The 56,209-nt window shown below is 45.2% G+C and carries 65 protein-coding genes (1 of these 65 cut by a window edge); 35 read left to right on the top strand and 30 right to left on the bottom strand.

All coding sequences use genetic code 11. The features are described from left to right. The 3 genes from QUB51_RS16745 to QUB51_RS16735 form a co-directional block, all read left to right on the top strand. A protein-coding gene (locus QUB51_RS16745; RefSeq protein ID WP_333054506.1) for a P-loop NTPase fold protein crosses the window boundary here: on the top strand, positions 1-534 show its 3' portion. Its footprint begins 831 nt before the window's first position; 534 of the gene's 1,365 nt are visible here — the last part of the coding sequence; its start codon lies beyond the left edge, outside the window; its stop codon occupies positions 532-534. Between the two features lie 103 nt (positions 535-637). Continuing rightward, complete coding sequence (locus QUB51_RS16740; RefSeq protein ID WP_333054508.1) at positions 638-1,678, top strand: shikimate dehydrogenase; 1,041 nt, start codon at positions 638-640, stop codon at positions 1,676-1,678. Between the two features lie 107 nt (positions 1,679-1,785). Further along, positions 1,786-2,217 carry a hypothetical protein gene (locus QUB51_RS16735; RefSeq protein ID WP_190657424.1) on the top strand — a complete coding sequence of 144 codons (432 nt, stop codon included), beginning with the start codon at positions 1,786-1,788 and terminating at the stop codon, positions 2,215-2,217. 224 nt (positions 2,218-2,441) lie between these two features. Here the strand turns inward: QUB51_RS16735 and QUB51_RS16730 are convergent, their stop codons facing one another. The 4 genes from QUB51_RS16730 to ltrA all read right to left on the bottom strand — a co-directional run bounded on the left by QUB51_RS16730 (position 2,442) and on the right by ltrA (position 5,820). Further along, a complete protein-coding gene (locus QUB51_RS16730) occupies positions 2,442-2,729 on the bottom strand; it encodes a YggT family protein (RefSeq protein ID WP_333054509.1) in 288 nt (95 codons plus the stop codon). A 230-nt stretch (positions 2,730-2,959) separates the two neighbouring features. Next, the gene (locus QUB51_RS16725) at positions 2,960-3,283 is read right to left on the bottom strand and encodes a hypothetical protein (protein WP_333054510.1); all 324 of its coding nucleotides are present in this window, start codon (positions 3,281-3,283) and stop codon (positions 2,960-2,962) included. Positions 3,284-3,445: 162 nt separating this feature from the next. Further along, a complete protein-coding gene (locus tag QUB51_RS16720; protein WP_333054511.1) occupies positions 3,446-3,814 on the bottom strand; it encodes a YkgJ family cysteine cluster protein in 369 nt (122 codons plus the stop codon). A 158-nt stretch (positions 3,815-3,972) separates the two neighbouring features. Continuing rightward, a complete protein-coding gene (gene ltrA, locus QUB51_RS16715; RefSeq protein ID WP_333262014.1) occupies positions 3,973-5,820 on the bottom strand; it encodes a group II intron reverse transcriptase/maturase in 1,848 nt (615 codons plus the stop codon). A gap of 1,209 nt (positions 5,821-7,029) precedes the next feature. On the opposite strand from ltrA, the gene psb30 reads away from it, so the two are divergent. Then, positions 7,030-7,170, top strand: a complete 141-nt coding sequence (gene psb30 / locus QUB51_RS16710; RefSeq protein WP_333054512.1) for a photosystem II reaction center protein Ycf12/Psb30 — start codon at positions 7,030-7,032, stop codon at positions 7,168-7,170. 106 nt (positions 7,171-7,276) lie between these two features. Here psb30 and QUB51_RS16705 read toward each other — a convergent pair whose 3' ends face one another. Further along, complete coding sequence (locus QUB51_RS16705) at positions 7,277-9,397, bottom strand: DHH family phosphoesterase (RefSeq protein ID WP_333262017.1); 2,121 nt, start codon at positions 9,395-9,397, stop codon at positions 7,277-7,279. A 375-nt stretch (positions 9,398-9,772) separates the two neighbouring features. Here QUB51_RS16705 and QUB51_RS16700 point away from each other — a divergent pair, with 375 nt between their 5' ends. Beyond that, positions 9,773-10,678: a bestrophin family ion channel gene (locus QUB51_RS16700; RefSeq protein WP_333054515.1), complete on the top strand. Its 906-nt coding sequence runs from the start codon at positions 9,773-9,775 to the stop codon at positions 10,676-10,678. Between the two features lie 66 nt (positions 10,679-10,744). Here the strand turns inward: QUB51_RS16700 and lnt are convergent, their stop codons facing one another. After that, complete coding sequence (lnt, locus tag QUB51_RS16695; protein ID WP_333054558.1) at positions 10,745-12,553, bottom strand: apolipoprotein N-acyltransferase; 1,809 nt, start codon at positions 12,551-12,553, stop codon at positions 10,745-10,747. Between the two features lie 64 nt (positions 12,554-12,617). Between lnt and QUB51_RS16690 the strand changes: the two genes are divergently transcribed. Further along, a complete protein-coding gene (locus QUB51_RS16690) occupies positions 12,618-12,794 on the top strand; it encodes a hypothetical protein (protein WP_333054517.1) in 177 nt (58 codons plus the stop codon). Positions 12,795-12,889: 95 nt separating this feature from the next. Here the strand turns inward: QUB51_RS16690 and psbA are convergent, their stop codons facing one another. Next, the gene (psbA, locus tag QUB51_RS16685; protein ID WP_333160757.1) at positions 12,890-13,972 is read right to left on the bottom strand and encodes a photosystem II q(b) protein; all 1,083 of its coding nucleotides are present in this window, start codon (positions 13,970-13,972) and stop codon (positions 12,890-12,892) included. Between the two features lie 674 nt (positions 13,973-14,646). After that, complete coding sequence (locus QUB51_RS16680; RefSeq protein ID WP_190657440.1) at positions 14,647-14,994, bottom strand: histidine triad nucleotide-binding protein; 348 nt, start codon at positions 14,992-14,994, stop codon at positions 14,647-14,649. A 265-nt stretch (positions 14,995-15,259) separates the two neighbouring features. On the opposite strand from QUB51_RS16680, the gene QUB51_RS16675 reads away from it, so the two are divergent. Both QUB51_RS16675 and QUB51_RS16670 read left to right on the top strand, forming a co-directional pair. After that, positions 15,260-16,789 carry a YifB family Mg chelatase-like AAA ATPase gene (locus tag QUB51_RS16675; RefSeq protein WP_333054521.1) on the top strand — a complete coding sequence of 510 codons (1,530 nt, stop codon included), beginning with the start codon at positions 15,260-15,262 and terminating at the stop codon, positions 16,787-16,789. Positions 16,790-17,868: 1,079 nt separating this feature from the next. Then, positions 17,869-19,254: a hypothetical protein gene (locus QUB51_RS16670; RefSeq protein WP_333054522.1), complete on the top strand. Its 1,386-nt coding sequence runs from the start codon at positions 17,869-17,871 to the stop codon at positions 19,252-19,254. 433 nt (positions 19,255-19,687) lie between these two features. Here QUB51_RS16670 and QUB51_RS16665 read toward each other — a convergent pair whose 3' ends face one another. Continuing rightward, entirely contained in the window at positions 19,688-20,530 is an 843-nt protein-coding gene (locus QUB51_RS16665) for a hypothetical protein (protein WP_333210184.1), read from the bottom strand. Between the two features lie 526 nt (positions 20,531-21,056). Further along, entirely contained in the window at positions 21,057-22,046 is a 990-nt protein-coding gene (moaA, locus tag QUB51_RS16660) for a GTP 3',8-cyclase MoaA (protein WP_333054525.1), read from the bottom strand. Between the two features lie 166 nt (positions 22,047-22,212). Between moaA and QUB51_RS16655 the strand changes: the two genes are divergently transcribed. After that, positions 22,213-22,662, top strand: coding sequence for a nitrate reductase associated protein (locus QUB51_RS16655; RefSeq protein WP_333210182.1), 450 nt, complete (start codon positions 22,213-22,215; stop codon positions 22,660-22,662). 135 nt (positions 22,663-22,797) lie between these two features. Beyond that, positions 22,798-24,087: a hypothetical protein gene (locus tag QUB51_RS16650; protein WP_333262021.1), complete on the top strand. Its 1,290-nt coding sequence runs from the start codon at positions 22,798-22,800 to the stop codon at positions 24,085-24,087. 98 nt (positions 24,088-24,185) lie between these two features. Here the strand turns inward: QUB51_RS16650 and QUB51_RS16645 are convergent, their stop codons facing one another. Beyond that, on the bottom strand, positions 24,186-24,422 hold the full coding sequence (locus QUB51_RS16645; protein WP_333210178.1) for a hypothetical protein: 237 nt from the start codon (positions 24,420-24,422) through the stop codon (positions 24,186-24,188). A 162-nt stretch (positions 24,423-24,584) separates the two neighbouring features. On the opposite strand from QUB51_RS16645, the gene QUB51_RS16640 reads away from it, so the two are divergent. From QUB51_RS16640 to QUB51_RS16590, 11 genes are all read left to right on the top strand, one after another. Further along, the gene (locus tag QUB51_RS16640) at positions 24,585-25,046 is read left to right on the top strand and encodes an ATP synthase subunit I (protein WP_333054529.1); all 462 of its coding nucleotides are present in this window, start codon (positions 24,585-24,587) and stop codon (positions 25,044-25,046) included. Positions 25,047-25,101: 55 nt separating this feature from the next. Then, on the top strand, positions 25,102-25,860 hold the full coding sequence (gene atpB / locus QUB51_RS16635) for a F0F1 ATP synthase subunit A (RefSeq protein ID WP_006631104.1): 759 nt from the start codon (positions 25,102-25,104) through the stop codon (positions 25,858-25,860). Positions 25,861-25,988: 128 nt separating this feature from the next. Further along, the gene (gene atpE / locus QUB51_RS16630) at positions 25,989-26,234 is read left to right on the top strand and encodes an ATP synthase F0 subunit C (RefSeq protein WP_006631105.1); all 246 of its coding nucleotides are present in this window, start codon (positions 25,989-25,991) and stop codon (positions 26,232-26,234) included. Positions 26,235-26,331: 97 nt separating this feature from the next. After that, a complete protein-coding gene (locus tag QUB51_RS16625; protein ID WP_333054530.1) occupies positions 26,332-26,817 on the top strand; it encodes a F0F1 ATP synthase subunit B' in 486 nt (161 codons plus the stop codon). 87 nt (positions 26,818-26,904) lie between these two features. Continuing rightward, entirely contained in the window at positions 26,905-27,432 is a 528-nt protein-coding gene (locus tag QUB51_RS16620) for a F0F1 ATP synthase subunit B (protein ID WP_333054531.1), read from the top strand. Between the two features lie 3 nt (positions 27,433-27,435). Next, positions 27,436-27,981, top strand: a complete 546-nt coding sequence (gene atpH / locus QUB51_RS16615) for an ATP synthase F1 subunit delta (RefSeq protein WP_333054532.1) — start codon at positions 27,436-27,438, stop codon at positions 27,979-27,981. Positions 27,982-28,092: 111 nt separating this feature from the next. Then, positions 28,093-29,610, top strand: coding sequence for a F0F1 ATP synthase subunit alpha (gene atpA, locus QUB51_RS16610; protein WP_333037344.1), 1,518 nt, complete (start codon positions 28,093-28,095; stop codon positions 29,608-29,610). A gap of 382 nt (positions 29,611-29,992) precedes the next feature. Then, positions 29,993-30,943, top strand: coding sequence for a F0F1 ATP synthase subunit gamma (locus tag QUB51_RS16605; RefSeq protein ID WP_006631110.1), 951 nt, complete (start codon positions 29,993-29,995; stop codon positions 30,941-30,943). A 334-nt stretch (positions 30,944-31,277) separates the two neighbouring features. Next, complete coding sequence (locus QUB51_RS16600) at positions 31,278-31,463, top strand: hypothetical protein (RefSeq protein ID WP_333048362.1); 186 nt, start codon at positions 31,278-31,280, stop codon at positions 31,461-31,463. A gap of 74 nt (positions 31,464-31,537) precedes the next feature. Continuing rightward, positions 31,538-31,741: a hypothetical protein gene (locus QUB51_RS16595; RefSeq protein WP_190657376.1), complete on the top strand. Its 204-nt coding sequence runs from the start codon at positions 31,538-31,540 to the stop codon at positions 31,739-31,741. Positions 31,742-31,757: 16 nt separating this feature from the next. Beyond that, positions 31,758-32,132, top strand: a complete 375-nt coding sequence (locus tag QUB51_RS16590) for a hypothetical protein (protein WP_333054535.1) — start codon at positions 31,758-31,760, stop codon at positions 32,130-32,132. Positions 32,133-32,161: 29 nt separating this feature from the next. Here the strand turns inward: QUB51_RS16590 and QUB51_RS16585 are convergent, their stop codons facing one another. From QUB51_RS16585 to QUB51_RS16570, 4 genes are read right to left on the bottom strand one after another with little or no spacing between them, the layout of a single operon-like run. Continuing rightward, entirely contained in the window at positions 32,162-32,374 is a 213-nt protein-coding gene (locus QUB51_RS16585) for a helix-turn-helix transcriptional regulator (protein WP_333210174.1), read from the bottom strand. 54 nt (positions 32,375-32,428) lie between these two features. Next, positions 32,429-32,641 (bottom strand): helix-turn-helix domain-containing protein, encoded by a 213-nt coding sequence (locus QUB51_RS16580; protein WP_190735550.1) that lies wholly within the window; start codon positions 32,639-32,641, stop codon positions 32,429-32,431. Positions 32,642-32,697: 56 nt separating this feature from the next. Further along, positions 32,698-32,910 (bottom strand): helix-turn-helix transcriptional regulator, encoded by a 213-nt coding sequence (locus tag QUB51_RS16575; protein WP_333262157.1) that lies wholly within the window; start codon positions 32,908-32,910, stop codon positions 32,698-32,700. 52 nt (positions 32,911-32,962) lie between these two features. Next, complete coding sequence (locus QUB51_RS16570; protein ID WP_333262024.1) at positions 32,963-33,175, bottom strand: helix-turn-helix transcriptional regulator; 213 nt, start codon at positions 33,173-33,175, stop codon at positions 32,963-32,965. A gap of 162 nt (positions 33,176-33,337) precedes the next feature. Between QUB51_RS16570 and QUB51_RS16565 the strand changes: the two genes are divergently transcribed. The 12 genes from QUB51_RS16565 to QUB51_RS16510 all read left to right on the top strand — a co-directional run bounded on the left by QUB51_RS16565 (position 33,338) and on the right by QUB51_RS16510 (position 42,832). Continuing rightward, entirely contained in the window at positions 33,338-33,781 is a 444-nt protein-coding gene (locus QUB51_RS16565; RefSeq protein WP_333298243.1) for a hypothetical protein, read from the top strand. Between the two features lie 530 nt (positions 33,782-34,311). Then, on the top strand, positions 34,312-35,601 hold the full coding sequence (locus QUB51_RS16560; RefSeq protein ID WP_333262030.1) for a phospholipase D family protein: 1,290 nt from the start codon (positions 34,312-34,314) through the stop codon (positions 35,599-35,601). Positions 35,602-35,976: 375 nt separating this feature from the next. After that, positions 35,977-36,414, top strand: a complete 438-nt coding sequence (locus QUB51_RS16555) for a CdiA C-terminal domain-containing protein (RefSeq protein WP_333262033.1) — start codon at positions 35,977-35,979, stop codon at positions 36,412-36,414. A gap of 11 nt (positions 36,415-36,425) precedes the next feature. Beyond that, on the top strand, positions 36,426-36,809 hold the full coding sequence (locus tag QUB51_RS16550; RefSeq protein WP_333262036.1) for a hypothetical protein: 384 nt from the start codon (positions 36,426-36,428) through the stop codon (positions 36,807-36,809). 55 nt (positions 36,810-36,864) lie between these two features. Beyond that, on the top strand, positions 36,865-37,404 hold the full coding sequence (locus QUB51_RS16545) for a Uma2 family endonuclease (RefSeq protein WP_333262039.1): 540 nt from the start codon (positions 36,865-36,867) through the stop codon (positions 37,402-37,404). Positions 37,405-37,589: 185 nt separating this feature from the next. Then, positions 37,590-38,087 (top strand): DUF29 domain-containing protein, encoded by a 498-nt coding sequence (locus tag QUB51_RS16540; RefSeq protein WP_333262042.1) that lies wholly within the window; start codon positions 37,590-37,592, stop codon positions 38,085-38,087. Between the two features lie 155 nt (positions 38,088-38,242). Further along, the gene (locus QUB51_RS16535; RefSeq protein WP_333262045.1) at positions 38,243-39,424 is read left to right on the top strand and encodes a GTPase; all 1,182 of its coding nucleotides are present in this window, start codon (positions 38,243-38,245) and stop codon (positions 39,422-39,424) included. A gap of 347 nt (positions 39,425-39,771) precedes the next feature. Next, complete coding sequence (locus QUB51_RS16530; RefSeq protein WP_333298245.1) at positions 39,772-40,317, top strand: Uma2 family endonuclease; 546 nt, start codon at positions 39,772-39,774, stop codon at positions 40,315-40,317. Positions 40,318-40,561: 244 nt separating this feature from the next. Continuing rightward, entirely contained in the window at positions 40,562-40,879 is a 318-nt protein-coding gene (locus tag QUB51_RS16525; RefSeq protein ID WP_333054544.1) for a 2Fe-2S iron-sulfur cluster-binding protein, read from the top strand. A gap of 57 nt (positions 40,880-40,936) precedes the next feature. Continuing rightward, the gene (locus tag QUB51_RS16520; protein ID WP_333076025.1) at positions 40,937-41,128 is read left to right on the top strand and encodes a hypothetical protein; all 192 of its coding nucleotides are present in this window, start codon (positions 40,937-40,939) and stop codon (positions 41,126-41,128) included. Continuing rightward, complete coding sequence (locus tag QUB51_RS16515; RefSeq protein WP_333262052.1) at positions 41,125-42,192, top strand: DUF3326 domain-containing protein; 1,068 nt, start codon at positions 41,125-41,127, stop codon at positions 42,190-42,192. Before QUB51_RS16520 ends, QUB51_RS16515 begins: the two co-directional genes overlap by 4 nt. Before the next feature lie 46 nt (positions 42,193-42,238). Then, the gene (locus tag QUB51_RS16510) at positions 42,239-42,832 is read left to right on the top strand and encodes a CPBP family intramembrane glutamic endopeptidase (RefSeq protein ID WP_333262055.1); all 594 of its coding nucleotides are present in this window, start codon (positions 42,239-42,241) and stop codon (positions 42,830-42,832) included. Positions 42,833-43,217: 385 nt separating this feature from the next. On the opposite strand, the gene QUB51_RS16505 is transcribed toward QUB51_RS16510, so the two are convergent. The 10 genes from QUB51_RS16505 to radA form a co-directional block, all read right to left on the bottom strand. Next, entirely contained in the window at positions 43,218-43,625 is a 408-nt protein-coding gene (locus QUB51_RS16505) for a TIGR02588 family protein (protein WP_333262058.1), read from the bottom strand. Further along, positions 43,622-44,476: a TIGR02587 family membrane protein gene (locus QUB51_RS16500; RefSeq protein WP_333262061.1), complete on the bottom strand. Its 855-nt coding sequence runs from the start codon at positions 44,474-44,476 to the stop codon at positions 43,622-43,624. Before QUB51_RS16500 ends, QUB51_RS16505 begins: the two co-directional genes overlap by 4 nt. Positions 44,477-44,539: 63 nt before the next feature. Beyond that, positions 44,540-44,758, bottom strand: coding sequence for a type II toxin-antitoxin system PemK/MazF family toxin (locus QUB51_RS16495; RefSeq protein ID WP_333262064.1), 219 nt, complete (start codon positions 44,756-44,758; stop codon positions 44,540-44,542). Between the two features lie 86 nt (positions 44,759-44,844). Continuing rightward, positions 44,845-44,997 (bottom strand): hypothetical protein, encoded by a 153-nt coding sequence (locus QUB51_RS16490; RefSeq protein WP_333262067.1) that lies wholly within the window; start codon positions 44,995-44,997, stop codon positions 44,845-44,847. A 3-nt stretch (positions 44,998-45,000) separates the two neighbouring features. Then, entirely contained in the window at positions 45,001-45,231 is a 231-nt protein-coding gene (locus QUB51_RS16485) for a hypothetical protein (RefSeq protein WP_333262070.1), read from the bottom strand. Positions 45,232-45,314: 83 nt separating this feature from the next. Then, entirely contained in the window at positions 45,315-46,271 is a 957-nt protein-coding gene (locus QUB51_RS16480; protein ID WP_333262073.1) for a WD40 repeat domain-containing protein, read from the bottom strand. Positions 46,272-46,331: 60 nt separating this feature from the next. Continuing rightward, entirely contained in the window at positions 46,332-46,601 is a 270-nt protein-coding gene (locus QUB51_RS16475; RefSeq protein ID WP_333393054.1) for a DUF2283 domain-containing protein, read from the bottom strand. Positions 46,602-46,617: 16 nt separating this feature from the next. Further along, positions 46,618-46,836, bottom strand: a complete 219-nt coding sequence (locus tag QUB51_RS16470) for a hypothetical protein (protein ID WP_333262079.1) — start codon at positions 46,834-46,836, stop codon at positions 46,618-46,620. 69 nt (positions 46,837-46,905) lie between these two features. Next, positions 46,906-47,175, bottom strand: coding sequence for a type II toxin-antitoxin system prevent-host-death family antitoxin (locus QUB51_RS16465; RefSeq protein ID WP_333262082.1), 270 nt, complete (start codon positions 47,173-47,175; stop codon positions 46,906-46,908). Positions 47,176-47,220: 45 nt separating this feature from the next. After that, positions 47,221-48,777: a DNA repair protein RadA gene (gene radA, locus QUB51_RS16460; RefSeq protein ID WP_333262085.1), complete on the bottom strand. Its 1,557-nt coding sequence runs from the start codon at positions 48,775-48,777 to the stop codon at positions 47,221-47,223. Between the two features lie 164 nt (positions 48,778-48,941). On the opposite strand from radA, the gene rpaB reads away from it, so the two are divergent. Beyond that, positions 48,942-49,673 (top strand): response regulator transcription factor RpaB, encoded by a 732-nt coding sequence (gene rpaB, locus QUB51_RS16455; protein ID WP_071587789.1) that lies wholly within the window; start codon positions 48,942-48,944, stop codon positions 49,671-49,673. Between the two features lie 97 nt (positions 49,674-49,770). Further along, complete coding sequence (locus QUB51_RS16450) at positions 49,771-50,412, top strand: cofactor assembly of complex C subunit B (RefSeq protein ID WP_333058142.1); 642 nt, start codon at positions 49,771-49,773, stop codon at positions 50,410-50,412. Positions 50,413-50,594: 182 nt separating this feature from the next. Here QUB51_RS16450 and QUB51_RS16445 read toward each other — a convergent pair whose 3' ends face one another. From QUB51_RS16445 to rfbB, 5 genes are all read right to left on the bottom strand, one after another. Next, entirely contained in the window at positions 50,595-51,767 is a 1,173-nt protein-coding gene (locus QUB51_RS16445; protein WP_333058143.1) for a transposase, read from the bottom strand. A gap of 395 nt (positions 51,768-52,162) precedes the next feature. Next, a complete protein-coding gene (hpsJ-A, locus tag QUB51_RS16440; RefSeq protein ID WP_333058144.1) occupies positions 52,163-52,840 on the bottom strand; it encodes an HpsJ-like protein, cyanoexosortase A-associated in 678 nt (225 codons plus the stop codon). 178 nt (positions 52,841-53,018) lie between these two features. Then, positions 53,019-53,687, bottom strand: a complete 669-nt coding sequence (locus QUB51_RS16435; RefSeq protein WP_333058145.1) for a cyanoexosortase A system-associated protein — start codon at positions 53,685-53,687, stop codon at positions 53,019-53,021. Next, complete coding sequence (gene crtA / locus QUB51_RS16430) at positions 53,687-54,538, bottom strand: cyanoexosortase A (RefSeq protein ID WP_333058146.1); 852 nt, start codon at positions 54,536-54,538, stop codon at positions 53,687-53,689. The genes QUB51_RS16435 and crtA overlap by 1 nt, the downstream gene beginning before the upstream one ends. Before the next feature lie 387 nt (positions 54,539-54,925). Then, positions 54,926-56,032, bottom strand: a complete 1,107-nt coding sequence (gene rfbB / locus QUB51_RS16425) for a dTDP-glucose 4,6-dehydratase (RefSeq protein ID WP_333058147.1) — start codon at positions 56,030-56,032, stop codon at positions 54,926-54,928. Positions 56,033-56,209 lie beyond the last annotated feature (177 nt).

Below are 56,209 nucleotides of genomic sequence, written 5' to 3'. Positions count from 1 at the left end.
GATTTGGGCCAGTTGACCAATCGATTTGGGGTAGATCCGAAGGTTTTGCCGATGGTGCCGGTGCAGTTTAGCGATGGTTCTGAGTGTTCTGAGGGTGTGGAATTGCTGCGGCAAATGGTTCTGGCGCGGGCTTTTCCAACGGTGCATCCTTCACAGCGCTATGCTTTGGTGGGCAAAGTTTTCGACTCTGCGGAAACTCTCGATCGCCTGTGTCGAGTCAGCGGCGGTCATGTCCGCAATTTGCTGCAACTACTGTATGGCTGTCTGCAGAAACAAGACCCTCCTCTGTCGCGGGAAACTTTGGAAAATGTGATCGTCCAGCGCCGCCACCAGCTTACTTTGGCGATCGAACCTGATGAGTGGCAATTGCTGCGCCAAGTATCCGTTACCAAAACTGTGAACGGGGAAACTAAATACCAAATATTGCTGCGGAGTCTCTGGGTTTTTGAATACCGTTACGGCGAAGATTATTGGTTTGATGTCAATCCGATTTTGGCTGACGCCAAAGAGTTTCGGGAAACAGTTGAGAGTTGAGAGTTGACAGTTGACAGTTGATGGTTGAGAGTTGATGGTTGATGGTTCATGGTTGAGAGTTATCTCCGCCTAATCATAAACAGTCAACAGTCAACTAACAAAAATGATTAAAGGCACGACTAAACTGTTGGGAGTAATTGGTCATCCCGTCGAACATTCTTTGTCGCCGGCGATGCACAATGCTGCTATTTCCCACTTGGGAGTCGATTTTGTTTACTTGCCGTTTCCGGTAAAACCAGGGGATTTAAAAGCTGCTCTTGCAGGATTTGCGGCGATCGGCGTTCGGGGATTTAGCATCACGATTCCCCACAAACAAGCAATCTTACCGCTGTTGTCAGAAGTTTCCCCGATCGCCCGATCGATCGGCGCAGTCAATACCGTATACCTGACTGACAAAGGTTGGTGCGGCACAAATACAGACGTTGAAGGCTTTCTCGCGCCCCTGCAAACCCCCCCAACCCCCCCTTACCAAGGGGGGGCTAGGGGGGATTCCGAAGAAACGGGCAATACGGCAGTCGAATCCTGTCCCCCCCCTTACCAAGGGGGGGCTAGGGGGGGTTCCGAAGAAACGGGCAATACGGCTGTTGAATCCTGTCCCCCCCCTTACCAAGGGGGGGCTAGGGGGGGTTCCGATTGGAGTCAGAAAGTAGCGGTAATTTTGGGGAATGGCGGGGCCGCGAGAGCTGTTGTGGCTGGATGCGCTCAATTGGGATGTGCAGAGATTCACGTTGTCGGCCGCAACGAACAAAATTTAGGGGAATTTCAGCAGAGTTGGGTCAATTCTCCGATGCCCGTGCATAATTTGCAGGTGCATACTTGGGATAATTTGTCAAGCTTAATCTCGCAGGCAGATTTGCTGGTGAACACGACGCCTGTGGGGATGTATCCGCAGGGGGAAAAGTCGCCGGTTGCGGCTGGTGAGATCGATCGAATTTCAGCAGGTGCGATCGTCTATGATTTAATTTACACCCCTAATCCTACCCAGTTTCTCAAAGATGCGAAGCTTCGGGGAGCGCGAGCTATTGACGGACTCCCCATGCTAGTTCAACAAGGAGCAGCCGCCTTAAAAATTTGGCTGGATCAAGAATCCGTCCCAGTCGATGTGATGCGCCAAGCCTTGCGCCAGCATTTAGGTCTAGATTAATGCCATTTCTTCAAAAAGTAGCTGTAGTTTTCAGAATTCCTATAAGCAGGAATTTGAGGCCCAATTCGCGCTAAGCTGAGAATTAAAATATACTTGCCCCCCCATTTATGAAATTTCGAGCTATCAGCCTTTTTTTTGCTACTTGCCTAATCGGAATTTTTAGTTTGGTATTCACTCCACCTGCTTGGGCTTTGACGCAGATTAAACTTTCAGACCTTTCTTATCGCGAATGTCCGGCAGAAATGGGAGAAGGAACAGTCACCAGCGGCAGTTCTATGGAAGCTACCTGCTTTTTGATTACTGGGAAAGCTGAAAATAGCACCGGCAAACCAGTTGTCAATGCCGATATTTTCGGCCGCATTTATGATGCTGACGACAATCCGGTGATGCAAAACCGGACTCGGTTGGGTTCTATAGAAGAAGTTCCTCCCGGAGTTAGCGATTTTCAGCTCAGAATTTCCGTTGCCGCCAATCAACGAACACCTTTGAAGCTCAAGCAATTTAAAGCTACAGGTTTTACTGGCGTGGTTCGCCGCTAACGAAACTCTTGGAGATTTTGGGTTGGCTGCCGATGAAATTGCGATGCAGTTTTCGATTTTCGATTGTTGAGCGGCCGGCAATTTCTCATTTCTAATTTACGATAAACTCCCCAGCTTTTCAACCGGGGAGTTAATCTAAAAATGTCAAATCTAAAATTTAGTTGCCGGCGGCTAGGTCTGCCAAACAATTTACGCTCGATGCTGAAAAACTTAAGCTTTTCCAACTACAAAGATGTTTGCAGGCTGGTCAAAAGACCGATCAAGAATTCCGAGCCGAATTGCAGTACAAAAAACGCAATTAGTGGTGAAAAGTCAATCCCTCCCAAGGGGGGGATAATCGAGCGGAATAGATTGAGGTAAGGGTCTGTTAACTGACTCAAAATTGAAAACGGGGGGTCGTACCAATTGATGTTAGGGAACCAGCTTAACAGCACCCGAATAATCATCAGGGCTACATAGATTTGCAGAAATGTGGACAGCGTGGTTGCCAAAAGGCCTAGGGAATAACTCATATATTCTCGTTGAAGTTTGAGTAAAGTTTACAGACACTTTAACTTAAAGTTTAGCATAGGTCGGGGAGAGGGGGAGCATGAGGCTGTTTACGGGCGGGCTAGAAGAGTAACGACCCACAATAAAATTCACTCTTGGCTTCACAGGCCCGAAAGGCCTGTTAAGCGAGAATGGTGCAAGATGTCAGTAGCCCCCATCGATCGGCCCGACTAATCTAAAATTTTAAAGGGATTCAGGAGTCTTGGGCGATCGAACCCTCGCTGCCCGACGCCGGCGCGTTGCCGTTTACGTCGCCGAGTTGCAGCCGCACGTCATCTATTGCCTGATTGAGCTGGGCAATTTTATCTTCTAAACTCAGCCTTGCTACTTCCATCCCTTCGGCTTCGAGTTGGCTGGCTTTCCTCTGGCGGATCTTTCTTGTCTTTGCTTCTGAAGGTTCACTCAGCAAAGCTTCAGCAGCGCGCCGCGACAGCACCGCGCCCAAAACGGCACCCACCAAGCCGCCAACTGCGGCTCCGGCAATAAATCCCCCCGTAAAACCCTCTCGATTGCTCATGGCTCAACTCAACAGCGCGATATTTCTTTGATTTGTTTATTTTGACACTCTCCCGGTGAGAAACCGGCAGACGATTTTAGATTTTAGATTTTAGATTTTAGATTGAGATGCCCAGCGCGAAAAATCATCCGCAAAGAGAAAGCCTAATGAGCATCAAGTCGGTTAGTTGTCAGGTAAGGCGAGAATTCCGACTTCCGAGTTAAAGCGGATCATTTCCAAAGATCGATCGCCATACAAATCTTCTATGTGTTCCAAGCAGCACTCGATCGCGAAATCGTTCAATTGGGCCGGCTCAACGCCGTACATTTCCTCAAACACCTCTGAGTCTACCCGACAAAAGCGCGGTCGATCGGCATAAATTCCGCATTCTCTGGTGGTTTTGTCAAAATTGATACACCAACCGTCATCTCCGACTAAGCTCAAATAGAGCGATAATTCGTCTTCTGATAAATACTCGTCTAAGTCTGGGCGCTCTGTTGGGTCGAGGTAACAACAAGCACCGCACTGCTTTACGCAACGCCAAGTAGCCATAGTTTGATTTTAGATTTTAGATTTTAGATTTTAGATTTTAGATTCGGAGCATTATGTGGAAAATGCCAAACTTTAGGAGATTTGGTAAGGTCGAGAGAAGATGTTACCATCTTCTCCCTCCCATTCGGAACCGTGCTTGCTACTTTCATAGCACACGGCTACTCGGGTGTTCTCTTGTCATTTGAGAGATTTCCCTTCTTCCGACTTGCTGGAGGTGTCTTTCCTGAAGATACGAGTTCCAGGTTATGTTTCCTGATTAATTCCAAGTCAGTTTTAGTTTTAACATCGTGACAATGCCGATGCAATAGTTGAAGATTTTTGTACTCACCCTTACCTCCAATGGCTCTGGGGATGATGTGGTCAACTTCCATTACATCTTCATTTCTGAAAATAAATTCGCAGTGAGGGCATTTACCTTTCTGCCATTTCAGGAGTTTTGATACCCTATTCGGCAAATCAGGATTTTTCCCCATTCTTGAACTCCAATAAACCAGGTCGCCATCGTAAGGGCTTTTATCCCCTTTAACTTTCACATAGTTGGTGCTGCTACACTCAAATTCACTATGCTTTAGTAACCGAAGGGGATTCGCTCCCTCTTTTTTGGTTGAGAATACCCAGTTATCACCGCCAGTGGAGTGCCAATACAGTTGATGTCCTGCATTGGTATTTCCACAGCGTTGTTTTGCCCAACGTCGAAGTTTCAGGTATGTGAGATAATCTTGTCTTTGAAGTTCTCCAACGGTTTTAGCGTCAGAGTTTGTATAGAAAGAAGTCCATCCCCTTATTACAGGGTTTAAGTCTCTAATTAACGCCGATTGTGACGTTGACCTATGTTTTTCGATGATTCTTCCGATTTCCTCTTGATGAGCCTTACTTGACTTCTTATTTGGGGTAATGATTGTATTAAAACCTAAAATCTCACCGTGCTGATTTAAACTGCTCCGATGTTTTCCAGCAGGGTATTGCTGGATGTGATGACCTAAAAAGTCAAAACCAGCTTTACCATCCTCACTTAATTCATCCTTGAAAGTGTGAGTTAGCCTCGTTTTCTCAGGTTTTAATTCTAAGCCCATGCCATCTAACCATTCCGAGATTATATCTCGGCATCTTTGGACTACGGCTTTTTCTTCACATAGAATTACAAAATCATCGGCATATCGAATTATGTTCGGACTGCCTATTTGTTTTCCAAATCTGGAAATTGATTTTTTCAAGCATCCATTTGAATAGGATGGAAACTCTTTTTCTATGCGTTGCTCCAAACCGTGAAGGGCAATATTCGCCATTAACGGAGAAATGACCCCGCCTTGTGGCGTACCCTCAGATGTAGCAGTGAACACTCCATCATCAATCACTCCAGATTTTAGCCAGGATTTTACTTGCCTCCTAACCTTGCCTTTTATGTTCAACTTTTGAAGTAGTTCATAATGGTTGATGCGATCAAAACATTTGGCTATGTCTGCGTCTAATACAAACTTTGCCTTATGTTGTATACAGAGTTTAATCTTTGTAATCGCATCGTGGCATGACCTGCCCGGTCTAAAACCATAGCTGTTTGGCTCAAAAATTGCCTCCCATTCCGACTCAAGTGCGGATTTTACTACGGCTTGTAAGGCTCTGTCGTACATTACGGGTATACCCAGTGGGCGTTTTTCATTACTTCCTGGTTTTGGTATCCAAACTCTTCTTGTCGGTTTGGATTTTCCAGTTAGCTTTAATTCCCTTGCCAGTTCTAAACGAGCTGCTGGGGATAAGCTTTTTAGCCCGTCCACTCCCGCCGTCTTTTTTCCCTGGTTGTCCTGAGTGACCCTTCTTACTGATAAAACCCTATTAGACCAAGACCTCATCAGCGTCTTTTGAAGTTTACGAACCTTCTTGACATCTCCACAACGGGAAGCAGCGAAAATACGCTTTTGCAACTTGAAAACGTATCTTTCGGCTTGATGCCAATTGATAGCTTTCCATCCCTCTGTATTTGTTTCCAAATCAGATTTAGGCTTGTTCATTACTAATTACACCTTTTCACTTAATCACCTTCGCGGTTTACGTTTGCATATCCTGGGCATTACCCCATCCCTTTTTCGGCATTACCTGTTATTTCAGGTTAGGCATTAGCTTCTTAAACCATCCCAGCCTTTCGTAGCTTGTAGCCTGACAGCCTACCCCAACAATTGATTTGACGAGGAGCATACAAAAGGATTACTTCGTTCCTACTATCCATTGATTAAATCCGTTAGGGTTTGTCTCTCCGCCGGGGTTCTAGGTGGTGCGCTATCTCGGTAGTCCAATCCTGATAGTCCTTACCCTTGTCAGATATTCCTGACCCAGAAGCTCAGATTTCTCTGAGAGAGCTTATATCCTCTGGTACTTGATTACGACGGTTGAATCGACAATTCGTTAGCTTGCGCTTCTACCCCACGACTTCATTACTCTCGCAATGATTCGGTTATAGGATTTTTGCTTGCAGGGTCGGTATTCAGCTATCCCGATTGCCCGCTTTCACCCTCGCTTTACATAAAGGTTGTCAATCTTTGTGTAGAGGAAACCAGACTCATCTCTGGTTCTTTGTGTGCTTTCAATCACGCACCATGATGTCAGGACTTGGTTTATTTTGGATTTTGGTTATGATTTTTGGCGTGTACCTTCATCTTTCCCGCTTTCCCCTAGTTGTCTTAGCTAGATTGCTCGACTAGGTTTCCTCACCTGCATGGATAGTAAGTTGTCTACGATGGGAGTTTATAACCCTAATGGGTTTACCCTCGTAGCTAGCCATCCCCCTTTCAGGTTTAGGCTAAACGAATCGCACGGGCTCTTCAAGTATATCAATTGCCAGCGCCGGAGGCCCATATCCCGAAGGGGCGGTTGGATTTGAGATTTGAGATTTGAGATTTGGGAGACTTTCCGGGAAGGGGCATCAAGTCCGCAGTTCCCTGTGACCAAGACTTTCTTCATGTGGTACCCGCCACGTGATTTATCCGTGGAATCAATCCAAAATCGAAAATTGAAAATCCTTGCGTCCCCCGAATTTATCCCTGGGGTCAATCCAAAATCTAAAATCTCAAATCTAAAATCGAATGACTGAGAGGTCGATCGTAGTTTACATTTTGTTGAATTTTGTAAAGTTCCTTAAAAAATATGGTCGATCGCCCGGTAAAATCAGAAGCGGATTTTCTAATGCAACAATCTAGACTTAATCACTACAGTCAGGAGGACAAATGGACTTTATAACCGATCTTTTCAGTGGTATGGGTGGTGTAGACTACCAACTCATTGTTCAGGTAGCTTTACTCGCAGCCGTCGTGCTTTCTGGCCCGATCGTGATTTTTCTCTTGGCAGCTAAAGGCGGCGACCTGTAATTATAGCACGCTAGGCGGCGATCGAGAGTTGGGAGTTTTGAGTTTTAAATTAGGCAAAATTCACAACGCTCGATCGCCAAATTTCCCAGCAGCACGAGCTTTCTTATCAAATACCAAGGGCGTGTTTAGCAGTTTGAATCAAATTCTCAAAAAAAGGTAGAGATACATCGACTTCTCTAGCATCTTTGCGGGAGTTACCTAACAAACCGATGTTTTGTCCGGGTGCAACAGCCAAAACTTGCCCTTGAGAGTTGCGAATTCTCAATTCCTCGATCGAGCCGGCGGGAGACAGACTGCAAGAATAAGTGCGATCGCAATAATCAAACTCAACTTTTCCGAACCTCGGTGGCCTGGAAGTAGCAGCATTTGCCGGTAGCCGAACGCCCAACAATTCTAACTCAACCGATGTCTTGCCATTAAAACTATTTTCCCGCAATCGGTAAGCAAGATCAACCCGCCGAGGCAAAGGAAAATATTCGCCCCAACGCCAAGCAATCGCCTTCACACTAGCCGATACATTTCCATCTTGAGTTGCAGTTAATTTAACGTGACCTCCTTTACCAACAATTTTCTGTTCAGTTATGCAAACATTAGGCGTCCAAAATACAGGAGCCTTATTTTCAATCCCGCAAGGTTCCAGAGCATCAATTTGTCGGTAAAGGTCAAGATTAATCTCAGCCAAATCTGCTCGCACGTCAACTGAAACCAGCGGTTTTAAGTGTTCCGGCTGCAAACATTGATTGGCAAAAATTGACAATTGGCTGCGGAATTGTTCGATATTCTCAGCAGGCATAGAAAAACCGCCAGCCGCTTTGTGTCCGCCAAATTTAGTTAATAAATCCGCGCAAAAATTCAGCCCATCAAATACATTAAACTCAGGAATTCCCCTCGCCGAACCCCTGATAATTTTATGGGCGATCGTCCCTACAGCCTCGTTTTCGCCAGCCTCATCCTCAAAAGTACCGATAAACACAGGCACGCCGTAGCGTTCCACCAACCGAGAAGCCACAATCCCGATCACCCCGTGGTGCCAACCCGGTTGCACGACAACTAAAACTCGTTCTTGCTGCAAATCGATCGCCTTTTCCTCGCACCAAGCAATTGCTTCCTGCTCAATTTCCTGGCACAACTCCTGCCTGCGCTGATTAATTTGTTCGCACTGCATCGCGTTTTTAAGAGCTAATTCGCGATCGTCCGTAGTCAGCAACTCTATCACAATTTGAGGGTCAGCCAGCCGCCCCACAGCATTAATCCGGGGCCCAAGCCTAAAACCAATATCTTCAGGCTTTAACGAATTTTGAGTAGGGGCGGTGCCCCCGTGCCCGCCCTTGAGTTTTGAGTTGAGAATAGATGAACTTTCCGCACTTCCAGGCTGCACTCCCGCCACCTGAATCAAAGCCTGAATACCCGCCAATTGCGAGTGAGGCAACAGCCGCAAACCCCGCTTTACCCAGCGCCGATTAACTCCAGTCAAAGGTGCTAAATCCGCAATAGTTCCCAACGTGAATAACTCCAGCAGGGGATTTACCAACCCCCCAACTTTTTTCATATCCTGAGCCAAAGTAATAGCCAAAACATAAGCAACGCCTACGCCAGCTAAACCGCGATAAGGCGAAGATTCCGCGATTAATTTCGGGTTGAGAATAGCATCAGCCGGCGGCAGTTTTGGCGGCAAATCGTGGTGGTCTGTAATAATAACTTTGACACCGAGTTCTCGTGCTCTGGCAACCGGGCCGTAGGCTGCAATTCCGTTGTCAACCGTGAGAATGAGAGCGACACCTTCCGAGTGAAATTCTTCTACAATGCGATCGTTAATCCCATAACCTTCTCGCATCCGGCTCGGAATAGCATAATCCACATTCGCCCCCAGAACCCTGAGAGCGCGTAACAACAAAGCCGTGCTCGTCATCCCGTCAGCATCGTAGTCGCCGCAAATCGCAATTTTTTGCCCTCCCGAAATCGCCTCCCGCAACAATTTGACACTCGCAGCCAAATCTGGAAACTCATCCATTGGCGCCGGCAAAACCAGAGATTCCGGTTCGATAAACCCTTGCACTTCTTTAACCGAATCGATGCCCCGGTTAATCAGCACCTGGGCCAGCAAAGGCGACAAACTGATTTCAGTGGCAAACTGTTCGGCTTGCTGTGTTTGAGGCGAATAAATTTGCCACCGTTGGTTTGGCAATCGGTGAAAATGCGGGGGCACAGATGTCGGTAGCTCTTGCACGGAAGCTGAGGTTTAAAGATACATGATTAATCTTACCGAATTAAGTGCCTCAGTCAATCAATTTTAGATTTTAGGTTTTAGGTTTTAGATTTTAGATTGATGCTGATGAGTTTTTTGGGTAAAATCCAAAGGTTGTTTGTAGGAAAGCTTTTTTCGGAAGCTCTCACCGCACCCAAATAGGGATCAAAGCCCTGCCAACAGTCATGGAGACCAAAAAATTTTAGACCAAAGTTCAAACGCCCCAGATTTATCTGTGGAGTCAATCTAAAATCTCGAATCTCAAATCGACTGGTGGGAGCCGAAGAAATAAGTGTAGCAGGCAGTTGTGCCGCCCGTGCTAGGGCGAGGCTAATTTAATTTAATGAGGAGACTTGCATGAGAGACGATCGACCACCTTGGTTTAAAATGGCATTACAGGTTCGGGGGTCTGTCATTCTCTCAATTTTGCCCCGCGTTTTGCTGTGCGGCGGCTTTGGAGTTTTTATTTCCCTACTGCACTTTTTTAAGTGGCCAGTTTCCTTACCAATTTTGTCGAGTATTGTACCCAGTATAGTCCTGGGTCTACTATTAGTTTTTCGGACAAATACAGCCTACGAAAGATTTTGGGACGGCCGAAAAATGTGGGGAACTTTAGTCAACAACGTCCGCAATTTGGCGCGCCAAATCTGGGTAGCAATTGAGGAAAAAGACCCGCAGGATATCGAACTCAAAAAGTCAGTCCTGCGCCTGTTACCCGCCTTTGCAGTGGCCCTAAAACTGCATTTGCGGCAAGAATCAGTCAATCCAGAGTTGGAGCCGTTAATGTCCCCAGCGCACTACCACAAGCTCAAATCAATGAACAATCCGCCTCTAGAAATTGCCTTTTGGATTGAGGATTACTTGCACGAGCAGTACGAGCGCAATTGCCTCGATGTTTATCAGTTAACTGGTATGAATGAGTTGCTCAACTCTATGATTGATGTATTAGGTGGCTGCGAGCGGATTTTGAAGACGCCTATCCCTTTGGCTTACGCGATTCACCTGAAACAACTATTGTTGCTTTACTGTTTAGCCCTCCCCTTTCAAATGGTGAAAGATTTGGGTTGGGGAACCGGCTTAGTTGTGGCTTTAATTAGTTTTACTTTGTTCGGCATCGAAGAAATCGGCATTGAAATAGAAAATCCCTTCGGGCACGATGACAATGATTTGCCTTTGGACAATATTTGTGCTGCCATGCAGCGCAATATCGACGATTTAATTTCTTTATCTCCTAGCGTTCACGAACACGTGAAAGATAAGTAGAGTCATTCGATTTTAGATTTTAGATTTTAGATTGGTACATAAAATCTAAAATCTAAAAGCTTCGGATTAATTTTTTTTAACAATCAACCGCATTAACCCCGCTAATACTAACAATACAGGTGTCAGCCAATCTCCCCACCGCACGTAAAAAGTCCGAGTTTGCCGCCGATAGATAGTAGCATCTCGGACTTCATAGGTATTAATCCCAGACTTCCAAACCGTCTCGCCGCGAGGATTTACAAAAGCAGAGTAACCCGTATTAGTTGCGATAACTGCCCATCTATCCGTCTCAATTGCCCGCATCACATCTAGAGCGTGATGTTGATCCAACATGGGCGGTTTGTAGTGGGCATTGTTGGAAGCTGTGAGCATAAATTCGCCTCCATTCGCCGCCTGATATCGGAAAATTTCCGCAAAGGCCGAATCGTAACAAATTCCGACAATGGCGCGGCCAAACGGCGTATCAAACAATTGTTGAGAATTGCCGGGTACTAAATGAGCATCTAAGGGCGAAAGTCGATTAATAATCCCGCCTAAGATTTCGTAAAAAGGGATATATTCGCCTAAAGGCACTAGCTTTAGTTTATCGTAGCGGCCGACAATTTCTCCAGTGCGATCGATCGCCAATAAGCTGTTAGTGATACTATTATCTTGCTGTCCGAATCCTCCAACCCAAGCCACAACGCCGCGTTCGAGAATAGCTTGGTAAAAGGAAAGAGTAGAACGCTGATACTCGTTTGTCCAGATAAAAGGCAAAGCGGTCTCTGGAATTAACACAGCATCGACTTTTCTGTCGGCTAACTGTTTGTATCCAGTGGTGTAACCTTCTAAAGCGCGCCCCCAACCCGCTGAGTCAAACTTAATCTCGTTAGGAATATTGCCTTGAATAATGCCAATTTTTAATGATGTTCCCGCCTCTTGAATTAAAGGCCGATTGTACAAACTCCAGCCTGCAATATGCAAAACTAAAAATAAACCCGCAGGCAAAATATAAGCAACCGACTTCTTCCCTCGGACTTCTCCCTTCTTACCTCGGACTCTCTCCTGCTTCCATCCATCCGTTACATCCGTTACATCCGTTGCCGAACTTCCTTCTTCCTTCTTCCTTCTTCCTTCAATAAAAGCTTCGGCGATTAAGCCATTTACTGCTACAATAGCCGCTGTTACTGCGCTGGGCCCGGAGAGTTGACCGAGGTGCAATATTGCTAAATTGTGCGGGCTTTGCGTGTAAGATAGTGATGTCCACCACAGCGAACCTGTACTCCAAATACTTTCTAAGGCACACCACAAAGCTGTGCCAATTAAAACGCGAGTTAATGCTGAAAATTTAGAGCTACCCCCCCCAGCCCCCCCTTGTAAAGGGGGGGAGTTAGGAATAGGATTTTTGCTGGGTAAAGTGAGGGAGTTGAGAATTACAAATAGCCACGCCCAAACGGCGACTAAGGCTGCTCCCCAGAGGGTGATGAATGCCCAGCAAAAAAGTGCGATCGCCAAACTCGGCCACCAAGGAACTCCCAACCAAGTCATCGGGTGAATTCCCATAATCCAAGATAAAGCTAATCCGTGATAGCCAATTCCCCAGAGTGAAGGAAGAAGGAAGTTCGGCAACGGATTCTGTAACGGATGTAACGGATGGATTTTGAGGAAAGAAGGAAGAAAGAGAAATTTTTGTTTTTGTTGTTCTATTTTTGGCTTTTGATAACTGACAACCAAAACCCACAGCGGAGCTAATGCTACCCAAGCCAATAGCCAAGCATTTACTGGTGCGGTTGTCAATGCCATCAAAATGCCGCTGAAAAGTGGGATCGCCCAGGCTAATGTTTTTGATTTATGAACCACGAGTTTTTCAAATTTGTGCCTGTTAAATATCGCCACTTTGATGCTTGCCAAAAATAATAATTCTTAATCAATATATCAGATCGATCGGGAAGAAGGGAGTTTGGCAACGAGCAGTGTACGGAATTTAACGGATTTAATGAATTTAACTCACATTTTGCACCCTTCTCAAGAACAGGCTTTTCGGCCTGTTCCACAAAGAGTTAGTTTTCTTGTGGAACAGGCCGAAAAGCCTGTTCCTAAACAATTAATTGAGAATGGTGCAACATCTCAGATTTAACGGATTTAACCGAAAAAAATCTCTCAAATTCTACTTGCTCAAACAAAAAGCGCCCCTATTTCTAGGAGCGCTTTTTGTTAAATCAAAAGCTAAATTTAGCCGTTGATGGAAGGAGCAACCATTGCTACTGGGGTGACTTCACCGGCAGCCAAGTCGAGAGGGAAGTTGTGAGCGTTGCGCTCGTGCATTACTTCCATACCCAGGTTAGCGCGGTTGATGACATCAGCCCAAGTGTTGATGACGCGACCTTGCGAGTCGATAATCGATTGGTTGAAGTTGAAACCGTTGAGGTTAAACGCCATCGTGGAAATACCCAAAGCGGTAAACCAGATGCCGACAACAGGCCATGCACCTAACAAGAAGTGCAGAGAACGGCTGTTGTTAAAGCTCGCGTATTGGAAAATCAAACGACCGAAGTAGCCGTGGGCTGCAACGATGTTGTAGGTTTCTTCTTCTTGACCGAATTTGTAACCGTAGTTCAAAGATTCAGTTTCGGTTGTTTCGCGAACCAAGCTAGAGGTAACAAGAGAACCGTGCATGGCGGAGAACAGAGCACCGCCGAAGACACCAGCTACTCCCAACATATGGAAGGGGTGCATCAGGATGTTGTGCTCGGCTTGGAACACGATCATGAAGTTGAAGGTGCCGGAGATACCCAAGGGCATACCGTCAGAAAAGCTGCCTTGTCCGATCGGGTAAATCAAGAATACTGCGGTGGCTGCTGCAACAGGTGCAGAGTAAGCGACGCAGATCCAAGGACGCATACCTAAACGGTAGGACAGTTCCCATTCACGACCCATGTAGCAGAAAATGCCAATCAGGAAGTGAAATACTACCAATTGGTAGGGGCCGCCGTTGTACAACCATTCATCGAGGGAAGCTGCTTCCCAGATGGGATAGAAGTGAAGCCCGATCGCATTCGATGAAGGCACAACAGCACCAGTAATGATGTTGTTGCCGTACATCAAGGAACCAGCTACTGGTTCGCGGATGCCGTCGATGTCCACTGGAGGAGCAGCGATGAAGGCGATGATGTAGCAGATGGTGGCACTCAGCAAGGTGGGAATCATCAAGACGCCGAACCAACCGATGTAAATCCGGTTTTCAGTGCTTGTGACCCATTCACAAAAGCGTTCCCAAACGTTGCCGCTTTCGCGACGCTGTACGGTTGTTGTCATTTGGTTTATGATGGCTTAATTGAATTTTCAAGGTTCATTGTGGGGATGTCCCACGCTTATATTAGTAACACCATTCACTAAAGTTTGCCAAGGGATTTCTGCTGACAATTCAAAAATTTTACAAACTTTTACAAAAATTTGATTATTAGTAAATATTTGTAGTTTTTTACAAAGTAAAATTACACACCAAACGAGTTAAATACAGCGGTCAGAAGAACTGAATCTATTGTCTGTAGCTTGGTTCAGCAGCTCCATCAAATTATTTTTGTTCAGGTCGATTCTCTTTCTATTTAAATATCTCTTAATTAGGTCTGGGGGAGAGGATTTTTAATATTTATTCACATATACCCGGTGGATTCTGCGAGGGTAAATTTTTATCGGGAGAATACTGACAACCGGGTTTCTAGTGCGATCGGGCTGCATTAGACAAGATTGCAACAGTTCTTTTAATTAAATTTTAGGACGGGCTAGAAGCCCATCCCACAAGAAAAAAAATTTGTGGGATGGGCTTCTAGCCCGTCCTAATTATTTTTGCAATTCAAGTCTATTCTCAATAAGAGCCAATCAACCGGGTTTATTGACGAAAAAAGAAACCCGGTTTCTGAGGCGCTGGGCAATAGACATCAACCGGGTTTCTGAGGATGAATCCGCAAGTTATGCGTAAAAATTAGGCTTTAGCCTGGGGGCCACTTCATCTGCCGTCCGCCGAGAATGTGAAGGTGCAGGTGGTCTACAGTTTGGCCGCCGTCGCTGCCGCTATTAATGACGACGCGATAGCCGTTGCTAAGTCCGAGTTGTTCTGCTACGCGCTTGACAGTCAGCAGCAGGTGTCCCATGAGAGCATGATCTTCCGACTCGGCATCGGCTAATTTGGCAATAGGCTGTTTGGGAATGACGAGGATGTGGACGGGCGCTTGCGGATTGATATCTCTGAAGGCGAGGGCCAAGTCGTCCTCATAAACGATGTCTGCGGGAATCTCTTTGCGGATGATTTTGCTGAAAAGCGTTTCTTGAGTTGTCATGGGTGTTAACGAAGTTCGGCAACGGATTGTGTAACGGATGTAACGGATTTAACGGATGGAGTTTGACGGAAGAGGGCAGAAGGAAGAGGGCAGAAGGCGGAAGGGAGAAGGGGAAGAGGGAAGAGGGAAGACTCAGCAGGAGAGAGGGAAGAGGAGAAAAAGAAGAGGCAAGGAAAAGTTTTTCTTGCCTCTCCCGATATTCATTAGTCATTGTTAATCATAATAGATGATGAATCAAGGACAGGCAAATTAAGGATAAAGAAAAATGCTTGCTAGGGTTTGGAGTGCATCGATCGTTGGAATTGACGCGGTAAAGGTGGGTGTTGAGGCTGATGTGTCAGGGGGGCTACCGAAAATCGTCGTTGTGGGGTTGCCCGATTCTGCGGTGCAAGAAGCTAAAGAAAGGGTTAAGGCTACGCTGAAAAATTCGGGATATGCTTTTCCGATGCGGAGTATTGTGATTAATTTGACTCCGGCGGATTTGCGGAAGGAGGGGCCGAGTTTTGATTTGCCGATCGCCATTGGCATTTTAGCAGCATCAGAACAAGTCAGCGGTCAACTTTTAGGAGATTATTTGTTTTTAGGGGAACTTTCTTTAGATGGGAGTTTACGGCCTGTGGCTGGGGTTTTGCCGATCGCCGCTGCTGCTCAAAAAATGGGTATTTCAGGGTTGGTTGTACCGGCTGGTAACGCGCAAGAAGCGGCTTTGGTGCACGGAATATCTGTTTATGGTTTTGAGAATATTTTTGCAGTTACTGATTTTTTGAACAATCCTGAAGTTTATTCGCCTGTAGAAGTAAACGGTCGAGAAGAGTTAGCAAAAACGCGGTTTTCGGGTTTAGATTTAAAGGATGTAAAGGGGCAAATTCACGCGCGGCGGGCTTTGGAAATTGCGGCGGCGGGGGGGCACAATTTAATTTTTGTGGGGCCGCCAGGGAGCGGTAAGACTATGTTGGCGAGGCGTTTGCCTGGTATTTTGCCGCCGCTGACGTTTGATGAAGCTTTGGATGTGACTCAGATTCATTCGGTGGCGGGGTTGTTGAAGGATAAGGGAAGCTTGGTGGGCGATCGACCTTTTCGCAGTCCTCACCATTCGGCATCTGGCCCTTCTTTGGTAGGTGGCGGCAGTTTTCCCCGTCCGGGTGAAATTTCTTTAGCACACCGCGGCATTCTTTTTTTGGATGAATTAACTGAGTTTAAAAGAGATGTTTTGGAGTTTTTGCGGCAACCACTGGAAGATGGTTATGTGACGATTTCTCGGACTAGACAATCGGTGATGTTTCCGGCTCAATTCACTTTAGTTGCAAGTACGAATCCTTGCGCTTGCGGTTATTACGGGGATTCGATTCAACAGTGTACTTGTTCGCCGCAAAAGAGGGAGCAATATTGGGCAAAACTTTCGGGGCCTTTGATGGATCGGATTGATTTGCAAGTGGCCGTAAATCGTTTGAAACCCGAAGAAATTACGCGACAGCCGACGGGGGAGGAGTCGGAACCGGTGCGGGTGAGAGTACAGCGGGCGCGAGAGCTCGCAACTCGCCGTTTTCAGTCGGAATCTAGTTTGCGCTGTAATGCGGAAATGCAAAGCAGTCACATTAACAGATGGTGTCAGTTGGATGATGCTTCTCGGAATTTATTGGAGATGGCGATTCGGAAGTTGGGGCTTTCGGCGAGGGCTAGCGATCGCATTTTGAAGGTTGCTAGAACTATTGCTGATTTGTCGGGGGATGAAAGCTTGAAAACGAATCATGTGGCGGAGGCGGTGCAGTATCGGACGATCGATCGAATGCAGTAAGTCAATCGATTTTAGATTTTAGATTTTAGATTTTAGATTTTAGAGGCGACCCCACGGATAAATGCTCTTTCTGGAGGATTTTCGATTTTCGATTTGGGATTGATTCCACGGATAAATCACGTGGCGGGTACCACATGAAGAAATTCGCTTGTCAGCAGCGGCTCAAAAGACACAATCCCCCGATCCCCGACTTCTTAAAGAAGTTGGGTATTTAACAGTTGATTCGGCGATTTAAATTGCTTCTAAACATACGAAGTCGCAGCAGAGGGGGACGAAGGGATTGAGGGGGTATTGAAGCTCGATTGATGTTGTCCCATTATTTAATTGAGCCACTGAAACGCCCCGATGTTCCCATGTTTATTGTCTGATTTTGTGCTGCATGGTGCCAGTATCACTTGTGACCGAAAGCATCCAGGATACCCGCCACGTGATTCATCCGTGGAGAAATCAAAAACGTGTATCCGATAAGCAAGCCCCCGAATTTATCTCGCGCAAGTCAATGCTTCAATCTAAAATCTAAAATCTAAAATCTAAAATCGATTGACAGTTGCGTAAGTTCTGTTAGTGTTAGATTGGGGGAGGTCACAGCAAACCAAGGCAGCAGTTAAAGTGGCGAGCGAGGAAGCTTTAGACCAACTGCCCGAAAGCTAATCAACTGAAGTTTATCAGCACGTCTAGGAATCTTATTCTGAGGCCACACGCAGTATTTAGACCACCGCAGCTTGAAGCTGGTGTCAATGCCACCCACCCACAGCTTTTGTCAAAAATCCCTCATAATTTCCTCAAAAATTCATCAAGTTTTTACCCACTTTTTGTCATTTTTACTGTAATTTATGATACCGATCGCCCAAGTTGCCCGAATCTCCACAACGGCAGAATTTTTAATACTTAATTTCTCTCCCTCGCTCTCCCTCGCTCTCCCTCGCTCTTCCTCGCTCTTCCTCTTTCCCTCGCCCCCTCTCCCTGTTTCACCCTAAAATTTGAAATTTTTGAGTGACGAATTATGGCACGATCGCAGCGCGTTTTGATACCATGCAATCAAGCGCAAGACAATCAGGGAATGCACTGGAGGTGTGTAAATGGAGCTTTTGGCAGAACAAAAACGGTGCTTGGATTGCTTGGTAAGCTCGATCGAGCAATTGGGAGGTCAAGTAGACATTCCCAAGCTGGAGCAGATAGCTGAGCTAATTATTCAAACGATGAGAGGGCCTTGGCGCTACTTTCACACGTCGGAACACATTTTTGAGGTCGGGGGGTCAGTCGATCCGATCGAGGTGCTGGCTGCCCTGTTTCACGACCTCGTGTACGTGCAAGTCGATCAGGGGGTTAGTTTCAATATTAGCAGCGCCCTTTGTCCTTTTGTCAAAGAAGTGCGATCGCAGTTAGTTATTAGAGATGAAACCGAACTGCCCGACGATGCCATGTATCACCTAGTGGCCTCAGTATTTGGGTTTATTCCCGGCAAGACTCTCTCTCCGTTTGGCGGCCAAAACGAATTTTTGAGTGCCGTTATTGCTGCCAAATCTTTGGAGCCTTTTTTGCCAGCTAGTACGATCGCCGAAATCGCCGCTTGCATCGAAGCTACTATCCCTTTTCGCCCCGTTTCGCCCAGCGGTTTGAGTGCGATCGAACTTTTGTACCAGCGTTTAGCAAGTGCAAATCGCGATTTTAACTTGGGATGGAGCGATGCCCAAACCTTAGAAATTGTCAAGCGTGCAGTCAGGTTAGCAAATAGAGATGTCGAGAATTTTGCATCTCCAAATTCCTCTAATTTCTTAGACAATACCTGGAATTTGATGCCAGAAACCAACCACGAATTGACCAATGTTAATTCCTATACTGTTGCCGGATATCGCAGGTCTCTGCAAAAAATGGAAGGATTTTTGAACTTCCTCAAACCCGAGCTGGTTTTCCAGCAGTTTATGCAAGAGCCGGACGATGCAACCTACGCTAACCTGATTGCCCGAACTCGCAAAAATATCGAAGTTGCTAAACTTTATCTGGGTATCAAGCTAATTACCATCGCCATTTTAGAAGCTCTTTCCTACCGCTTGGGGCGCGATATTCCGCTTTCTACTATGATGGGAGAATTGCGCGCACCCGGATTTAAGACCTCAGTTTTGGAGGATTACTTGCCCAACAAACAGATTGCCTACCCATTAGAAACTCAGTTGGAAAAAGAGGTTTTAAATTTGTTAGCAATAGGACGAAATCAAGAATCTCCCTATGATATTAAAAACTCTCCCGTAGCTACGTTTATTATCAAATCTATCGGTTTTGCTGAAACTGAAAACTTTTTGAAGAAAGCTCAAGAGTTTTTTGCCGGTCATATTTCCTCGGAAGAGTTTCTCTCTTACTGTTCTCCCGATGTCATCGAGACCATCTCCTCCGGGGTGATGAAACTATTTGACAGCAGAAAGACGGCTTTAGGGAAAGTTAAATTAGTTCACCAAACAGTTTCTTAGGATAGATTGGCAAAATCTTAAAACGTTTTCCATCGCAGAAACCTGGTTTTTTGAGTTCAGCCACAATGTGCGGTTAGTCTGAGATGTTGCATTATTCTCGCTTAACAGGCTTTCGAGCCTGTTCCACAACAAGTGCATTTTCTTGTGGGGAGTAGGGGTTGGGCAGGATATCCCGCCTATAGCAGGCTTATTGATAATGGTGCAAGATTTCACTTTAAACCCTAAAAAAAGTCCTCTTTAACTAATATGTTGCACCATTATCAATAAGCCTTTTATGAACAGGCTTTTCGGCCTGTTCCACAAGAAAATTTATATTTTGTGGAACAGGCCGAAAAGCCTGTTAAGCGAGAATGGTGCCAGATATCAGCTTTAAAGGACTTTAGCTATGAGTCTGGGGTTTGAACCCGTAGCGGACTAATTCGACATCAAACTTTTATTGTGGTGAACCAGTCGCACCCTCTGCGCCGGAGTTGCTATTAGGTACAGCCGTATCCGTAGGATTAGAATCGCTCTGGCTTTCCGTATTAGTTTGGCCACTGGTACCTGCTCCAGAAGCACCATCATCTTGAGTTGGAGATGGAGTAGCTGAACTCTCAGGTGCTGGAGTTGTTGGAGTGGAATCTGGCTCATTCTGCGGAGTCGGAACCGTAGTATTGGTATTATTTGACGGCGAAGATGGAGACGGCGCTGCTTCCTGAGCGGGTGCATCTTGCTGCTGTGAATTTGGAATTGTAATATTGATATTGGGAGCCGGACTTGCTTGAGGAGCCGGAGTTGCGTTTTGAGCTGGACTTGGTTGAGGATCAGGCGTAGGGTTTTGAGCTGGAGATGGTTGAACCGGAACCGGAACAATCTTTTGAATGATCGTTTTTTCTCTCTCTATAGTCCGAGTCGGAGCTGGTGTTGCTGAAGGCTGATTCGCTTTCGGTACAACAATCACAGGAGCAGAAGCCGGAGTAGGAGCCTCCTCACTCCGATTGAAGTAATATACACTGCCCAGAACTAAGCCTGCCAAAGAAGCAAGAAGAATTCCTAACAGTAACCCGCGACCAGCATTCTCATTATCGCGGACTTCTTGGACTCCAAGTTGGCGGTGATTTTCCGCCATTTGACCCTGTACATAACCTTGGTGATGAGCTGCTTCTTTAGAAGCCTTCCCCGTTGTACTCGGAACACTTGTAGTGGTTCGCGTTGTACTGACGTGACCGTTAGTTGCATCGGTGTGAACTTCTTGATGAATTTCACGGCTAGAGCTATTTTCTTCGTTAGGTTTCATAATTATCTTGCCACAACTATTCAAAAAATATTGTCTGTAGGAGATGCCCTGGTTTGAAAACTTGAGCTAAGCTGTTGAGCATTTAAATCACTTATTTCGATTTACCGTCAAGATTCAGGTGTAAGCGTTGGGTGTTTGGCTCATGAGTTTAATTGCTTAACAGCTTTTAGCTTAGGGAGTTTAGAGAACTTTTGGTTTTTCCTTCATTTGTATCCAATGTAACTCGTTAAGGTATTAACCAGGCTCTACCCTCAGAGTGATTCCCAAGTCCCCAAAGGCATAGAATTAGCCGTACTTCAACAAAGAATATCGGCTAAATGAGTGATTTATAATGCTTGCGGTGCAAGCATATAGCAATCCTTGCAGGAGTCGTGATTTTTTACGACTCCTGCAAGGATTGCTATAGTAGTTGTAGGTTGGGTTGAGGAACGAAACCCAACTTGTTACTTTCACAGAGAGTTGGGTTTTGCTTAGCTCAACGCAACCTAGGAATAAGTACATAAATGACCGATCGCACTAAAGACAATTACCCACCGATTTGAGACATGGTGCGACTGTAATTTCCTTGAGTAGTTCCCGAATCCCGCTGTTTGAAATTAATTTCCGGTTTCATCTCTAATATGTGCCGCACTCGATCGCGCAATTCAACCGTAGACACCCCATTCCGCAAAGCAGTTTTCAAGTCAATTTGCCCGGTTTCGTTCAGCAGACAAGGCCGCAGCCACCCGTCAGCAGACAAACGCATCCGGTTGCAGCGATCGCAAAAACACTCGGACATTTGGCTGATAAATCCTAAAGTGCCCTTCGCCCCCGGAATTTGAAACACATCCGCCGGCCCATTTCCGCGAACACCCGACTCCGCTAACCCGTATTTGTCGCTAATTCGTTGCCGCAATTCGGCTGAGGCTACCCAACCCTTATCGCCAAATAAATCCCCATTGCCGATCGGCATAAACTCAATAAAACGAACGTGCCAATTCCGGTTAATAGTTAACGCCGCTAAATCCAATATTTCGCCGTCATTCACACCGGGAATTACCACAACATTCAGTTTCAGCGGGTCAAATCCTGCGTGATAAGCCGCTTGAATTCCCTCCCAAACCTGCGTCCATCGCGATCGTCCCCGACTGCCAATTATCTTATCAAAAGTCTCCGGTTCCAGCGAATCCAAACTAATATTAATCCGGCGCAAACCAGCATCGTAGAGATTTTGGGCCATTCCCGCCAGCAAAAAGCCATTAGTTGTCATTGACAAATCTCGCGTTTCCGGCAAAGATGCGATCGACCTTACCAAATCCACCACCCCAGGGCGCAGCAGCGGTTCCCCACCCGTCAACCGAAACTTGGTAAATCCCACGGGTATAAAAACTTCCCGCAGCAGAGTTAGCAATTCCGAGTGAGTTAACAACTGCTGCTGCAATACATAGTCCAACTCACTACCTTCCGGCATACAGTAGAGACAGCGGAAGTTGCAGCGGTCTATCAAGCTAATCCGAAGGTAGTCTACGGTATCCATGTCAATAGTTTGTAATATTATTTAATTATAAATGCTGACTCGATTTTCTGCAATTATTGATAGAAAGCAAAAAACCTGCATAGATTTCTCTCTCTTCTCTTACTCTGCGCTCTCTGCGCCCTCTGCGGTTAATAAAAAAAAATCTCATTCACAAATTTGTATATTTATGTTCTTTGAATTTGAAGCCGATTTTGTAGAAGCCCTGCGGTGCATCCCGATGCAAGTACGTCTCAAGTTAGATACTTGTGGCATTAAATTAAAGTTGCAGGATTGGAATCATTTTAACCAAGCAGAACGTCAAATGCTTGTAGAGAAACCTTGCTTGACAGAAGCAGAAATTATCGATTACCGAGAACAGCTAAACCAAGTATTAATTCAACAGACAGGCAAACCGGGAACAGATTTGACCGTTGATGAAAATCCCCCGTGGATGGATGCTGCAACTGTACCGGAGTCTGTTTCTGCAAAAGCGCAAGAGTTCGGCGTCACAATAACTTTGGCACAGTGGGCGAGTTTGCAGCCGCTACAGCGATTTGCTTTGATTAAGCTTAGTCGATCGAGCCACGAGAATAAAAACTTTCTCCCCGCTGTTCGAGAGTTTCAACTTATTGAATAAGTATATGGTAAAAAGTTTGTAGCCAGCGCGAGCAATCACTCAATGTAGGTTGTTGGTTGGGAGCGATTTCTTTACCATATCGCCTCATTTTCAGCGAGAATATAACTTTTAAGTAGCATTTACTTTCAAGACACCATGTCTAACAATCCTCAGTTTTTTGATCCACTGCCCTACTGGGCTTTCAACAATCCATCAGCAGGAAGTGCCATCAGCCCATTTAGCCCAGTTAGGTTCACTTACTTTCATTTAGAAGACTTTGAAGACGGCGCTTTAAATACACCGGGTGTTACTGTTTCTGAGTTTGCCACAACAGATATTGCAACAACCTTCAGCGACTCGGTGGACGGCGATGACGGAGTTATTGATGGTCAGGCCAGGGGAAACAGCAGCAGCTTATTCTCGAATTTGAGGACTAGCAGCTTTACCTTCAACTTTTCCGCTAATGCACTTGGGGGTCAATTACCAACCCATGCTGGAATTGTCTGGACGGATATTGGCAGGAATGGTGGCGGCACACCCCGGTCTGGCGACTTGCTAAATAACACGTTATTTGAGGCGTTTGGGCCATTGGGAGAATCTCTGGGGGTTATCGGTCCCTTTTCGCTGGGTGATGAGAGTATTTCGCGTACAACCTCAGAAGATAGATTCTTTGGAGTGGTCAATCAAAACGGGATCTCATCAATTCGATTGTCGATGCCCGGTAAAAATAACTGGGAAGTCGATCATCTTCAATATGGTTTCACACCTGGAACCATTTCTCCTTCCCCCTTGGATCCCAATGGCCTCTTCTTCAACCTCTCCACCAATGCCGATAACTTTACCATCGATCCAGCTCGAGTCGGCAATCTACTGGTTCAAGGTTTAGATGGTAACGACTCGATCCAAGGGTCGCCATCGGCCGATCGGGTAAATGGCAATGCCGGCAACGATACTATACTAGGAGGCGACGGCAACGATACGCTCTGGGGCGGTCGCGATAACGATCGCATCGAGGGCAACGCCGGCAATGACATTATCGCTGGAAACCTCGGAAATGATACGATCTCTGGCGGTGCGGGTGACGACCTCCTACGTGGCGGACAAAACAACGATGTGCTCAATGGAGGAGAGGGTAACGACCAATTGGTAGGTGACTTAGGTAGAGATATTCTGACAGGTGAAGCTGGAAACGATCTGTTTGTACTGCGGGTGAATGCAGCCGCCTCCAATGTATCTGAAGCCGATGTTATTGCGGATTTTACGGCGGGTCAAGATGCGATCGCCCTCACCAACGGACTTGCATTTGCAGGAATTGCCTTAGATGCTTCGGGTAGCAATACAGCAATTCGGATTGTTGCTACCGGACAAATTTTAGGGGTTGTTACCGGAGTCCAACCTGCTGCTCTAAGCGCAGCCAATTTTACCACGTTGAATGGGGACTTTTAACTGTTATCAGTTATAGCAATCCTCAAGCTGAATGCGGTGAAGTAGTTTTCTGAAGACGACTGCAAGAAGACTAAAAATTATAGGATTTCAGTCGGTTTTTAACCGACTTGTGCTATGAGACAGGGAATTAATTCCCTGTCGGTCTTCTGGACAATCCGACAGCCCGACAATCCGACAATCCGACAGCCCGACAGTCCGACAGTCCGACAGCGGGTTGCAAACCCCTGTCTCATAGTGAAAGTCGTCGGTCGCCGACTCAAAATGATGATGCGTTCAGTCGGTTCTGCCTCGTAACGCAGATAGGCGAGAAGAGCCTCCAATTTACCCTTCGCCACGCGAGGCAGAGCAAGAGTGACATCGGTTCCCAGGCTCTTCCTAGAAACCAGTAAAGTAAAAAATATGATTAATTTTATTTTAAGTATTGTTACCGCAGCGTGGTATTATTTTTCTGAGTTTGCAAAGCACTCGCCTGCTACCTGCATTAGTTTCTGAGCTTCGTGAACACGCAAAACACACCCACCGAACCCACACCAGCAACCGAGGATATTCCTCAAGCTGGCACAGTCTCAACAGTCTCGACAGTCTCGTCCGAGACAACGAATCCCATGCAAGACTTTTATCGCCTCCAACAAGAGTTGTTGGCGTACACCCTTGCGTTTACGGCGATTATTTTTATCTCCGTTTGGATTTTTTACTCGCTCAATATTGCCCTGAATTATTTGCTTGGGGCGAGCACAGGTGTGGTTTACTTAAAGATGTTGGCTAGAGACGTTGAACGAATCGGCAGCCAAAATCAACGCATCAGCAAGACAAGGCTCGGTGTGTTTTTAGCGGTGATGATAGTAGGAACACAGTGGAATCAGCTACAGATTTTACCGATATTTTTGGGATTTCTGACTTACAAAGCTGCGCTGATGGTTTACGTGATCCGAAGTGCATTAGCACTAGACTACAGGTAAGTCAGGCAATTCGAGCAAAACTCAACTCATCGATTTGTATGGGGAAGCCCGTTGAATGGCAATGCTTGACGTTCTAAACACCTTTAATCGTTTCCCCCTCGCCGAATTGGAAGTTGGCCAGCAGTTGTACTGGCAACTGGGCAATCTGAAAGTGCACGGGCAGGTTTTTCTAACCTCGTGGTTTGTAATTGCTGTTTTAGTCGTAGTTTCGATTTTAGGAACCAGCAAAATCCAGCGAATTCCCAGCGGAATGCAAAATTTTATGGAGTATGCGCTGGAATTTATTCGGGACTTGGCTAAAAACCAAATTGGGGAAAAAGAATATCGCCCTTGGGTACCGTTTATTGGTACATTATTTCTGTTCATCTTTGTGTCAAACTGGTCTGGCGCTCTAATTCCTTGGAAGCTGATTAAGCTGCCATCAGGGGAATTGGGAGCTCCTACCGCTGACATCAACACGACGGTAGCATTTGCACTGCTGACTTCTCTAGCATATTTTTATGCAGGTCTCAGCAAAAGCGGCTTGGGGTATTTCGCCCACTATGTTGAACCGGTGCCTTTTATGTTGCCGTTCAAAATCATAGAAGATTTCACTAAGCCTCTGTCCCTGAGTTTCCGTTTGTTTGGCAACATTCTTGCGGACGAATTGGTGGTCGGAGTGCTAGTGTTGCTAGTGCCTTTATTTGTTCCTCTGCCAGTGATGGTTTTGGGACTATTTACGAGTGCAATTCAAGCTTTGATTTTTGCTACCTTAGCCGCCGCCTACATTGGTGAAGCTCTAGAAGGCGGTCACGGCGAAGAACACCACGATTAACTAACGATAAACGGCGAAGCATGAGGGAGGAAAAAATAAATTTCTGAACTTAAACTTTCGGCCGTAAAATCGGACAATTCTCTAGACTTTCTGTTCTCAATTTTGTACTTTAGATAAGGAAAATCATCATGAACCCAACAGTTGCTGCCGCTTCCGTAATTGCCGCCGCTTTGGCAGTAGGTTTAGCTGCAATCGGCCCTGGCATCGGTCAAGGTAATGCAGCAGGTCAGGCTGTAGAAGGTATTGCCCGTCAGCCGGAAGCAGAAGGTAAAATTCGCGGCACCTTGCTGTTGAGTTTGGCGTTCATGGAAGCGCTCACAATTTACGGTTTGGTCGTAGCCCTAGTGCTGCTGTTTGCCAACCCCTTCGCATAATAATTGGAAATTTTAGATTTGAGGTTTTGGCGATTCTAATCCAAAATCTCAAGTCTAAAATCGATTAAGCGAATTAGATGGAAGCCGTCAAAAAATCATGATGCACTGGACAGTATTACTAGCAGTTGAAGAAGCGGCTAAGGAAGGGGGACTGTTTGATATAGATGCTACGCTGCCTCTGATGGCGGTGCAGTTTTTAATTCTAGTCGCAGTCTTGAATGTAATTTTTTACAAGCCGCTCAGCAAGTCAATTGACGATCGCGCCGATTACATTCGCAACACTCAAGTCTCCGCCAAAGAACGCTTGGCAAAAGCTCAGCAACTAGCGCAGCAGTACGAGCAAAAACTGGGAGAAACTCGCAAACAGTCTCAATCAGTAATTGCTGCTGCTCAAGCTGATGCCCAAAAAATTGGGGCAGCAAAAGTAGCTGAGGCTCAACAAGAAGCTCAAGTCGCGCGAGAAAAAGCTGGGCAAGAAATAGAGCAGCAAAAGCAAGAAGCAATGCGCTCACTAGAACAACAAGTAGACGCGCTCAGCGGCCAAATTCTCGAAAAGCTATTAGGGCAGTCGTTGGCCAAATAGCGAGACCGAAGAGTTTTAGATTTTTGATGGAATCTCAAATCTAAAATCGCTTCACCCAATCTGCACGCGCAATTATGGAAGAGTATCATGGGGACTGTTTTATTGCTAGCCACAGAAGCTAGCGGCGAAGGTGGTTTCGGTTTAAATTTCGATATTTTAGAAACCAACCTGATTAACCTGGTCATTATTATTGCAGTGCTGTTTTATTTCGGGCGCGGATTTGTAGGTAAAATCCTGACAGAGAGGCGTTCGGCTATCCAAGAGGCGATTCAAGATGCAGAAAAACGCCAAAAAGATGCAGCAGCAGCTCTAGCAGAGCAACAGCAAAAACTGACTCAAGCGCAAGCAGAAGCCGAACGAATTCGTGCCGCTGCTGAAGAAACTGCCAAGAAAGCAAAAGAAGCAATTCTAGCTCAGGCAGCGCAAGACGTTGAACGAATGAGAGCAACAGCAGGTCAAGAGTTGGAAGCGGAGCGGGAAAGAGCGATCGCCCAACTGCGATCGGCGGTTGTATCTCTGGCATTAGCAAAGGTGGAAAGCCAGCTAAAAACTAGCTTAGACGACAGCGCTCAACACCAATTAATCGATCGCAGCATTGCGTTACTGGGAGGCTAAAACGTGAGTACAGTCAGCACAGAAGTCTTACAGCCTTACGCATCTGCCTTGATGTCACTGGCTCAGTCTAACAATCTCTCAGAGAAGTTCGGCGAAGATATTCGTTCCTTGCTGAGCCTGCTAGAAGGTTCGGAAGATTTGCGTCAATTTTTAGCCAATCCGCTGGTAAAACCGGATGCTAAAAAAGCCGTAATTGGGCAAATAGCGGGTGAAGAAATGAGCCCCTTGATGCACAGCTTTCTGAAGCTATTAGTAGACAAAGGAAGAATTCTTTTTTTAGAAGGGATTGGCAAACAATACTTGGCAAGGCTCCGAGAACTAAACCAAACAGTATTGGCTGAAGTTACATCGGCAGTCCCGCTTTCAGACGCTCAACAGCAGACTGTTCGCGAGAAAGTGCAGGCGATGACCAGCGCTAGAAGCGTAGAAATTGAAACCAAAATAGACGCAGATTTAATCGGCGGTGTGGTAATCAAAGTAGGCTCTCAAGTAATTGATGCCAGCCTGCGGGGACAATTGCGCCGTCTAGGAATTCGCTTGAATTCCTGAGAGTTAATAGCTGATGACTATTAGCTAATTTAATTAGCAGTTAACGGTTGGTAGTTTTGAACAACTGATAACTGACAACTGACAACAAACAACTGACAAAAAACAACTGACATGGCAGCAATCAGACCTGACGAAATTAGCAGCATTATTCGCCAGCAAATTGAACAGTACGACCAAGACGTAAAAGTCTCTAACGTCGGTACTGTTCTGCAAGTAGGCGACGGCATTGCTCGGATTTATGGCTTGGATAAAGCTATGTCTGGGGAATTGCTAGAATTTGCCGACGGCACCGTGGGCATTGCACTGAACCTCGAACAAGATAACGTGGGTGCAGTGTTGATGGGCCAAGGCCTCGGCATTCAAGAAGGTTCGGCAGTTACTGCTACTGGCAGAATTGCTGAAGTCCCCGTGGGTGAAGCAATGTTGGGACGGGTAGTTGATGCTTTGGCCCGTCCGATTGACGGCAAAGGAGAAATTAAAACTACTGAATCTCGCTTGATTGAATCTCCGGCACCGGGGATTGTTTCTCGCCGTTCTGTTTACGAACCCATGCAAACAGGAATTACCGCTATTGATGCGATGATTCCGGTGGGAAGAGGACAGCGGGAACTGATTATCGGTGACAGACAAACCGGTAAAACTGCGATCGCGATCGACACAATCATCAACCAAAAATCGGAAAACGTGATCTGCGTTTACGTGGCGATCGGTCAAAAAGCTTCTACAGTAGCTAACATCGTCAACGTCCTGCAAGAAAAGGGCGCGATGGACTACACGATCGTAGTAGCAGCCAACGCTAGCGACCCCGCAACCCTGCAATACTTGGCTCCCTACACAGGTGCTAGCTTAGCCGAGTATTTCATGTACAAAGGCAAGCACACTTTGGTCATTTACGATGACCTTTCCAAACAAGCACAAGCTTACCGCCAAATGTCCTTGTTGCTGCGCCGTCCTCCCGGTCGCGAAGCTTATCCCGGAGACGTGTTTTACCTGCACTCTCGCTTGCTAGAACGCGCTGCTAAATTGAGCGACGATTTGGGCGAAGGCAGCATGACTGCTTTGCCAATTATCGAAACCCAAGCTGGTGACGTTTCTGCTTACATTCCGACGAACGTAATTTCGATTACCGACGGTCAAATCTTCCTTTCTTCTGACTTGTTTAACGCTGGTTTGCGTCCTGCAGTAAACCCCGGTATTTCGGTATCGCGGGTAGGTTCGGCGGCTCAAACTAAGGCTATGAAAAAAGTAGCCGGTAAGGTGAAATTGGAATTGGCACAGTTTGAAGAACTGGCAGCATTTTCTCAGTTTGCTTCTGACTTGGATAAAGCTACTCAAAATCAATTGTCGCGCGGTCAGCGCTTGCGGGAACTGTTGAAACAGCCCCAAAGTTCGCCTCTGCCGATGAACGAACAAGTTGCTGTAATCTATGCCGGTATTAACGGCTATATGGATGACATTCCTGTGGAAAAAGTCAGCAAGTTTACTGTTGGTTTGCGCGACTATTTGCGGACTAGCAAGCCGAAGTACGGCGAAATTGTTCAAGGCGGAAAGGCCTTGACTGATGAAGCTGAGAAGCTGCTGAAAGAAGGCATCACTGAATACAAGCAAAGTTTCTTGGTTTCTGCGTAATTAGTCTTTAGTCATCAGTGATTAGCGGGTGAAATTGTTAGGGACACGGCTCTTGGAGTGTCCCTAGATTAAGGACACGGCATTGCCCATTGGTGTCAACAAACACGTTAAACCCTCAGTCCGACAGGGGTTAAAACCCCTGTCTCAAAGCAAAAGTCCTCTGAAGAGGACTGAAGAAATTATTAGTCCTCTTCAGAGGACTTTCGCTATTAGACAGGGACTTCAGTCCCTGGCGGGCTTTCGGCTTAAGTTGACACGAATGGGCAGTGCCGTGTCCCTACGGTGGGTTAAAAAATGCCGTTTCTCGATCGCGCACAAGCTTAAAAATTGATGACTAGGAACTAAGAACTCAGAATAAAAGCTAAGAAAAAAGGAGAAAATTATGGCAAATCTGAAAACTATTCGCGATCGCATTAAGTCGGTCAAGAACACTAAAAAGATTACAGAAGCAATGCGCTTGGTGGCCGCTGCAAAGGTGCGCCGCGCTCAAGAACAGGTGACTGCTACTCGGCCTTTTGCCGATCGACTGGCAGAGGTATTATACGGTTTGGCGGAACGCTTGCAGTTTGAAAACCTGGATTTGCCGCTGCTGAAAAAACGCGAAGTGCGATCGGTGGGACTGTTGGTAGTTTCGGGCGATCGGGGTTTGTGCGGCGGCTACAACAGCAACATCATCAGATACGCCGAAAATCGCGCTAAGGAAATCAAAGCTGAAGGCTTAGACTACAAATACGTGTTGGTAGGACGCAAAGCTACTCAGTATTTCCAGCGCCGCGAACAGCCGATCGATGCTACTTACGCTAACTTAGAACAAATTCCCACAGCACCGGAAGCGGCACAAATTGCTGACGAATTGCTTTCTTTGTTCCTGTCGGGAACTGTGGACAGAGTTGAGCTAATTTACACCAAGTTTGTGTCATTAATTAGTTCGCGTCCGGTAATTCAAACTTTGCTGCCCCTCGACCCCCAAGGTTTGGAAACTCCCGATGATGAAATCTTCCGCTTGACATCGCAAGGCGGACAGTTTCAAGTATCGCGCGAGAAGGTTGCTTCACCTACGAAGAGTTTGCCCAGGGACATGATTTTCGAGCAAGATCCGGCGCAAATTCTGGAGGCTCTTTTGCCCTTGTATTTGAACAACCAATTGCTGCGGGCTTTGCAAGAGTCTGCTGCTAGCGAGTTGGCTGCGCGGATGACGGCGATGAACAATGCTAGTGAGAATGCTAGCGATTTGATCGGTAGTTTGACGCTGACTTATAACAAGGCGCGGCAAGCGGCAATTACTCAGGAAATCCTGGAAGTTTGCGGCGGTGCTGAGGCTTTGAATGGTTAGGTTAGGGTTGACAATTTGTTGATTTTATGGTATGCGTCTGAGGAAACTCAGGCGCTTTTTTTATTTATAAAGTTGTTACAATTGACCACAATGTACTAACAAAGCCAAACTCAAGATTTTTTGCAGAAACCGGGTTTATGAGCGTAAATCATAGCTAAATGACTTAAATTAACGCTCTGTAGCGTTTTTCGCGGAAAACGGCATTTTTTGCACTCTTGCATTAGTATGCACTAAGGCATATAGTTAAACTAATGCACCTGTATACAAAAAGCTGGTTTTTAGGCAAACTACATAAAAATGTCAAAATGTATATGTTGTAAAGCCTTGAGCCTGTATGGATGAAAACAAGACTGTGGCTATTAGAGTAGAAATGCCGCCGGATCTGCGGAACCGATTTAAGTCGGCTGTTGCTAGGGACGGTAAAAATATGAGGGATGTTTTGCTGGAATTTATGGAGCAATATGTCATGAAGGCTGAGCAACCAAAAATAGAAGCAAGTCAAAACCAAAACAACACATAGCTGCTGTGTGCAGTGGTGGAGCGATCGCATACAGGGCAAGACATTTAGTTTTTAAACTTTAAGGGAAGTCTGAAGTGAGGAGCGATCGCGTACCGAATCCAAAGCCAGAAAACGTACACCATGTTACAGATCCCGAACTCTGTGAAAAGATGGGCGAAAAATACCACTGGCGGTTAAAAGAAATCCGAGTGACTCGTAACACCCCCCCTGATGTGGCTTGCGTGTTTGACGGGGAACAAACCTCGTTTCAGGATATGTGGCAAGATTACCAAGATTAAAGGAAAGGGAGGAAAAATGGCAAAAAAAATCTGGATTGTCTACAAAACCGAAAGCATGAGTGCTCCGGGCTGGGAAGAACGTCAGCTTATGCCGAGGGGCGGTCTAACTAATATACTTTGGGAAAATTGGACTTGGGAAGAAAACCCAGAAATTCCTCAAGTAGGGGACAAAACCCGCGATTATGAAAATCTATCTGACCCCGGTAATGGAGTCACCCACGGGAAAGATGGAGATTGGGTAGTTACTCGCGTTCAGCAGTTTTCTGCTTCCGATACTGAGGAGCGAATTGTGGTGTGTTACTGTTCTTACCAACCTGTTACATCGGATTGGGAAGCACTACAACGGGGTGAGTCTGTCAATCAGATGCTAGCAACTGTCGAACAATATTGAGTGGATAATTAGTTCGTAAAAGCGATCGACTATTCCTGGACAATTTCATACAAATCTTCGATCGACAAATCAAAAGTCCTCGCCAACTTGTGCAAGGCCGTCACGTCAACTGTTGCTAATCCGGGCGATCGGGCATAGGTTCTGAGGGTACTGTAGACTACGCCCGATCGCTCTGAAACCTCTTTGATCGTCCAGCCTTTCTCAGCAGCCAACTCTCGAACCCGCAATCTAATTAAACCCATTGACAAAAAACTAGATTTAGTCTTGGAAAAAAATTTATCATAAAAAGCGATCGCTCACTCCTGCACAATTTCCACCAAGTCTTCAATCATTACATCAAAGGTGCGAGCCAATTTGTGTATAGAAATAAAGTCAATGGTGGACACTCCCGGACAGCGGGCGTAGTGTCTGACGGTGCTGTAAATTACTCCCGATCGTTCTGAAACTTCTTTCAGCGTCCAGCCTTTCTCGCTAGCTAGTTCTCTGACTTTTAATCTGACTAAACCCATACTTGACAAATGATGGTGTACCATCATCGGATAGTTTTATCCCAAAAAGCGATCGACTACTCTTTGACGACCTCAACCAAATCTTCCACCATCACGTCAAAAGTACGTGCCAACTTCAGCAGACAAGTAAAATCAACCATTGCCATTCCTGGAGAACGTGAATAGGTGCTGAGGGTGCTGTAGTTGACTCCCGATCGGTCAGAAACCTCTTTGATCGTCCAGCCTTTCTCAGCAGCAAATTCTCTAACCCGCAATCTAATTAAACCCATTGCCCGAACACTAGATTTAGTTTTGGATAATTTGATCGTAAAAAGCGATCGGCTAATCTTGGACAATCTCATACAAATCTTCGACCATCACGTCAAAAGTCCTCGCCAACTTGTCCAAGGCTGTCACGTCAATTGTTGCTAATCCGGGCGATCGGGCATAGGTTCTGAGCGTACTGTAGACTACCCCCGATCGCTCTGAAACCTCTTTGATCGTCCAGCCTTTCTGGGCAGCAAACTCTCGAACCCGTAATCTAATTAAGCCCATAAGCTCTTGACAGATGATTGATATAGGTCATACAATTATAATGTAAAAAGCGATCGCCCCAACGTCTGCAAAACTTAAAGACGATCGCCTATTCAAATCAAATTCCCATCAAGTGGGATGTATCAACCATTGAAAATTCCCATCAAGTGGGATGTATCAACCATGTTAGCAAGCTTTCGACCAAAATCAACCCCCAGACACAGATTGAGCCGGTTTGTGACAAAAGAGGCGATCGCGCGGCTGCTGAAAATCAAGGTAGAACAAATATATCGCTTCGAGTGCTGGGCGCATATCCTGTACGTGCACGCCCAAGGAATGAGTCGGTTTGTGAGTTATGCGGACTTTCCGCCAGTGGTGGGAGTGGAATCGCCATCGGGTTTAGATTTTGGTTATTGGAAGCGGCGGATGGCGAGTCTGAAGGAGAGATTTGCACCAAATTTTTGGGTGGATTTCTATGGGGATAAATTTCATCAAGCTGTTTCTGTTGCTGAATTGTTGGAGTGGGGGGAATTAGTGGGGGTGATTAAATTGATGTTAAGTGCGATCGCCCTGGAGTCGCTGCGAAAGGTTTACGCACAAGAAAAATCTCTGCTGCAACATTTTTAAATTATGACTAAAACACTGGTGATTAGAAACCGGGTTTTTTTGCAAAAATACGGCATCCCAGCCTTTAACTAAGTGAAAAACCCGGTTTCTTTGCTGTGCGTAACTCTCATAAACTCCTGCCCCCCCTGTAGGGGCGGTGCCCCCGTGCCCGCCCGAAAGATCGGGGCAACCACGGGGGGATTGCCCCTACAGGAATTACTCGCCACAAACATTCAAAAAATTGGTACAAGCTCAACAGCAACAGTTATAATTTCTCCATGCGTTTCCCCCTCTATCCCAGTTAAGCCCATGAGTAACCTTTCAAACATCCCAGGCGATCGCGGGAATTACAGGCTAAGTCCGCTCAGTCTGCGGTTATGCGTTTGGTGGGGTTCCCGCCGTCGGAGTCGAAGCAGGCTTTGATTGAGTTGGCTGATTATGTTTTTAGTCGGCTTTATTAGGTGCGATCGCGCAGTTTTAGGGAAGATAATCAAATTGTGGTTTACATCTTACCTAAAAAGTTTTATATCAATTAATTGGAGGTATTTACGATGTCTTTTTGGTTCTTATACGACAATCCCGAAAAATTAGAATTAGAAAAGGACAACTTAGACAACGAACTCAATTTTTTATTAGATTCAGATAAATTTTCTTGGGATAAAATTTATCTGTTTTCTGCTTTTGTTCGTAATCCTGCTGGGGTGGAACAAGTAAAAAAGATTCTTGAACACCGTTCTTTAAATAAAAATACGGAAGTTGTGATTGCTATCGGAACAAAAAATTATTTTAATGAACCTATTGATATTCAAGAAATATTAACTTTATCCAAATCCCCGGAAAACAAGACTAACTTTGTCAAATTTATATGCCCGAAAACTATTAATGATAAATCTCATATAAATGAGAATTTTCATATCAAAGCCTATTGTTTTTTAGGTAGTATGAAAGGGAAAGGTTCTAAGATAGGTTTTTCGATTATAGGGTCATCTAATCTAACCAAGGCAGGTCTTGAAGGTAAGGGAGAATTATGTATTAGTATCCGCAACTTAAATTTAACAAAAGAATTGATTTATCGTTTGTCAAACAAATATATTAGTAAATCGCCTCATATTAGTATATCACCTCCGTGGGATCAAGAAATAATTGAGGAGTATGCAAGAGGAAAATATAATAAAGAACAGTCTCGTCAAGATCAAGATGAAGTTCTCCAACTGTCTAAAGAAAATTCTACGCCTGTAAATCAAGATCAAGCACTGATAACCAGCACACCACGAGATGGTAAATTCATTGAACTAGGTGTCATTACTGATATGGCTCTTAGTGACAAGGCAACTAATCTCGCTAATGATAAGGAGAATATAGATTGTTTCCACTCGTCACCCACAACTCTAGAGCAAGCGAAAGAGGATTTTCGCGAAGGTTCTTTATGCCTCTTATTTTTAACAAAAAACGAGGAATTCCGAATTGTTGAAATAATGCCTCATAGTTCCGATCAAGAAACGACAGAAGGATGTTTTGTAAGATATAGAGTAAATGTAACTTATAAGCCTTCTGATGATATTGATGAAATTCTTACGAATGAAAAATATAAAATAATATCTGATCCAGAGAATATGGAGGAATTACCTTATGAAATTCTAAAGGATTTTGAAGAAGAAGTTAATGAATATCAGGAATATCAGAAAATGCTCGCCGATCCGAAATATCAAAAATGGATAGAAAAAGGTAAGAAGAAGAGGCAATCAAAAATTTACAGCCTATTAGAAGAAATAGAAGAAATAGAAGAAATAGATCTCAACACTTTAAAAAAAAAGCTAAAAGAAATCAGAGAATTAATTTAATGTGCCATGATTTTGTTCTCAATACAAACTTAATTTTAGAATGATTATGGGATAAAATCATCGTCTTTACCCGCCATAAAAGTAATAGCAGGCTTCTTGCAAAAGTGCCATTTATTGTCAGGAAATCAAAGATAATTTATTGTTTCAGAGTTTATACTCATCTTAAGTCTTTGCTAAAAGTTTAAGTAACTTCTTTGCTGGTAAGCCTGTAAGATTGCAGATTGAAGGAACTAGACATAGTGTTAGTATTAGGGTAATAGTAGAACCTGATGGGAGAGGAATCATTGTATTGACTAAGTGAGAAACCCGGTTCTTTTTCTCAAGTGACTTGGCTCATAATGTGCGATAATTCACCAAAATTTTAAATAACCAAAAATGGTGAATAACGGGACTAACCAAACCCCTAAGCAAAATTCGGCTAATTGTGGCAGTATTGATGAATCAGAAAGAGCTTTTGGTGCAACCGAAAGAGCGATTGCTGAATTTCTGGAAAGAGAGGGAAAGAATGTTAAAGCCTTGGTGGAAAAAACCGATGGAGGTAGAAATCCCGATGCTGAGGTAGATGGAAAACCCATTGAATTCAAAAGTCTGGATGCCGGTGCTACAAGCGCGACTGTAAAAAATCAGATCAACAATTCGATTAGACGAGGCGGACAGGCTAGGGATATAATTATAGATGCTAGGGTGTCTGGGTTGATAGAGGCTGAGGCTGAACGAGGTTTGCAGAGGGCGAAAAATATTACACGCGGAAAACTTGATAGCGTCCGAATTATTGGCGATATCTATGACATCACTTTTACTGAGTTTCAATAAAGGAGGTTTTTATGTCTCGCACACTAGATATTTTTGTAGAGTTTCCACAGGAAATCGAACATTTAATCAAAGAATTAGAGTTTATATTGGCTCTTAAATTAGAGCTGGTTTCTGATGGGATTGACAACTGGTATGAGTTTCGTAACTCAACAATCACTCTTACAGTAGGAAAGCATGATTTTGAAAATGATAAAGAGCTCAACTTTGAAGAATACCCTTACAACCTATCAATCAGAGCGCTGAACATCTCGAATGAACTTGATAGAAAAAAGTGGCGCGATGAGTTTGCTAGTTATGTTCTCCACAAGTTGAAAACTACCGGCAGGTATCGTTTAATGCTGGTGGATGACTTACAAGTGAAGTTAGAGGAGTTTGCGCCATTGGTGAAGGTTTGATCGAACATCATACAGGCAAGTTCTGAAACCGATTTGTAAAAACGAGGAAATGACTATGGTCACTGCTACTGCCGCACAGAAGCATTTTACTCTAGAAGACTTCCTGGCGAATCCCCCCGACAACATGGAATGGGTGGACGGACAACTCGTGGAGAAAAATGGAGCCACGCTCAAGCATGGTAAAATTCAATCAAGGCTGGGTTGTGCTTGGGCAAATTACATGATTTCCAGCGGACAAGGTGGAGAGGCTTATGTCGAAGTTCCTTGCCGCACTAACCAACAAATTCGCCGTCCCGATGTCGCTTATCTCACACCCGAATTAGTTGCACAATTTGGCAATCTTGCCACTTTACCCCAAAGTTTTCCGTTAATTGCCGAAATAGTTTCACCCACCGATATCGCTGAAGATGTCTTTCTCAAAGCACAGGAATATTTAGAATCTAGCTGTCAGGAAGTCTGGTTAGTTTTTCCCGAAAGTCGTTTAATATTCGTGATGACTCAAAATCAAATATTGACATTTAGATCCGGCGATACCGCCACCACCCAACAAATCCTGATCGGTTTTAGCATTGATGTCGATCGATTGCTAGGTTAAACTAAATTATGAAATCCGAAACTCAGTAGGTTGGGTTGAGTTTACGAAACCCAACAATTTCTGGGATTTGTTGGGCGGAGCATTTAGCGGAGGGTTCGCTGTCGCGGTTCCTGAGCGGAGTCGAAGGGCTACGCAACCTACTACAATATTCTTAGGTTTATGACCAAGAAAGGGAGTCAAACAAAATGACAACTATCCAATCAATAACAACTGCAATAACATCTCTTTATGAACGGGATTTTTATCTTTGGTTACAGACAACAATCAACTTATTGAAAGAGGGAAAGTTTTCTGAAATAGATTTAGAGAACTTACTAGAGGAACTGGAAAGTATGGGAAAAAGCGATAAGAATGCTTTAAAAAGTAATTTAAGGGTACTTTTAATGCACTTACTTAAGTATAAATATCAGCCAGAAAAACGAACAAATAGTTGGGTGTACACCATTCGTGAACATCGTCAACGCATCCGAGATACCTTCAAAACCAGTCCAACTTTATATCATTTTTTTGAAGAGATTTTTAATGAATCTTATCAAGATGCTAGGGAATTAGCCGCAGATGAAACTGGTTTATCTATTGCGATATTTACCCCAGAGTCTCCCTTTACTGAAGAAGAAGTTCTTAATCCTGATTTTTTACCGCCTGACAGCGAGCAGCCTGAAAATCCTGAAAATATTGAATAATTGAATCAGATATCCTTTCCACTGGTTCTGAAATCAAATTGCTACAATATATTTAATACTCCCCCAGTCCGCCTTTGCGGACTTCGTTTGTAGAGCATCGGAATTCTATTCGGTGGTATTGAATTAATATCCCACCATTATCGGAGCAAACCGCCATGTCAGACGACTTTTCCTTAGACGAGCTTTTAAATAGAAGTTATTACGCCTTCAAAGAGGCAGAAAACCAAGTGGGACAGTGCAATGTTTTAGTCATCGGCAAAACTGGTGTTGGCAAAAGTACCCTGATAAATTCCGTTTTTCGCCAACGCTTAGCAGAAACCGGAGTCGGCCGCCCCATAACTCAAGGCATCCGCCAATATACAAAACCGAATTGCCCAATTACAGTCTACGATACTCCTGGACTCGAACTCAACGCCGAACAAATTAAAGTTATTCAATTAAACGTTGCTAAACTGATTGAAGACCAAAGACTCCTGCACCCAAAAGAACACATTCACGTCATCTGGTACTGCATCAATCACAGCGCCAATAGAATAGAATCTGTGGAGGAAAGCTGGCTAAAAGAAATGGAAGTCAAAGATGTACCAGTTCTTTTAGTGCTGACTCAGACCACATCTAAAAAGCCGGGGGAATTTTTCAAGCAACTGGAACACATGAATTTACCAGTCAGTCAAATTATCCCCGTCATGGCTGAACCGGAAGAAATTGATGAGGATTATACAGTAAAATCTCACGGTTTAGATAAGTTGGTAGATGCAACTTTTCAACTGCTGCCCGAAGTAGCTAAGAAAGCTTTTGTTAAAGAACAAATTGCCAATATTGCGCTCAAATCCGATATGGCATTTAAGTATCTAAGTGCTTATGTTGCAGGTTCTGCAATTGTCGGTGCAACTCCTGTACCGTTTGCTGATGCGCCGATTTTGATGACGATGCAAACGGCAATGATTGCTAATATTACTGTGATTTTTGGAATGCCCTTTGATAAGGGGTTTATTTCGGCGATGCTGTCTGCTATTAGCGGCGCTGGCGGTGTGACTGCTGTCGGCAGAAGTATTGTTACTAATTTGATTAAAATGATTCCTGGTGCGGGTACTGTTGTGGGCGGTGCTATCTCCGGTGCAACGGCAGCAACTCTCACGCTTGCCCTCGGTTTGGCTTACATTGAAGTGCTTAAAGCTTATATGAAAGCTCAAGTTAATGGGGAACAACTTTCTTTGCAGCAGTTGACAAAGATGTTTGTGGATTTTTATAAAGATTATGCTAGTTCTGGGCGTAAAACTTTGAAGGATGACAAACCGAATCAACCTAAACCACCCAATCAAATTAATATTGAGTAAATTGGGCATGGGGCATGGGGCATGGGGCATAGGGCATAGGGCATGGGTTATTTTGTTACTCCAACTGAGATATTGCACCATTCTCAATAAGCCTTTTATGAACAGGCAAGATGCCTGTTCCACAAAGATATTGATTTTCTTGTGGAACAGGCATCTTGCCTGTTGCTGAAAAGGGCGCCTGTTCCACAAAGATATTGATTTTCTTGTGGAACAGGCATCTTGCCTGTTGCTGAAAAGGGTGCAATATCTCAGTTCCAATCAACTCATTCCCAATTACCAATTACCAATTACCAATTACCAATTACCAAAGATTGCTATAATTTAGTTAATTCTGCAAAAGGGAGTAAATGGCTATGGTAATGACAGCCGTTTTATCAGACAATGTTTCTCTAGAAGACTTTATAGCCAGTCCCACCGACGATATGGAATGGGTGGACGGGCAAATCGCGGAGAAAAATGGCATGACAGTAAAACACAGTCGAATCCAATCTAGACTAGATCGTGCTTGGGGAAATTACAAAGATTCTAGCGGACAATGCGGCGAAGTTTATACAGAAGTTCCTTGTCGTACAGACAGGCGAGTGCGCCGCCCTGATGTGGCTTATCTGACTGCTGAACTTGTTGCTGAATATGGCGATGTTCCTACTTTGCCTCAAAGCCCGCTGTTAATTGCTGAAATAGTTTCTCCTACTGATATTGCGGAAGAGATTTTTCTTAAAGCACAAGAGTATTTAGATTCGGGTTGTCTGGAAGTTTGGATAGTTTTTCCAGAAAGTCGCTGGATATTGATAATGACTCAAACTCAAAAGTTAACTTTTAACCTGGGTTCTACCGTCAGCACTCAGCTAGTGCTGCCGGGTTTTAGTCTTGCGGTTGATGAGTTGTTGGCTTGAAGGCAAAAAATTAATTAGGTATAAGTGCTTTGTGGCACAGTTCCGCCGTGAGGTTTGTAATAATTTGTGAAAAAGTCATTGACAAAATGCCACTCACTCGCCCGGCCAATTAATAAAAAAAATTATCAATAAAAAATGCAGTTGTAAATTTGCACAAAAGCACCAACAGCGGTAAAATACTGATTGCTTTGTTTCCAAATCTAGCGTAAATTCCAATTGGGGAATTAAAACCAATAATTGATATATGTCTAAGACTTACACTGTTGAATTGATCCACCAAGGCTCTACCTATACCGTAGAAGTACCCGAAGATAAACAAATTCTCCGCGCCGCCAACGCCGCTGGCATTGAGTTGCCGAGTTCTTGCAATGCGGGGGTTTGTACTACTTGCGCTGCTAAAATTATTGAGGGTCAAGTTGATCAAGTTGATGGCATGGGCGTTAGTCCCGAACTTCAGGCAGAAGGTTATGTGTTGCTGTGTGTTGCTTATCCCCGATCGAACTTGAAGATAGAAACAGAAAAAGAAGACATTGTGTACGATCGCCAATTCGGTAAATCCTAGCACTAAGCTAAAATTGACCTAAGTACCGTTAGCGGTAAAACCACTATGGATCGCCCTATGACCACCCATTTCATTTCCGCAGAAGTTGACCTCCACGATACCGCCGAGCAACTGCACTCGGCTATTGAAATTGAACTGCAAAAGCACGGCGAACCCCTACGGTGGGCAGTCACAGACGTGGATGTCGATCGGCAAAAGGCTGTGGTAGAAGGCTACGTGCTCGTGGAAGCATCCCCCGCAACATCGTGAACCCCCGCCCTTTGACAGTGGTTTTGATAGTCCCCACAGGCGTTGGAGCCTCGATCGGGGGGTTTGCAGGAGATGCGCTGCCCGTGGCTAGGGCGATCGCCCAAATTTCAGACACCCTGATCACTCACCCCAACGTCCTCAACGGCGCTCAACTTTATTGGCCCATACCTAACGCTCTCTACGTTGAAGGTTACGCCCTTGACAAATTTGCTGCGGGATGCTGGGGACTGCAACCGGTACATCAAAATCGCATCGGCTTAATCCTCGATGCCGGCATTGAACCAGACTTGCAGTTGCGCCACTTGCAAGCGGCTGATGCAGCGAGAGCTACATTGGGTTTGAATATAACCGATTGGGTTTTAACCGATCGCCCTCTGCAAGTAGAATTGCGTATTTCCGAATCAGGCGCATCCTGGGGGACGATCGGCAATCCAGACAGTTTATTGCGCGCTGCAGACAAATTAATCACACAAGCAAGAGTAGAGGCGATCGCAGTTGTAGCCAGATTTCCCGACGATGAAGGCAGCCTCGCCCTCGAAAACTACCGCCGGGGCAAAGGAGTTGACCCCCTCGCCGGCGCGGAAGCTGTGATCAGCCACCTCGTCGTCAAAACGTTTAAAATCCCCTGCGCCCACGCCCCCGCGCTGTCTGCGCTTCCCCTCGATCCGCACCTGTCCCCGCGATCGGCTGCTGAGGAAATCGGCTATACTTTCCTACCTTGCGTGCTTGCCGGACTCAGCAAAGCTCCTCAATTGGTAGCGCCAGAAAGCCAGCAGCACAATCAATTATCAATTACCGCCGATCGAGTCGATGCGGTAGTGATACCCGCCACAGCCTGCGGCGGCAGTGCTATTCTGAGTTTGAGTGCGCGATCGTCCGTACAAATCATCGCTGTCGGCGACAACAAAACCCAGATGCAGGCGACTCCAGAAAAACTCGGAATCAAAGCTTTGCAGGTAAACTCATATTTAGAGGCGATCGGAGTTTTGGTCGCTTTGCGATCGGGCATCAGTCCAGCTTCCTTGGGCGCAGACATCTCCTCCCTGCGTTGTTTATCTGACTAAACCCAACAAATCTCAAATCTCAAACCTCAAATCTAAAAGTGATTAAGTGGCAGAAAAACTTCCCGGAAATCCTGAAATTGAACCCTTGACGCGCACCCAAGTTTTAGTAGCAATGGGCGTGACAGCAATTATGTTGCTGGCGGTAGCTAAATTGTGGTTGCTATTTGGATCGGTATCGCTTTTGCCAGTCAAATTGATAGGAATCGACTTGCTCAAAGGATTTGCGCTCGGACTGGCAATTACAGGCGGTAGTGCGATCGTTTATCAACTCTGGCCCGGTTATCGCCACAGTGCGGATGTTTACTTGGAAGTAGTGCTCAAACCTTTGTTTTGGCCTGATTTAATTTGGCTGGGACTCCTGCCGGGACTTAGCGAAGAATTGCTATTTCGAGGCGTGATGCTGTCTGCTTTGGGATTGAATGTTACCAGTTTAGTTTTATCGAGTTTTTGTTTCGGCATTCTGCACTTGGGATCCCTGGATCAGTGGCCTTATGCTGTTTGGGCAACGGCTGTCGGATTGCTGTTGGGTTACAGTGTTTTAGCTACTGGGAATTTGTTAGTGCCAATTACGGCTCATATCTGCACAAATTTGATTTCTAGCTGTGTTTGGAAGTGGGAACACAATCTCGTGAAGCGTTAGCTCGATCGCACTACAATATCGAGGTTGGGGCGGGTTTAATGAATCTCTCACTCGATTGGAGAGATGGGTGAACCCGCCCCTACGGGAATTATGTCTATTTAACGTGATACCGAGTCATTCTATTTTAGATTTTAGATTTTGGATTTTGGATTGACTTGCGCGAGATAAATTCGGGGGCTTGAGGATTTGAGATTTTGGATTGATTCCACGGATAAATCACGTGGCGGGTACCATGAAAAAATTCTCGGTCAATAAACGTAAATTTTGTAGGGGCGGGTTCACCCGTATCTCTGCTTAATAACCAAGGTATTTTTAAACCCGCCCCCACCCAGCGACAGGATTTTATGAGGGTCACACTTACCGGAAACGAGACTTGAAAACTTTGTTAAGGTAGTTGATAACTGCTCGATCGCACAATCAACTCACCTTGACTGGGGTTGCGGCTGAAAATAAAAGCCCCTTCTTGAGTTTCGCCACTTGACAAAAAATCAATTTGTTGATCGCCGGATTCTACAACTTCACCGTTGACGCGCAATTCGGCAATAATTTGCACAGACTCTGCCGTTTCGCCGCCCGTATTAGTTACTGTAAACGGCACGTAAAATTGCCCTTGATTTTCGCGAATAGGCGTGTTCCGAGTGACAGAAATAACCGGAGGTTCCTGCTTTTTAGTCACCCAGTTGTAGAGTACGAGTCCGGTGAGGGCAAAGAGGATCAAGCCGGCGATCGCAAATGTCACCCATTCAGCAAAAGTTCTTTTTTGTTGCTGTTCTTTGTTATTACTTTCACTCATACCGCCAACCTCCCCGCGGCGCCGCCAACAGCCGCCGGCAATCCCAATACTAACGTATAGTTCAACCACAGCGACCACGGGTCGTCAAAAGTGAGTTTGTGGAAGAAAAACATCATAAATGCAGAAGCCGCCAGGGACACTAAATAGGCCATGACAGTTTCGCTGAGAGGACGCTGAAAAATCCCTTGCTGCTGCTGCCTTTTTGCTTGATAAGTAAAGCCTGCTACAAATACAATACCGTAGGAAATTAGCAGCGAGGCGGCGATAATTGCTAATTGCCTAGGTGGCGAAATACCTGCCGCTAGCATGGGAATTTCGTCAGTTGGGGCGATGTTGAAAGCAATGATCATCGCGCCGATTAAAGTAGCGCCGATATCTGCTACAGTTGCATTAATGGTAGGTTCCTGTTCACTGTCTGAACTTTGATAGCGATCGCCGCTCAAGAAACCGTTGGCCAGGGCTACTCCCAAGGCAAACGGCAGGCCTTCAAAGATGATTTTCCCCAAAGTTTCTTGCAGCGGAGTCTCCGGGGTAATTTCCCTGAGCAAAAACAGGACAAAAGCCGCGCAGACAATGCCAAGGGCGATCGCTTCTACGGTATCGATTGCAGCATCTAGCCAGCGGATGTCTTGAGTTTTGCGAAAACCTTCCGTGCGAGTCAACAAGAAAACGACGAGAAAAGTAGTTGCGATCGCGATCGACATTTCCGCTGGTGTAGTATACGAACCGATCCACCAAACCTCCATCGTATAAAGCAGCGGAATTCCGAACAAAAAGCCACCAGATGCACCTCGAATGATGTCGTTTATTTCATTTGACCACTGATTTTTACGTTTTTTTGATTTTTTCATTTGTGATTGAAAACGAACCTCAAAAAATTGGCAATTAAATATTTTTTGATTTTTTAAACCTGCTTAGATAGAATACCATATTTGTTGTATTCTTTCTCTAACTTGTGCCAAATCATCAGGGGTTAATATTCCCAGTCTGCGTTCAAATAAACTTTTTTGTAATGTGTTCAGTTTATGTAAGCGAACCGCTGAAGGTCGATTTAATCCTGCTTGTTGCCATTCCCGAATTTCTACATCAAAAGTTGTGCGAGGGATTTGACTGGTTATCTGGGAGCATCTCACTTTTGCAGAAAAGCTAGAAATCTAAGTTTTGAGGCAGGAGGCAGGAGGCAGGGGGCAGGAGTTAGAAGGAAGGAGAATAAGTGTTTTTATAAATATGAGATGCTCCCGGTTATCTTCGCAATAATCATGTCTTCATCTCCTGTGTCCAACAGTACCAAACCAGGACGGCGTTTAGTTTCGGCTGCACCCGCAAACAGGAATGCAACTAGAACTAATTCTCCAAACAGATAATTAGTCATAGCTCAAATCTCATCGTAAATTGCGTCTTCTTCGCTGCAATCACCAAAGAATTGTTCGGTGGCAAGACGATGCCAAGCAGCGTTTTCCTCTTCTTCATCTTCTGTGTCAGTTGGTTCTTTCACCAGAACAATAACTCGGACTTCTTGGTTAACTGCCAAGTATTTTAAGAGAGTATCGGGAAATTCTATTTTCCCTTCATCTGTGACTTTTGCGGGAAACTCGTATGCTTTCATAATTTTTAGGTCAATTTTTTTACAACATTATTCAGTTGGTGATTTACTTTCTAATTCCTTGAGTTATAAAAAAACTCGCACGATTATAAATCTCTTTGCCAAATCTTGATAGTTTTGTTATCACTTCCACTAACCAGAGTCTGCCCATCCGGGCTAAAAGCCACAGAGTAAACTCCCCATGAATGCCCCAAGAGACTGCAAATTTTATCTCTGGTATCGAGATTCCAAAGTTCGATAATACCAGGTTCCGTACTATCCTCTTCGCTGCCAGAATCCCACCCGCCACTTGCTAAAATTTTCCCATCAGGGCTAAAAGCTAAGCAGAAGTCCCCCATTGAATTTTTCGCAAGAGTATAGATTTCTATTCCCCTGTAGAGATTCCACAGCTTAATAGTTCCCACACAGTGCAAAGTCGCAAAAGTTTCTCCATCGGGGCTAACAGCGATCGCATAAACAGAGTCCATACCCTCCTGCCAATTCTTTGTCCAGATTTCATCTCCAGTGGTTAAATTAAAAGCTACTGCACTTAGAGAAACATAATCATCTGCACTGCTACTAAGTAGAATCTTTCCGTCAGGGCTGAATAAAATATTTAAACTATAAAATACTTCTACTGGCCACTTTAAAGTCCGAATTTCTTCTCCATTTCTAAGGTTCCAAAGTTTGATAGTTGTGTCTTCACTGGCACTTGCCAGAGTCTTCCCGTCGGGGCTGATAACTACAGAAGTAATTATGTCTGAATGTCCGGTGATGGTGTAAATTTCCTCTTTAGTGCTGAGATTCCAAAGCTTGATAGTTTTGTCCTTACTGCCGCTAGCAAGAGTTTGTCCGTCAGGGCTGATGGCAATGGATGTAACTCCATGTGAATGTCCTGCTAAAGTAGTAATTTCTTGCCCTGTATTGAGATTCCACAGTTTAATTGTGCTGTCAGCACTTCCGCTAACTACAGTCTGTCCGTCTGGAGTTATGACAACAGAAGTTACCGAGCTTGAATGCCCGTGAAGGGTGTGTACGCATTGCCAGTTCGGAGTTGGAAACATTTGATATTACTCCTCGTACTCATCCATTAACAACATTTTTACTTATTGTTTTCAATGCCATTAAAGTGCAAGCTGAATTTCGGAATATTCTCCCAAAGCTTCGTTGACAACAATCAGTTTTCCTTGACTATCTGCCCCTAATTGTTGATTTGCATTGAGTAATTCAATTCCATAAATAGTACCGTCTGGGGCAATGTCCACATTCATTTGATCGCTAACCTGGATAGTGTTTACCTGTGTGGTTTTTTCTTTCAGGTATATATAAGCTACGTTGTATCTCGGATCGTAACTCAGTTTCACGGGAACCTCCTGCTCAAAAGAATTTGACAATTACAGTGATAATCATCTAGTCTTCGCCTTCTGACGCTGCGATCGCCTCCACTTTCTTCATAGCATAAACTTTTCCCTGCCACTCAGCATTGAAGGAAAAGTTGCGCCTAAATCCGGTTCTGCCAAATTGAGCCGGAAAAGTTGTGCCACTTTCAACAGTAGCAATTACTTCTGCCTCAGTTGCACCTCGCTCAATCAATCGTGCTTGAGCATGGGGATGTAATCTAACGCTCACGTTGCTATTACCTCCTTTTTGCCTCTTTATTTTTGCACTAACTTAATTCACCACAGCCGCGCATAAGCATCAAAATAAAGGCATGAGTGTCCAACAACAACCTGATTCCATGTACTCCTTAAACTCTTCTAGCGGTTCGTCAAAATCATCGGACATCCAAACCATTCCTTTAGCACTCCCTGCTTTGGATGACCAGCGCTTCTTATTAGCTGGCGGTATTCCTACCAATTTTACAACAGGCTGGTTATCTTGAGTAATCGCAATTTCTTCGTCTCTCATCGCCGCTTCGATTAATTCCAGAAGCTTTTCTTTGGCCTCAATAATGTCTACTTGATACATAATTCGTGCCTCCTTACTATCAATTTATAACATCACAATTCTAACTCAATTAAACAAATCCTCTTCCTCCAAATCAACAGACTGTAATTCCATATCAGCCGACTGCAACTGAGCGGGAGTAGCCGGAATCGCCGCAATAATGGCATCGATTACCTTAGCCACCGGAATAATCTCCATTCCTAACTCTGGCACCGGTTGATTCTTAGGAATAATCGCCCTTTTGAAACCCAATTTCGCAGCTTCTCTCAGCCGCAACTCTAATTGGGAAACCGGCCGCACCTGTCCCCCCAAACCCACTTCCCCAAGCAAAACAGTGCGTGCATCAACCACCCGATCGCGAAAACTGGCCACAACGGCGATCGCAACTGCCAAATCCGCCGCCGGTTCGTCCACCTTCAACCCGCCCACCGACGCCAAAATTACATCTAATTTAGATAAAGGAATCCCCACCCTTTTCTCCAAAACAGCTAAAATTTGCTGCAATCTACCATTGTCCACACCAGTAGTAGTACGGCGTGGCGAACCGAAACTTGCAGGGCTGACTAGCGCCTGAATTTCTACTAAAATAGGTCGAGTTCCTTCGCAAGTAACAGTCGTCGAAGTACCGGGCGAAAATTCATCTCTATTCCCTAAAAATAACTCCGACGGATTATCTACTTCTCGCAAACCGTTGGCTACCATTTCAAAAACACCAATTTCGTGAGTAGCGCCAAAACGGTTTTTCATCGATCGCAAAAGTCGATGAGAAGCAAAGCGATCGCCCTCAAAATACAGTACAGTATCTACCAAATGTTCCAAAACCCTCGGCCCCGCCAAAGCTCCATCTTTCGTAACGTGACCGACAATAAATAAAGTAATATTTTCCCTTTTCGCAACCTGCATCAAAGCAGACGTACATTCCCGCACCTGAGCCACCGAACCCGGAGCCGATGTTAAACTAGCAAAATAAATAGTTTGGATGCTGTCAATCACCGCCACATTCGGTTTCAGCGCTTCTAACTCCCGCAAAACAACTTCTAAATCCGTCTCTGGAAGCAAATAGAAATTCTCCGCTGAATTGTCCTCCGAATCCTTTTTAGCTTCCCCGTTACTGCCAGATTTATGCCCGCCGTTGCTTGACAATTCAACCGGATTAGCCACGCCCAAACGCTGCGATCGCAACTTCACCTGCTGGCCGGACTCCTCCGCACTGACATACAGTATCCGATCCTTGCGGGCCAACATATTCGCCACCTGCAACAGCAGCGTCGATTTCCCGATTCCCGGTTCCCCCCCAATCAACACCAGCGATCCCGGCACAATCCCGCCTCCCAAAACTCGATCGAGTTCCCCGTAACCAGAAGGCCAGCGAGACTGAGTTTGGTCAGCAATCTGCGATAATCTGAAAGATACCCTTGGTTGACCCTTCGACTTATCAGGGGGCGAACCGCCCACTGTCTTAGTTGTCACCCCAGTTAAACCAGCCCGCGGCACACCAGCAGTAGGTTGTTCTAACTGCTCGTCAAAAGAATCCCACTTCTGACAGCTAGGACATCTGCCAAAATATTGTGGTGAATCATACCCGCATTCCCGACAAATATATTGTATTCGAGGCTTAGGCATTGTTTACTATGATAAATAGTCACCCTAACATTTAGAAAAGTCTGATTTAAAGCAATTATCAAGCTTTCAGACCGATCGCCGCCCATGATTCAATTTGTGTCCTCTATGATAGGGTACAAAAAAATAACATTATCTGAAATGTAACTTAAGGAGTGCTCGGTAACTTGGAAAACCATAAAGAAAAAATTCTGGTAGTCGATGACGAAGCCAGTATCCGTCGCATTCTGGAGACTCGCCTTTCCATGATTGGCTACGATGTCGTCACCGCTGCTGACGGCGAAGAAGCTCTCGAAACATTTCGCAACACCGAACCCGACTTAGTGGTTTTGGACGTGATGATGCCGAAGCTAGACGGTTACGGCGTCTGTCAGGAGTTGCGAAAAGAGTCAGACGTGCCTATCATCATGCTAACTGCTTTGGGAGACGTAGCCGATCGCATCACCGGTTTAGAATTGGGCGCCGACGATTACGTCGTCAAACCCTTCTCTCCCAAAGAACTAGAAGCCCGTATCCGTTCGGTATTGCGCCGGGTAGACAAAAACGGCGCATCGGGAATTCCCAGTTCTGGAGTCATCCACGTCACCAACATTAGGATTGACACCAACAAGCGCCAAGTTTACAAAGGCGACGAGCGAATTCGCCTCACGGGCATGGAATTCAGCCTGTTAGAACTGCTTGTCAGCCGTTCTGGAGAGCCTTTTTCGCGATCGGAAATTTTGCAGGAAGTCTGGGGATACACGCCAGAACGCCACGTAGACACCCGCGTAGTGGACGTTCACATCTCGCGGCTGAGGGCAAAGTTGGAAGACGACCCCAGCAATCCCGAATTAATTCTCACCGCCCGCGGCACCGGCTATCTCTTCCAGCGAATTGTCGAAATTGGGGAAGTAGGATAAAGTCAGTTGGCAGTTGGCAGTTGGCATTACTTAAATTACCAACTACCAATTACCAATGACTAATGACTAATGACTAATGACTAATGACTAATGACTAATGACTAAATCTGATCCCAATAAAGTTTTGCGGCAATTGCCCTTAGTTGCAGGAGGGTTAGCAGGTACGCTGCTAATGGTAAACCGATTGCTGACAGAGCAAATTACAGATTCTCAAGCTCGATCGGACGCTTTGGGAGTAATTATCAGCGCTCTGCTGATTTTAACAGGTTTGCTGTGGCAGCAGGTGCAAGCGCGATCGCCCGATTCCGTAAAACTTATCGGCGAAGAAGGTTTTGAATTTGCGCCGGATTTGCCGGATGCTGTGAAAATAGAATTAGCCTGGGCGTCGCGTTTGCTGTTGACAAATACCGCCACAAGGTCGATCGTAATTGTGTATCAAGGAAAAGTCCTATTGCGGCGCGGTATTTTAGGCATCAATCCCGAAGTCAAACCGGGGCCGATTTTGCAGCGAGTGCTCGACAAAAATAAACCAGTTTATTTAGTAAATCTCAATATTTATCCCGGCAAAATTGAATTTGACTATTTGCCAGAAAATACTCAAGGAGTCATCTGTCAACCCATCGGCACCCAAGGCGTTTTAATCTTAGGCGCTAACGCGCCCCGCAGCTATACAAAACAAGATGAAAACTGGGTAGAAGGCATTGCCGACAAACTAGAAAATACCATCAATCGATTTTAGATTTTAGATTTTAGATTTTAGATTGTGGATTTTAGATTTTAGATTGTGGATTTTAGACTTGAGATTGTGGATTTGAGATTTTAGATTTTAGATTTGAGATTGTCGATTGCACAATGCCAGCACTTTGACACTCCTCGACTATCAGGTACGAGGATTCTTCCTTCACCGGGATTCCGACGAATTTACTTGCAAGAAAGCATCTTGACCGTATGCCCTACGGCTGCAAGTCCTCTAATAAGAACTACTTGAGCTGCTGCAATATCCCTATCAGTTGTGTAGTTACAACTTGAGCAGGTGTGGGTGCGCTCTGACAATTCTTTTTTGCCCGTTTCTACACCACAACTAGGACAAATCTGACTTGTTTTATGAGTGCTTACTTTCTGGAAGTACACGCCATGCTTAAAACAGGTTTGCTCTAATATTGTGAAGAACTGACCCCAGCTTGCCTCTAAGCAATGTTTACCTAGTATTGCTCTAGACAATCCTACTAGGTTCAAGTCCTCAACAAATATCATCCCCACATCTTTACAGAGTTGGTGAGACAATTTCCAGTGCCAGTCTTGGCGACAGTTTGCAATGTCCTCGTGCAGTTGAGAAACTTTCTTCTGAGCCTTTTTCCAATTATTTGAGCCTAACTTTTTCCGACTGACGCGCTGTTGCAGCAATTTAAGCTTGCGTTCGGCCTCAACAAAAAACTTTTGGCGCTTGACTAAAAGACCGTTAGAAGTTGCTATGAAATTAGTTAAGCCAACATCAATCCCAATCCCCTCGCCGTGTGGCATAACCGACGGCACTGACACGTCCCATTGTAGGGTTAGCATTACATACCAACCGCTGGCTCTCTTGACGATTCTGGCTTGTTTGATAGTTGCCCCATCAGGAATAGGACGCGATTGGTGAAGTTTAACCAATCCAATCTTGGGTAATTTTACTTTTCCATTCTGAACCGGATCAACCCCCAATTGAGGGAAGACAAAAGACCGCATTGTTCCCGCTTTTTTAAAGCGAGGAAAACCGTGCTTTTGTTCCCACATACTGACAAACGCTTTTTCAAGCCGTCTCAATGTTTGTTGCAAAACGTGTACGGCAACGGCACCCAAAGCCGATATACTTGCCCTGGCTGCGGTTAAGTTCTTGCACTGACTAGCATAAGTTGGTCGTTTTGTTTCGGCCCCAATAATAAATTCAGAGCGGATAGAGCAAGCGTTAACCTGGCAACTACGAGAATGAAACCAATGCTTGCGCTCTGCCAGCGCGTAGTTATAAACGCGACGACACTGTTCCAGCCAATCTTCAAAAATGGCTGCTTGCGCTGGCGTTGGTCTTAATTTGTACTCGTAGGTTAAGTTAAACACTTGCTCTATCCTCCTACTCTGATTATACAGTCGTGAAGAAAGGCCGGAACGCTTATTCACAAGTTTTAACTAAAGTCGCCCTAAAAGGGCGAGGCTTGTACCCAGTTTCTTGGTCAAGGTGCGTTCCTCTTCGAGGGCTGCGCTAACAAGCGATTTGCCTCATTCTCGGTGTTGGCTATCGGCAATAAACAAGATTTATTACCGATAATATCTTTTGAAAAGAAGAAGAGGGAGCGCTGCCCCCAACGAAATTTCCAGGGTTTGAGGGTCTTTTTAACCACCAAGACGCGGGCTGCGTGTACAGGGCAGGGCGCACCTTAGTCCTCAACAAGTCTCTCCGGGTGCGCTAGGCGCACCTTACTAGCTCAAAACTCGCAACTCAAAACTCAAAACTACTAGCGAGCCCAGTCAGTACCGCGCCACAGCGTAAAAAACAAAACACTAGAAATCAGCGCGCCCAGCAGCCACTTAATCGCATTTTTAAATAACCCCAAGCGCTGACTTTGCTGAACCGCAGCACTTTGCGTCTGTAACCGTTCCTTAGCCGGAGTAATTCTCGAAAGAATTTGCTCTTTCAATTGCTGTGGGTTTTGCGTATCCGCTTGTACCCCCAAACGGGTAAGTTCCCCCGCCAAATTCCTTAAATCTTCAGGACTACCCTTATTCAGCCGTTCTTCCACCTGCTGCAACTGAGCTAATTGTTGGTTTGCTTGAGTAGTAATTTGCTGGTTGTTTTGATTGTTGACGTAGATAGTGCCAAAAATTCCCAAAGGTAGCATCAACAGAAAAACCAGACCTAGCAGCAGACAAACCCAAGACAAAACCTTCAAAAAAAGGTCTTCCAAACCTCGGCGTTCGTATCCTTCGCCAAAAAATATCAGCGCCATTGCCAGTAAAGGAACTGGCACCCGTTCCACTACAGCCCCAATCGTTTGCAATTCCCAGAGGCGATTGCCAAAATTGGCTGGTATAAGAACTGCAATCGTATCTAATACAGACAAAATTAATAGACCGTAGCCAATCCAACGCAGTCTGTAGATAGAAAAACCTTGTTCGCCTTGTAAGTCATTCATAAAATAATCAGAGTTGTTGTTAAGAAAAATCTCTCTTGACGCCGCCCAATAACGGATACAATCCCCCGACCAAAGTCGTGGATAGTCAAACATTTTAGACTCTTGTTCAAGCTTCCAGATTCACCTGTGGATTAAATCTAAAAGCTAAAAGCTAAAAGCTAAAATCGACTGAATCGAGTCAAGGTTCGGGGAATCGCGGCTGCCACCACTCATACCAAGAAACCCAAGCATTCTCTAGAATTTTTTTGGCATCTTCTGGATTTGTTTTATCCAAAGGCACAGACATCTGAGTCCACAAACAGCGCCGGTCTTGAATATTTCCCCTACCCAACAACCAAAACAGAATACGGTTTGGCTGCCAATCTCGAGTATTTCGATTATATCTAAACTGTTGGGAAGTTACTGTAGCACTGCCATTAGGATTGATACACGAACTCAAATACAGTCGATTTTGCTGTTGCAAAATTCCGTGAAACCCTGCGCCTTGAGTGTTTGCCAATGCTAGTTTACCAGGAGACGACTTGAGAACAGTATGTCCCCTCATCATACCTTCCACATCCCCAATGGTGTCTACTGCATAGCGCATCTCTATTTCTAGAGCCATGCTATTTTTTTGATATTCATATTTCCTGGCAGCTTTGAATTCTGAATTTTCCTTGATTTCCAGAAGCGCGCTCTTGTTTAGTTTCCAATCGGCTAGAGGCACCGACTCGGGAAACTCAAACGGGGTTGCCACATTCTTGCCGTCCGATGGATAGAAAACCAACTTTCCGGCAACCAACAAAACCCCTCCCAAAGTAACAGCCAACAGGGAAAGCCTAAGTGGTTTCCAAGAGGTAATAGCCATTAGCAATTCTGTCCTTCCTGATTTGGGGGTTGGTTTTTCAAAATTGCAAACCAACAGAATAACCCGAAAATAAATACAGCAATCATCGAAAATATTACCGAACCATTTCCTTCGTGCCAGTATTTAAATGCTTCGGGTTGAGATAGCGATACCAGCACGGCCAGGAGACCAACTCGCGCGGCATTCACTACAAATGCAGTAATTATTGCCACGAATGGCAATACCATTTTCTGACCCGTAGTGGTAGGAAACATCAGTAAGAAAACCAGAGCTAGTCCTAACAATTGTAGCATCGCATTCACCCCGGAACAGCCGTGATTCACTTCCACGCTTCCCTTTTCTAGGATTAGAAAAACCCCTTTCCGCACTACTTCAAATCCTACATAGTGCAGGATGAAAGCTGAAAATTTAGCTGTTAATTTTGGAACATCAACAAATACTCCGATCAATCCGGGAGGAATAGCTGTATACGCAAGAATTAGAAGTTCCTGCCAATATTGTTTCAGTCCTTTTGTGCCGGAAGCCAGCAAGGCGAGACTGATTCCAGACAAAAAAGGCGTTGCTCGGATAAAAAAGTCGTATCCCGATATCGACGAACTTTTGAGCAATATTAAAGCAATTAACGCTGTCCCAAAAAAGCTGGCGAAAATTCCGCTTTCAAAATTTAAAGACTCGTGCCTTTCCCAAATTAGAAATGCTACGACTCCCCAAAACAGTAACATTGTACCGAACAGGTCAGTGTCGTTTGTTCGGGAAGTCAGAGTTAGGTGTATGGCAATCAAACCGGAGGCGATGCCTAACAGCCAGTATTTAGGTTCTTGGATGTGCTTGAGCGAGTTTATTTCGGTCATTGCTGCTTTTTGTTTTTCCTAAAAGCTTCTAAAATGCTTAAGCTTGTAACTCTATTAAAATTATCAGCTACAAACACTTAAATTTATGCGTTTGGGATGATTTTTCACTAAATCTTCACAAAGATTGACAAGAGCAAATATGTGTGATATCTACCTTCACCTAATTAAATCTGAAGTTAGGAGCAAAGACAAAAGAAAACAGGTTTTTTAACTCAGATCGATCGCACTCCACGAAAGATTTTCCTTTCTCTAACCCGGTTTATGCGGCGAGAGTTTAAATGTAAAGCTTGAAGGCAAGACAGAAACCTTTGTTGGACGCACTCTTGAGCTGGAAAACCAGTTTTTTACTGGTTCTGGTTTTTTGTAGCCGGTGCGTCCAGGAGGAGATTAGTTAGAGTAGACTTTCCGGTAGTAAGTTTGATATTCCTCCGAAAGCAGGGGTTCCCACCACTCCCGATGGGCTAGGTACCATTCTACAGTCTGTCGCAAACCTTCTTCAACGGTTACTGAGGGAGTCCAACCTAACTCTGTTTTAATTTTGGTGGCATCAATAGCATAACGCCGATCGTGCCCGGCTCTGTCTTTGACAAATGCGATCAATTGTTCGCAAGGACGGGCGGGTAAATCAGAAGCTAATTCGTCCATTAGCTGACACAGCATTTTCACTAAATCGAGATTTTTTACCTCGTTGTTGCCGCCAACATTGTAGGTTTCCCCAGGCTGACCACGGTGAATAACGACATCTAAAGCGCGGCAGTGGTCGAGAACGTACAGCCAATCTCGCACGTTTTGACCGTCGCCGTATACTGGCAGCGGTTTGCCCAATAACATATTGATGCACATTAATGGAATGAGCTTTTCTGGGAAGTGATAGGGGCCGTAATTGTTGGAACAGTTGGTGATAATTGTCGGGACGCCGTAGGTGTGGAAATAGGCGCGGGCGAGGTGGTCGCTACCAGCTTTGGAGGCTGAGTAGGGACTGTTGGGCGAGTAGGCCGTTGTTTCTGTGAAGGCTGGGTCATCGGGGCTGAGACTGCCGTAAACTTCGTCGGTAGAAACGTGGAGGAAGCGCATTTGGGTTTTGAGAGATGCCTCATCAATGGCTTCAAAATGCTTGCGGAAGGCTTCTAAAAGTGTGAAGGTTCCGACAACGTTGGTTTGAACAAAGGCGGCAGGCCCGATAATTGACCTGTCAACGTGGGATTCTGCGGCAAAGTGGGCGACTGTGGTGATGTTTTCTTCTTTGAGCAAGGTATCGACTAAGGTACGATCGCAAATATCCCCCTGCACAAATCGAAAATTTTCGCCTCCTTCCAAAGTTGCCAGGGTTTTTCTGTTTCCGGCGTAGGTTAAAGCATCGAGTACCACTACTCGATCGCCCGGATAGCTGCTGCACCAGTGATGCACAAAATTCGAGCCGATAAATCCAGCCCCGCCCGTCACCAACAATCGGCGAGGAGCTCGGTCAATGCCTTGATTCGCGCTGTCTGTCATAAAAATAAGAGTTTTTCCAATAACTAAGCCTTTACAAAAGTAGCCTTAAAAGTAGTTTGTCACCAAGTGTTTGCCGCTCTGTAATTAAAATTTCTACTGTCTCCGCACACTTTGACGGTTTGATTTACTAAAAAAGCGACCGAGGGCGATCGCCTATCATCTCGTTACCTTATCTCA

The sequence above is a fragment of the Microcoleus sp. AT8-A3 genome (genome assembly GCF_036705675.1).
GTDB lineage: Bacteria > Cyanobacteriota > Cyanobacteriia > Cyanobacteriales > Microcoleaceae > Microcoleus.
The sequence above is the reverse complement of the archived record's forward strand: the minus strand, read 5'-3'. Positions and strand labels throughout refer to the sequence as shown.

Excerpts from the sequence above, each read along its gene's own strand:
- QUB51_RS16735 (WP_190657424.1), top strand. The coding sequence starts at position 1,786 with ATGAAATTTCGAGCTATCAGCCTTTTTTTTGCTACTTGCCTAATCGGA.
- QUB51_RS16480 (WP_333262073.1), bottom strand. The coding sequence starts at position 46,271 with ATGTTTCCAACTCCGAACTGGCAATGCGTACACACCCTTCACGGGCAT.
- QUB51_RS16680 (WP_190657440.1), bottom strand. The coding sequence starts at position 14,994 with ATGACAACTCAAGAAACGCTTTTCAGCAAAATCATCCGCAAAGAGATT.
- moaA (WP_333054525.1), bottom strand. The coding sequence starts at position 22,046 with ATGGATACCGTAGACTACCTTCGGATTAGCTTGATAGACCGCTGCAAC.
- QUB51_RS16590 (WP_333054535.1), top strand. The coding sequence starts at position 31,758 with ATGGCAAAAAAAATCTGGATTGTCTACAAAACCGAAAGCATGAGTGCT.
- hpsJ-A (WP_333058144.1), bottom strand. The coding sequence starts at position 52,840 with ATGAATGACTTACAAGGCGAACAAGGTTTTTCTATCTACAGACTGCGT.
- QUB51_RS16540 (WP_333262042.1), top strand. The coding sequence starts at position 37,590 with ATGACAACTATCCAATCAATAACAACTGCAATAACATCTCTTTATGAA.
- QUB51_RS16450 (WP_333058142.1), top strand. The coding sequence starts at position 49,771 with ATGACTAAATCTGATCCCAATAAAGTTTTGCGGCAATTGCCCTTAGTT.
- QUB51_RS16525 (WP_333054544.1), top strand. The coding sequence starts at position 40,562 with ATGTCTAAGACTTACACTGTTGAATTGATCCACCAAGGCTCTACCTAT.
- QUB51_RS16700 (WP_333054515.1), top strand. The coding sequence starts at position 9,773 with ATGAGAGACGATCGACCACCTTGGTTTAAAATGGCATTACAGGTTCGG.
- QUB51_RS16620 (WP_333054531.1), top strand. The coding sequence starts at position 26,905 with ATGGGGACTGTTTTATTGCTAGCCACAGAAGCTAGCGGCGAAGGTGGT.
- QUB51_RS16555 (WP_333262033.1), top strand. The coding sequence starts at position 35,977 with ATGGTGAATAACGGGACTAACCAAACCCCTAAGCAAAATTCGGCTAAT.
- radA (WP_333262085.1), bottom strand. The coding sequence starts at position 48,777 with ATGCCTAAGCCTCGAATACAATATATTTGTCGGGAATGCGGGTATGAT.
- QUB51_RS16485 (WP_333262070.1), bottom strand. The coding sequence starts at position 45,231 with ATGAAAGCATACGAGTTTCCCGCAAAAGTCACAGATGAAGGGAAAATA.
- QUB51_RS16560 (WP_333262030.1), top strand. The coding sequence starts at position 34,312 with ATGTCTTTTTGGTTCTTATACGACAATCCCGAAAAATTAGAATTAGAA.
- QUB51_RS16600 (WP_333048362.1), top strand. The coding sequence starts at position 31,278 with ATGGATGAAAACAAGACTGTGGCTATTAGAGTAGAAATGCCGCCGGAT.
- QUB51_RS16720 (WP_333054511.1), bottom strand. The coding sequence starts at position 3,814 with ATGGCTACTTGGCGTTGCGTAAAGCAGTGCGGTGCTTGTTGTTACCTC.
- QUB51_RS16585 (WP_333210174.1), bottom strand. The coding sequence starts at position 32,374 with ATGGGTTTAATTAGATTGCGGGTTCGAGAGTTGGCTGCTGAGAAAGGC.
- psbA (WP_333160757.1), bottom strand. The coding sequence starts at position 13,972 with ATGACAACAACCGTACAGCGTCGCGAAAGCGGCAACGTTTGGGAACGC.
- QUB51_RS16730 (WP_333054509.1), bottom strand. The coding sequence starts at position 2,729 with ATGAGTTATTCCCTAGGCCTTTTGGCAACCACGCTGTCCACATTTCTG.
- QUB51_RS16545 (WP_333262039.1), top strand. The coding sequence starts at position 36,865 with ATGGTCACTGCTACTGCCGCACAGAAGCATTTTACTCTAGAAGACTTC.
- QUB51_RS16575 (WP_333262157.1), bottom strand. The coding sequence starts at position 32,910 with ATGGGTTTAATTAGATTGCGGGTTAGAGAATTTGCTGCTGAGAAAGGC.
- atpE (WP_006631105.1), top strand. The coding sequence starts at position 25,989 with ATGAACCCAACAGTTGCTGCCGCTTCCGTAATTGCCGCCGCTTTGGCA.
- QUB51_RS16530 (WP_333298245.1), top strand. The coding sequence starts at position 39,772 with ATGGCTATGGTAATGACAGCCGTTTTATCAGACAATGTTTCTCTAGAA.
- atpA (WP_333037344.1), top strand. The coding sequence starts at position 28,093 with ATGGCAGCAATCAGACCTGACGAAATTAGCAGCATTATTCGCCAGCAA.
- QUB51_RS16565 (WP_333298243.1), top strand. The coding sequence starts at position 33,338 with ATGTTAGCAAGCTTTCGACCAAAATCAACCCCCAGACACAGATTGAGC.
- rfbB (WP_333058147.1), bottom strand. The coding sequence starts at position 56,032 with ATGACAGACAGCGCGAATCAAGGCATTGACCGAGCTCCTCGCCGATTG.
- crtA (WP_333058146.1), bottom strand. The coding sequence starts at position 54,538 with ATGACCGAAATAAACTCGCTCAAGCACATCCAAGAACCTAAATACTGG.
- QUB51_RS16505 (WP_333262058.1), bottom strand. The coding sequence starts at position 43,625 with ATGAGTGAAAGTAATAACAAAGAACAGCAACAAAAAAGAACTTTTGCT.
- ltrA (WP_333262014.1), bottom strand. The coding sequence starts at position 5,820 with ATGAACAAGCCTAAATCTGATTTGGAAACAAATACAGAGGGATGGAAA.
- QUB51_RS16535 (WP_333262045.1), top strand. The coding sequence starts at position 38,243 with ATGTCAGACGACTTTTCCTTAGACGAGCTTTTAAATAGAAGTTATTAC.
- QUB51_RS16670 (WP_333054522.1), top strand. The coding sequence starts at position 17,869 with ATGGAGCTTTTGGCAGAACAAAAACGGTGCTTGGATTGCTTGGTAAGC.
- atpB (WP_006631104.1), top strand. The coding sequence starts at position 25,102 with ATGGCAATGCTTGACGTTCTAAACACCTTTAATCGTTTCCCCCTCGCC.
- QUB51_RS16655 (WP_333210182.1), top strand. The coding sequence starts at position 22,213 with ATGTTCTTTGAATTTGAAGCCGATTTTGTAGAAGCCCTGCGGTGCATC.
- QUB51_RS16605 (WP_006631110.1), top strand. The coding sequence starts at position 29,993 with ATGGCAAATCTGAAAACTATTCGCGATCGCATTAAGTCGGTCAAGAAC.
- QUB51_RS16675 (WP_333054521.1), top strand. The coding sequence starts at position 15,260 with ATGCTTGCTAGGGTTTGGAGTGCATCGATCGTTGGAATTGACGCGGTA.
- QUB51_RS16665 (WP_333210184.1), bottom strand. The coding sequence starts at position 20,530 with ATGAAACCTAACGAAGAAAATAGCTCTAGCCGTGAAATTCATCAAGAA.
- QUB51_RS16520 (WP_333076025.1), top strand. The coding sequence starts at position 40,937 with ATGACCACCCATTTCATTTCCGCAGAAGTTGACCTCCACGATACCGCC.
- QUB51_RS16550 (WP_333262036.1), top strand. The coding sequence starts at position 36,426 with ATGTCTCGCACACTAGATATTTTTGTAGAGTTTCCACAGGAAATCGAA.
- QUB51_RS16465 (WP_333262082.1), bottom strand. The coding sequence starts at position 47,175 with ATGTATCAAGTAGACATTATTGAGGCCAAAGAAAAGCTTCTGGAATTA.
- QUB51_RS16580 (WP_190735550.1), bottom strand. The coding sequence starts at position 32,641 with ATGGGTTTAGTCAGATTAAAAGTCAGAGAACTAGCTAGCGAGAAAGGC.
- QUB51_RS16725 (WP_333054510.1), bottom strand. The coding sequence starts at position 3,283 with ATGAGCAATCGAGAGGGTTTTACGGGGGGATTTATTGCCGGAGCCGCA.
- QUB51_RS16435 (WP_333058145.1), bottom strand. The coding sequence starts at position 53,687 with ATGGCTATTACCTCTTGGAAACCACTTAGGCTTTCCCTGTTGGCTGTT.
- QUB51_RS16650 (WP_333262021.1), top strand. The coding sequence starts at position 22,798 with ATGTCTAACAATCCTCAGTTTTTTGATCCACTGCCCTACTGGGCTTTC.
- QUB51_RS16490 (WP_333262067.1), bottom strand. The coding sequence starts at position 44,997 with ATGACTAATTATCTGTTTGGAGAATTAGTTCTAGTTGCATTCCTGTTT.
- QUB51_RS16740 (WP_333054508.1), top strand. The coding sequence starts at position 638 with ATGATTAAAGGCACGACTAAACTGTTGGGAGTAATTGGTCATCCCGTC.
- QUB51_RS16500 (WP_333262061.1), bottom strand. The coding sequence starts at position 44,476 with ATGAAAAAATCAAAAAAACGTAAAAATCAGTGGTCAAATGAAATAAAC.
- QUB51_RS16625 (WP_333054530.1), top strand. The coding sequence starts at position 26,332 with ATGATGCACTGGACAGTATTACTAGCAGTTGAAGAAGCGGCTAAGGAA.
- psb30 (WP_333054512.1), top strand. The coding sequence starts at position 7,030 with ATGGACTTTATAACCGATCTTTTCAGTGGTATGGGTGGTGTAGACTAC.
- QUB51_RS16570 (WP_333262024.1), bottom strand. The coding sequence starts at position 33,175 with ATGGGCTTAATTAGATTACGGGTTCGAGAGTTTGCTGCCCAGAAAGGC.